Here is a 57,671-nt window from a genome sequence, read left to right on the forward strand (position 1 = left end):
GATGGGACGGGACGTACAACGGCAACAGGATGCCGAGCAGCGATTACTGGTTCACGGTAATCTACGACGAACCGCTCACCGACCAGAGAAAGGAGTTCAGAGCCCATTTTACCTTGAAACGTTAAAAGAAATTATGAGATTTAAAAAGTTTTGTTTATTAGCATTTACAGCCTTATCAGCAAGTTTTAGTTTTGCTCAGGAGGGTATTCCAATTTATTCAGATTACTTGACAGATAACTATTATCTGATACACCCGTCTATGGCTGGAGTAGCTAATTGTGCCAAGGTGAGATTGACAGCTAGGCAACAATGGTTTGGAGTTGACGATGCGCCAAGTTTACAAACCTTAAGTGTAAATGGTAGATTAGGTGATTCTCCAGTAGCACTAGGTGGAGTCCTATTTAATGATTCGAATGGTTACCATTCTACCGTAGGGGGTTATGCTACATTTGCCTATCATTTAATGTTTTCTAGAAATGAGATAGATTTGAATATGCTATCTTTTGGTTTGAGTGCGGGGTTTTTACAGTACAAATTAGACGAAACGGATTTTTTAGCTCCTGGAGAATTTGATCAACTTATTGCTGGTATAGAACAAAGCGCAACGAATTTTAATATAGACGTGGGGTTTTCTTACCATTTTATAGATTTTTACGCACATTTCACTGCAAAGAATATTCTTAAAAATGAAGGTATCAATTTTAATGATCAAGGTTTTGAGTTTGATAATTTAAGAACCTATTTGTTTTCAACAGGTTACACCTTCAGTAAATTTGGAAGTGATTGGAGCTATGAACCTTCAATTATGTTTATGTACAGAGATGCTACGGAAGAATCTACAATTGATATTAATGGAAAGGTGTATCGTGAAATGGATTTTGGTAAAATTTGGGGGGGATTATCTTACAGACGTAGTTTGGACGGAGCAGAATTTGTAGATGGTTCTGGCGTGAGTAGCCAAAAATTACAATACATTACACCTTTTATAGGGGTAGATTATAATAATTTTGTTTTTGCTTACACTTATTCGTATCAGGCAAATACAATAAATTTTAACACGGGTGGATTTCATCAAATAACATTAGGTTATAACTTTAATTGTAAGCGAGAGAAGTTTGAATGTAACTGTCCTGCAATTAACTAAAAATTAAAAAAGGCTTGATTTTTAATCGAGCCTTTTTTGTCTTCAGCTATTCCCAAACATAGTTTTTCTTTTTTGCTTGAGTTTTTATAGCGTTTACCAAGGCGTTTTCTAATCCATTCTTTTTGTCTTTGGATTTTTCAGCAATGTATGTTTTACGTTTTACATTAAGTTTGGCTATCTCGTTTTGAAGCTTTTCACGTTCGGTTCTTTTCTTTTTTACATAAGATTTGATGTCGTCTTTTGATTTGCCTTTCAGTTCTTCTGGTAATTGTTCATCGTTTATTCCATCATAAGAAAAGCCTGCTTCTTTTTCTGCATCAACTAAATCCCATGAGCTGTTTTTATACAATCTAGAACTTTTACTGACTGTTCTACTAACAGCATTTGCTTTGTCATAACTCAAAGCATTTTCATCTTGCTGTGCCTGCATTTCCATTTTTTGTCGTCCTAAATAGCCATAAGCAATATAAGTTTTATTCAATTTTTCATTGAGTTCTAAAATTTTATCATCATAAGGAGAGGCAATATGAACAGTTGCTTTATTATGGTTAATCGCCATATAATTACCATGCGTTAAATCTGCACCATCTTTCCAGTGACCAGAAATGCCTTGATTGTATTCGCCACAAAAGATAGTATTTACGGTAACATCTTTTTGATGCGCAAGTTGAGATGCTTCTTTGTAACTTACTCTACCTTGCGTGTAAGGCTCGTTTCCTGCAATGAAAATTAATTTTAAGTCGTCTTGCTTGTCTCCCCAATTGAGTTGATCTAAAGCCGTTTTAATGACCTTACCGCAGTACTCATTTCCTCCATTTGTTGTTAAAGAGAATAATGATTTTGATATTTCATCTAAATCATCACTAAAAGCAAGTACTTGTCTTAGATAACCTTCATCTGCATTTAGATTGTCATTTCCATATTCGTACAATGCAATCTTTAAATTTGGGCTCTTTTCTCCGCATTTAGCATAAGATAATTCATTTACAACTTCCCATAATTGAGCCTTAGCCTGATCAATTAAGCCATCCATGCTATTACTTGTGTCTAGTAATAATGCTACTTTAATTTCAGCCTTTTCAGACTTTAAGGTTGTTTCAATGACTGTTTGATTTAGTCCTAAATCTTGAGGGTTTTGTTTTGCGTTTGCATTGCAGGCTGTAAGGGATATCATTCCCAGTAATACAGCGAAGTGTTTTGTAACTGCTTTCATTGTTTTAATTTTTTGTATTTAATTCTTTCACATCTATGGTGCCATTTGGTGAAATGACATAGTATTTATGTTCTATTTCCGTTTTGGTAATTGTTTGTTGCTTTGGTTCTTTTGGTTTTGGAGTATAGAGTAGTTTTATATTCATACCTATTTGAACCACTGGTTCTAAGATTGATGGATTAACAACAATATCATACTGCTCATAAGTGAGTGGTTGGTAGTAATATGAGGTTTGCTTTTTTGCACTGGTAACTCCTTTGTTGGTCTTTAAAGCTTCAAAAGACACACTATTATAGGCCTGATAACTTTGATAGAAGTCCTTTGGAAAATAACAGTACTTATCATCTGCTATTTTAATATCGTAGTTGGTAAGGTCAAAACCAAGGGTAGTGTAGTAGGCTTTTTTATTTGCGATAAGCTTTAGTAACTCATCTTGAAGATTTTTATATACCTCTTGTATGTTTTCAATAAAATAATCAACTTTTATCAAGTTGTAAACTTCGCTCTTGGCACAAGCTTCCAAAATGCTTTCAAATTGACTAGTTTTAGTAAACTGAATATGAATATTTTGTTGCAACTCAAAACCTTTTGGAACTTCAGTATACGTTTTGCTAAACAGCTTTTTGGTGACTTCAACTTCATATACGGGTACAAAAGAAATCACATCTACAGCAAAATCTTTTTGGGTAATCCCAAGTGCGTTCAGTCTGGTTTTAATATTATCTACGCGCTCTTTCATAAGGGCGTTGGTAGCTTCAGCTGTTTCACCAATTTGAGATAAATTAAAAACAGCCGTATAGGTTGTAGCACTTACATTTTGTAACGCTTTAACATCTATTGTGATGACGTCACTGGGGTGTAAAGTTTTATTGATTTGTCTTTGAATGGTAGGGTTGTAAATGTTAGTATTTCCAGAAGTTAAAATGTTTTGTCTAGAAATGTCTTGTGTGATTTGATTGTAGTTTCCTTTGTGTTGTGCCATTATAAAATTAGCACACGCAAGGAGTAGCAATGATGCTAAGCTGCTTTTTTTCATTTTAAATTTATGTTTTTGATTAATGATTTGTAAAACTCTGCTGAAAAGACAGAAATAAAAATTCAGAATGAGTAAAAGCGACCTATAAATGAGTGAAGCTTAAACCTAAATAAGTTAACCGTAATATTTTAGGGATTGAAAGTGCATAAAATTGAAGTGGCCATTTTTTGATACCAAATAAAGTATGTAAGTTAGTCCTATTAATACCTTATTTTGATAAAAATAAATCAAACATATTGCCTCATAGTTTTATGCCTATTTACATTGCTGAGTTTTGGGCAAGACAAAAGAATAAACACCAAAAGTGACGACGGCTTTTTTACTGTAAGAGGCTCTGTTTATTTAAAGGATACACGAGAGCCTATTGATAATGTAAGTATACAAATAAATGATGGCAGATATACCCGTACGGACAATTTTGGAAAGTTTGTAGTCAATGCACGTGTAGGAGATAAACTTACTATAATGCATGATGATTTTGAGACTGTGCATTATACCATTTTAAATGATGAACGCATTACAATATTAGTAGAAGAACAAAATAGGTCGCGTTATAAAAGTAGTCGAGCAGATGATACTTTGATACGCTATAATCAAATGATAGATTCGGCTGATGCTTACCTAAAGAAAGACGCTGCAAAAAGCATAAAGTTTATAGGCGATGCCTTAAATTATAACGTGTCATCTAGGCAAAGTGCTGAAGCACATGAACTTTTGGGAGATGTTTATATCTATTGGAAACAGTATGACCTTGCCATATCAGCTTATAAAATTAGTCTTCAGAATTTTGAAGTGTCTTCGGCAAAACTCAAACTGGCTCAGACTTATATTAAGAATGAAGATTATCAAAAAAGTATAGATATATATAAAAGTCTAGATGAAGAAAATTTGTCTAATTACCAAAAAACGGAATTGCATGAAGGTCTTGGTGATGCTTATTTAAAATTAAGGAATATACAACGAGCAATCACTTCTTATCAAAAAGGATTAGAGATTGCAAAACAACATTTAATAGCACCAAAAGTTACTGATCTAAACTCAAAAATAGCAGAAGCCTATAACGCCAAAGGTGAAGTTGAAAAAGCAAAGGGTTTCTATAGTAACTCCCTTAAATTGGCAAAGAAAGAAAACAAAAAACGTGCTATTGAAGAACAGGTTAAAGTTGCGGAGTTCAATAGCTTAAATATGGAGTACGATAGCGAGATTGAGCTAAGAAAAGATGTAATAGAAACACTAGAAGATATAGAAAAGGATTCTATATTACCTAATGAAAGTCCGTTAACACCGCAAAAGCAAAACTACAAATTGGGTAATGCCTATCTACTTAATAACGATTTAGAGAACGCTATTCCATCTTTTAAAAAGAGTATTGAAGAAGCGGATAAAAAAGAAGATTTAGATGTAAAAAAAGATGCTACTAGAAAGCTGTCCGAAGCACTCATAGATGCAGGTAATGCAGAAGAAGGCCTTAAATGGTTGAATGAATACAAGAAAACAGTAGATGAGTTGTATGCAAAAAAGGTACAGGAAATTTCGCAAGCAGCGCGTTTTAGCAGAAACATTGCCGAACAACAAAACAGGATTACATCCTTAGAAAGTGACAGAGCTTTATCTAAAAGTAAATACGAGCTAACCCAAGAGCGCAACAAACGCCAGCAACTTATTATTTACTCGTTAATTGGGGGATTAATTCTTTTACTAATCACAGGATTTTTAATGTATAAATACATTAAGCAACAACGTTTAGCTAACAATCTTTTGGCACTAAAGTCATTGAGAAGCCAAATGAATCCGCACTTTATATTTAATGCCTTAAATTCAGTGAATAGTTTTATTGCCACTAACGACGAGCGTACAGCCAATAAGTATTTATCCGATTTTTCTCAATTAATGCGTTCGGTTTTAGAAAATAGTGAAGAAGATTTTATTCCGCTACAAAAGGAAATTGAATTACTTCAATTATATACCAAACTTGAACATTTTAGATTTCAGGATAAGTTTGATTACTGCATTGATGTAGACGAGACTATAAATGTTGAAGAATTTCAAATACCTCCAATGCTATTGCAGCCGTACATAGAAAACGCGGTTTGGCATGGTCTGCGCTATAAAACCGAAAAAGGCCATTTGAGTATTGCCATACGGCCAAATTCCCTAGATGAAATTACCATAACTATTGCAGACGATGGTATTGGTAGAACACGTTCTAAGCAAATGAAGACCGATAACCAGAAAAAGCAGAATTCAAAAGGGATGAATAACATAAAAAAACGCGTGGCCATTTTAAACGAAATGTATAAGGACAAAGTAGATGTAACGATTGATGATTTTCAACAGTCTGATGATACAGGAACCAAGGTTGTTGTTACTTTAAAAAAGGATTAAAACAAAAGAAGAATGAAACTAAATTCAATCATAGTCGAAGACGAAGAAACTAGTAGAGCGATTCTTCGAAATTATCTCACTAAATACTGTCCAAATATTTCAATTGTGGGTGAAGCTGCTAATGTCGAAGAAGCGCTGGTTCTTATAAGAAATAATGATTTAGACGTAGTTTTTTTAGACGTAGAAATGCCCTATGGTAATGCGTTTGATTTATTGGATAAAGTAGGCCATATAGATTTTGAGACCATTTTTGTGACAGCATATAATCATTATGCTATTGAAGCCTTAAATGCGCATGCATCGTATTACTTAATGAAACCTATTTCCATAGATGAACTCATTAAAGCCGTAGATTATGTTACTGAAATTAAAGCTAAGGAAGACGCTTTACAAGATCAGGTTTTGGTGCCTAAAACCAATGCTGTAAACGGTAAAATCACCATACCACAGCAAGATGGTTTTGAAGTTTTAGAAACGGCAGATATAATGTATTGCAAAGCCGATGATAACTACACGGAAATCTATCTAAACAACAACAAGAAAAAGCTGGTAAGTAAGACTTTAAAATATATTGAAGAAAGTCTTAAAGATGCCAATTTTGCTAGAGTACATAAGAGCTATTTAGTTAATGTGAATGAAGTCGTAAAGTATGTCAAAGGCAAAGGAGGAAGTGTTGTTTTAAGCAATGGAAAGGAAATTATGGTATCAGCCTCTAAAAAAGCAGATTTGTTGGCTTATTTTAAATAATGACTTTTAAAAAACATAAAAAGCCATGGCCAACTAGAGCGGTTATGGAACAGATTTATAAGCAACATTTTTGGGGAGGAAAAGATTTTGATTTTTACTCAGGTGAAGGCTCTCACAATCCTGAAATTACTCAGCCGTACATTGATGCTGTAAACAATTTTTTAAAATCACATAATTGTCAACTCACGGTTTGCGATCTAGGTTGTGGCGATTTTAATGTTGGAAAAGAATTAGTTCCGTTTACATTAAAATATAATGCAGTAGACATCGTAGATGATTTAATCGAAAAAAATAAAGGTTTGTTTAATCCAAAGCATTTAAAGTTTGAGTGTTTGGATATATCCCAAGATCAATTACCGAAGGCAGACTGTGCCATTTTAAGACAAGTGCTTCAGCATTTATCTAATAAAGAAATTCAACAGGTTTTAGACAAACTCTCTACTTATAAATATTTGATTTTAACGGAACACATTCCTATTGGTTCATTTACCCCTAACATTGATATTATTGCCAATAGTCAAAACCGATTAAAACACAATAGTGGTGTGGATATTTTGGCCGAGCCTTTTAGTTTTAAAGTAAAGGATTTTAAGGTTTTATGCGAGGTTATATTAAATGATAATACTCTAATTGCAACAACTTTGTTTAGATTATAAACTCATGAGATAGACGCTAAGGCTAAGCGTTAATTTCTCTCAATAGCCAAAGGTAATCTTCTCTGTCCTTTACGAAATCCTTGTCAGAGATATCAATAATTTTCACTTTTAATTCAGTTTGATTTCTCAAGAAATTGAGATAACCAGCGTTTATTTTTTCAAGGTACTCATCTTGAATGTCGCTTTCGTATTTACGACCACGCTTTTTTATGTTAGCTTGCAAGCGTTCCGTATTCTGGTAGAGATAAACATAAAGATCTGGTCTGGCAATATCTTTATAAACCAGGTAAAATAGCTTTCGGTATAATCTAAATTCATCATCGGCTAAAGTGACTTTAGAGAAAATTAGTGACTTGTGTACATCATAATCACTTACCATAAAATCTTTAAAAAGATCTAATTGCGATAAATCATCACTAATCTGTTGGTACCTATCTGCTAAAAAAGACATTTCTAAGGTAAAGGCATAGCGTTCTGGCTCTTTGTAAAACTTTGGTAAAAACGGATTATCAGCAAAGCGCTCTAAAATCAATTTGGCGTTAAAATCTTGCGCTATTTTATTAGCTAAACTCGTTTTACCTGCGCCAATATTGCCTTCAATCGCAATAAAATTATAGTTGCCAAAATCAAAGCCGTTTTTTGGGTTTTTAAGCCAGATTTTAATAGGGTTGACTTTAGATTCACCCTTACAGTCCTCTAATAATTCATTAACGGTTTTCTGAAAAACAGGATGTTTTACATCTCTCGCAATATCAGATAATGGTGCTAGTACAAACCTGCGTAGGTGCATGGCTGGATGTGGAACTAAAAGGGAGGCTTCATTAATGACGTCGTCATTATAGTACAAAATGTCCAAATCGATCTCACGAGATTCATAGGTATCAGACTTTTTAGTACTTCTACCTAAGTTAGATTCAATTTGCTTGAGCATTTTTAGAAGCTTTTTTGGCTTCAACACCGTTTCAACTTTAATGCAAGCGTTGTAAAAATCTTCACCTTCAAATCCTACAGCAGGTGTTTCATAAACCTTAGAGATTTTATGTACAGTCCCAATTTTTTCAAAAACAGTATTGATGGCATCTTGCAAATACTGTAATCTGTTGCCCTTGTTACTTCCTAATGCTATGTAGACGGTATTGGTCGGTGTCATAGAAAGTTCAAAATAACTAAAACAATTTTTAATAGATTATCTTTACAACAACAATTTATTAACCATTTTAAATGTCATTAAAAGACAAGCTTCTAGCCCAACGTATTTACCTTTTATTAGGAAGTCTTTTTATAACCTCATTAGTGGTGTCCAATCTTATTTTTCAGAAGTTCTTTTATTGGTACCCTTTAGATGTTGAAGTGTTTGATAGTAAATTATTTGAAATTTCAGTAGGTATTTTGCCATATCCCATAACCTTTTTAATTACGGATTTAATCAGTGAAATTTATGGTAAAAAGCGAGCCAATGATGTTGTAGTCGCTGGGATTTTTGCGTCGTTATTCTCCGTAGGCATCATTTTAGTTGCTGATAGTGTGCCGGCATTAGAAAAATCTCCCATAAATGACGAAACGTTCAAACGTGTGTTTAGTAAAACCATTATAGCTGTAGGCTCAAGTATGTTTGCTTATTTGTTTGCGCAGTTTATTGATATTAGAATTTATCACTTCTGGAAAAACTTAACCAAAGGAAGACACCTTTGGTTGCGAAACAATTTTTCTACTTGGATTTCCCAGTTTGTAGATACACTGTCCATCATAAGTTTGCTTTGCTATTTTGAAGTGTTACCTTGGTCGAGCTTCAATGGACTTTTAATAAGTGGATTTTTATTTAAAGTTTTAGTAGCATTTTTTGATACACCATTTTTATATCTAGGTGTATATCTATTCAGAAGACGATTTAAGCTTAAGGTGAATGAAGAAATTGTTTTAACCTAATCTTGTTATCAAATCATTAAAATCTTACTAAAGTTTCGTAGTTCTACAACTATTCTTCTCAATTTTGCGTATAAACTATAGAAGTTATACACTATCAAGCTATGAAGAAAATTTTTAAGATTTTAGGAATTATTTTGCTCATCTTTATTGCTGTTCTCGTTGCAGTTCCCTTTGTTTTAGAATCTAAAATAGATGCTATTGTTCAAAATTATGCCGATGAGAATCTTGATGCGGATCTGAGTTTTGATGACATAAGTTTAAGTCTCATTTCCAGTTTTCCTAAGGCAGAAGTCCGTGTTGAAAATCTTAAAATTACAAATAAAGCTCCGTTTAAGGATGAAACTTTAGCCACAGCAAAAGCCATATCTTTTGAAATGCCAATAGGTGAATTATTAAAAGGAACAGAAGAACCTTTAAGAGTGAATGAGATTATTGCAGACGAATTGTTGCTAACATTAAAAACCAATAAAAACGGCAGCACAAATTACGATATCGTAAAACAAGCTGAGGATTTTTCAGAGGTCTCAACACCTGAAGAGCAGTCTTCTGGTTTTAGTTTTGATATTCAATATTATGAAGTAAACAATAGTGCCTTTACTTATATAGACGAAGGGTCCAATACAAGTTTTTACATTGCAGAACTAAATCATAACGGTAAAGGTATTTTCTCTGCTGAACAATCGGAATTAGACACCAAAACGGAAGCTAGAATTAGTATGTCTATAGATAGTACTGAGTATTTGAGTAATAACAATATAAAATTAGAGGCATTAATTGGTTTAGACTTAGAAGAAAACAAATATAGCTTCAAAGAAAACAAAGGTTATATTAATGCATTGCCATTAGAGTTTGAAGGTTTTGTGCAAATGGTTGAAGATGGACAGTTAATAGACATAACCTTTAAAAATCCTGAATCTTCATTTAAAGATTTTTTAGCCGTTATACCTGAAGTTTATGCCAAGAATATAGAAAATGTCAACACAACAGGAAACTTCACGGTAATAGGTATTATTAAAGGTTTAGTATCTGAGCAAACTATACCAAACATAGACATTAATATGCGTTCTGATAATGCCTCGTTTAAATATCCAGATCTCCCAAAACGAGTTACCAATATTATGATTAATGCTTCAGTAAAAAACACCACTGGAATTGCCGATGATACCTATGTAGACCTTAATCAACTAGATTTTAAAATTGATGAGGACGTTTTTAAATCCGAAGCGCACATTAAGAATCTAACCAGTAATATACGTGTTGATGCCGATTTAGACGGTGTTTTAAATCTTGGTAATATTACCAAAGCCTACCCTATAGAATTTGAAAATCAATTGAGTGGTATTTTAAAGGGTAAACTCAATACATCTTTTGATATGGATGCTATTGAATCAAATGCATACCAGCGGATAAAAAATAATGGAAGTGTTTCAGTTTCTAATTTTATCTTTTCGTCCGAAGATATTGTTAATCCCATGCAAATTAACAAAGCAGATTTAACTTTTAATCAAGGTTCCGTTAGTCTTAATAGTTTTAATGCACAAACAGGGAAAAGTGATTTCTCTGCAACAGGTACCATGAATAACTTATTAGGGTTTTTGTTGAGCGATAAGAAGTTGCAAGGCGATTTTAATGTCACATCGAACACGTTTGCTATTTCAGATTTTATGGTTGAAGATGAATCAGCTACTGAAACGTCAAATAAAAAGACTTCAAGTAGTGAATCGTTAAAAATTCCGGATTTCTTAGACTGCTCCATTACGGCAAATGCAAAAACAGTAATTTACGACAATCTAAACCTAAAAAACGTAAAAGGTGAATTGCGCATTAAAGATCAAAATGCCAATTTGAGCAACATGACCTCAGATTTATTTGATGGTCAGTTGGGCATTTCTGGTAATGTTAATACAAAAGAAGCAACACCAAAATTTGATATGAAATTGGCAATGCAACAGTTTGATATTTCACAGTCCTTTAAAGATTTAGAAATGCTTCAAGCGCTAGCGCCAATTGCCAAAGTGGTGCAAGGAAAATTAAATTCTACCATAAACGTCAGTGGTCTTTTGGACGAAAATTTCTCACCAGATTTAGCAACTATTTCTGGAAATGCATTGGCAGAACTGTTAACGTCTAGCATAGATGTTAGTAAAAGTCCATTGTTATCTGGTTTGGGTAGTCAGCTGGATTTCATAGATTTTACACAGCTTCAAAAAGATATCAAAACCAAATTGAGTTTTGAGGATGGAAGAGTAAATGTTCAGCCATTCAGAATAACATATAAAGATATACCTATTGAGGTTTCAGGATCACATAGTTTTACAAATACAATGAGCTATAGTGCAGTATTACAAGTGCCAGCAAAATATTTGGGTAGTGATGTTAATCGATTAATAGGTCAGATCAATGATGCTGAGGTCAACAAAATTTCAGTTCCAGTTACAGCAAATATTGGAGGCACATTTTCTAGTCCATCAATTTCAACGGATCTAACAAGTGGAATCTCTAACCTTACTGAACAATTGATAGAAATCCAGAAGCAAAAAGTGATTGGCAAGGGTAAGGATAAAATCAATGATCTCTTAGATAATTTTTTAGGTGGTAATAATAAGTCCACAAAAACAGATTCTACCAATGTTAAATCCGACAGTACCAAGAAAGATCCTAAAGAAGCCATTAAAGAAGGAGTCGGTAATGTTTTAGGAGGAATCCTAAATGGAAAAAAGAAAAACGATAAAAAGCCACAAGATTCCATAAAAAACAACTGATTTTGATTAAAACGGTTCGTTTTTAATGTGTTGTTTGTTAATAATTGCACAAAATTTTGGTTATCTAAATTATTTGATTATAATATAGGTTCACAAAATTTCAGTAAACTACATGAGGCAACTTAAGATTACCAAGCAGGTAACTAACAGAGAAGACAAATCACTAGACAAATACCTACAAGATATAAGTAAAATCCCTTTAATCACGGCAGACGAAGAGGTAGAACTCGCACAACGCATTAAAAAGGGAGATCAGGAGGCTTTGGATAAACTAACCACGGCCAACTTGAGATTTGTGGTTTCGGTAGCAAAACAATATCAAAATCAAGGATTAAAACTCCCGGATTTAATAAATGAAGGTAATGCAGGTTTAGTAAAGGCTGCCAAGCGCTTTGATGAAACTAGAGGTTTTAAATTTATATCTTATGCAGTTTGGTGGATTAGACAAGCTATTTTGCAAGCTTTGGCAGAGCAATCGCGTATTGTGAGGTTACCATTAAACAAAATAGGTACCATCAATAAGATTAATAAGACTTTTTCTCATCTTGAGCAAATTCATCAGCGACCACCAAATGCTGAAGAGATTGCAAGAGAACTGGACATTAGTACGCGAGAGGTAAAACAATCGATGAAGAATTCTGGGCGTCATTTATCAATGGATGCTCCTTTAAAAGAAGGCGAGACCTTTAGCCTGTATGATGTGGTAAGCGAAAGCGAATCCCCAAGACCAGATAAGGATTTGATGCGAGCTTCATTAAATACTGAAATAGAGCGCGCTTTGGATACATTAACCCAAAAGGAAAGTGATGTTATTCGTCTTAACTTCGGTATTGGTAATCAACCACCAATGACTTTAGAAGAAATAGGCAGTATTTACGACCTTACTAGAGAGCGTGTTAGACAAATTAGAGAAAAGGGTATAAGACGATTACGTCACGCAAGTAAAAGTAAAATATTAAAGACTTATTTAGGTTAATTAATATAGGGTGAAGCCTTGGTCGGTATTACCCATGAATAGTATAGAAGTCTGTTTGAAAAAAAATATATTAATTTCTTGATTATTGAGATAAATTATTTTTTATTTTCAAATAGTTAGCCTATATTTGCCGACCATTTGCAAGAATAAGATAATAAAAAACTAGCGATAGATGATTAAAATCGAAATTAAAGAAGGAGAGAATATAGAAAGAGCTCTTAAGCGTTACAAGCGTAAGCACAGAAATGTACAGATTATGCAAAACTTAAGAGAGTCTCGTTATTTCACTAAACCATCTGTTAAGAGAAGAAGAGAGATTCAAAAAGCACAATATATTCAAGGTTTAAGAGACGCAGAAAACATCTAGGTCTCTAGCTTTTTATTTTAAGATATCAAAAGAGCAACGTTATGTTGCTCTTTTTTCGTTTCATCTGTTTGAGATTATCTAAACGTTTCGTTTTCTGCCCTAACTTCTAAAGGTTCAATTGGGCAATCTTCATAAAAATGCTCGAACGTTTTAGAGGTGGTATAATTATCTGTTAATACCTTATAAACCATAATAATAATAAATACTTGTCCAATAACGGTCAAATAAAACACCCAATTAAATGGAAAATCCATGGCGCACATTATGGTAATGGTAATCAATAGTAAGGTGGTAATAGCAACGTAAAGGAATGGTGACTGCTTCATCTTCTTTTTGTTTAAAGTTAAAAATTAAAAACTAAACAAAACAGGTTTTAACGCAATCCTAACATAAATATTTAGATGTTTAATTCTACCACCAACCCTTCGTTTCCTCTAACGTTAAATACGGTATTGTCTTGAAAAATGAGGTATTGCCCTTTGATACCTGCCAATGTACCTGAATAGGTCATTTGTTTTTCAATATTAAGACTTTTGGGCTTTTCAGGATAGTGCTCTACCGGAAAGTTAAGATGGGTCTCTGTATTATTATCTATAAAGTAATCTTTAACTTCATTTGGTATATAAGGCTTTAATCGTTGTCTCCATTCAATGAGATCTTCATCGGCATTATCATTTCTAAGCATTTTTCTCCAATTCGTTTTATCTGCAACATGATCTTTTAAAGCAACTTCGGTAATACCGGCCAGATAACGATTAGGAACTTCAACAATTTCAATAGCTTCATGTGCACCTTGATCAATCCATCGTGTAGGAACTTGACTTTTGCGGGTTACACCAACTTTGACATTACTAGAATTTGCCAAATAGACAATATGAGGCTGTAACTGCACCTTTTTCTCATATTCTAGATCTCTATCTTCTTTGTTTAAGTGTGCGGTGCTTAGCTCTGGTCGCATTATCCAGTCACCAGCAACAGGTTTATCAAAAAAGCAGCTCTTACAAAACCCTTGTCTGTAAATGGGTTTGTTTAAACCACAGCTAAGACATTGATGTCCTACAAATTTCATTTCAATAGTTTTGTTAATGAGTTGATTCATGTGAATAAAATCATTCTCAAACACCAAATAATATTGAATTGGGTCTAAAAACTCTGTCTGCATTTTCGTAAGAACACCTGTGTAAACCATAAAAGAATTTTAGTATTTTTAGCATTGCTAAATTAGCCAAAATATGCCAATTCCTATTGTAAATTCAATTGCTTCTTGGTTTTTGAAAAAACGAATTCACCAGATAGAATTGTTTTTGAAATACCCAAACGAAGTCCAGAACGAACTGCTTTTTAGTCTTCTTAAATTTGCTAAGGATACAGAAATTGGTAAACAACACGATTTTGCCTCAATAAAAACATATAGGGAGTTTTCCGAGCGCTTACCAATAGTGAGTTATGAAGATGTTCAACCGCTAATAGAACGATCGCGCAACGGCGAACAAAACATTTTCTGGCCAAGACCCATAAGGTGGTTCGCAAAATCTAGTGGGACCACAGCTTCTAAGAGCAAATTTATTCCTGTTAGTACAGATTCCTTAGAGGATTGTCACTATGCAGCAAGTAAAGATTTACTGTGCATGTATCTTAATAATAACGAAGGTGCGCAATTATTTACAGGTAAAAGTTTACGCTTAGGAGGTAGTAAGGAACTTTATAAGGAAAACGGAACTGTTTTTGGAGATTTGAGTGCTATTCTAATTGATAATATGCCATTTTGGGCAGAATTTAGCAGTACTCCAAGCAGTAAAGTATCTTTAATGAGTGAATGGGAAAGTAAAATGCAGGCAATTGTCACCGAAACCATTGAAGAGAACGTCACGAGCTTGGCTGGTGTACCGTCGTGGATGCTGGTACTTTTAAACAATGTTTTGGATCAAACAGGAAAGGACAATCTTTTTGATATTTGGCCCAACCTAGAAGTTTATTTCCATGGAGGAGTAAGTTTTAATCCTTATATAGAACAGTATCGCGCTATTCTTCCTAGAAAGGATTTTAAATATTATGAAATTTATAACGCTTCTGAAGGCTTCTTTGCCATACAAGATCAGAATTACTCAGGCGATTTATTATTGATGTTAGATTACGGTATCTTCTACGAGTTTATTCCGATGGATACCTATGGCACCAAGGATCAGAAGGTAATCCCTTTAAGTGATGTGGAATTGGGTAAAAATTATGCCGTAGTGATTACAACCAATGCTGGACTTTGGCGGTATAAAATAGGTGATACCATTAGGTTTGTGAGTTTAAAACCTCATCGAATAAAGGTGTCGGGAAGAACCAAACATCACATCAATGCTTTTGGAGAAGAACTAATTATCGAAAATGCTGAGGACGCACTGAAGAAAGTATGTAAGCGAACCTCAGCTGAGATTGTAGAGTATACTGCAGCGCCTATCTTTATGAAAGGCAAGGAAAAAGGAGCACATGAGTGGATTATTGAGTTTAAAACACCGCCAAAAAACATGTCCTATTTTGAGGAGTTGTTCGACAATGCTTTAAAGGCTCTAAACTCAGACTATGAAGCGAAGCGCTACAACAATATGACCTTGAATAAGCCCAAGATTCACTGTGCCAGAACCAATTTATTCTACGATTGGTTAAAGGAAAACAATAAACTTGGCGGGCAGCATAAAGTACCGCGCCTTTCTAACTCTAGAGATTACCTAGACGAACTATTGGCATTAAATAATAAGGCTTAAATTTTCTCAACCCCATTCATCGTAAAAATGGTCATGTAAATTTCATACAACGAGATTTAAAATAACTTCAACCAAAAAAGAGTTGATGCTTTGAAGTTGATTCTATATTAGCTGTAAATAAACATGCTATTAATTAATTCCCTAAAATTATATAACATATTGTCAGCAATATTTATTAATCAATCCTAACCATAAAAAAAACCACAATTATATAATTGTGGTTTCTTTTTTTCCTATTTAATATTCTATTTAAGACACCGCTTTTAATTTTTTCAAAGTAGATTTACTTAACCTGTCTTCAGCATAAGATTTGGTCACATTCAACTTTGATTCTCCCGAACCAGGAAGATCAAACATGGCTTCGGTTAAGATTTCCTCACAAAGCGAACGCAAACCACGAGCACCAAGTTTGTACTCTATGGCTTTTTCAACTATATAGTCTAAAGCACCATCCGTTATTGTAAAATCAACCTCATCCATAGCAAACAATTTTTTGTATTGTTTGATAATGGCATTCTTAGGTTCAGTTAAGATGGCTCTTAGTGTATTGGCATCTAATGGGTCCATGTGCGTTAAAACAGGTAAACGACCTATAATTTCTGGAATCAAACCAAAATCCTTTAGGTCTTTTGGTATAATGTACTGAAGGATATTGTCGTCATCTACATGGTCATCTTTTATAGAACTATAACCAATGGCTTGCATATTGAGTCGTTTGGTTATGATGCGTTCAATGCCATCAAAGGCACCTCCCGCAATAAATAAAATATGTTCTGTATTTACTTCAATAAACTTCTGATCAGGGTGCTTACGGCCTCCTTTTGGAGGGACATTAACCACAGTGCCTTCTAAAAGCTTTAACAAGGCTTGTTGCACACCTTCACCAGAGACATCCCTAGTTATGGAAGGATTATCGCTCTTGCGTGCTATTTTATCAATTTCATCGATAAAAACGATACCGCGTTGTGCCTTTTCAAGGTTGTAATCTGCCGCTTGCAACAAACGTGTTAAGATACTCTCAACATCCTCACCGACATAACCCGCTTCAGTTAAAACGGTGGCATCTACAATTGCTAGTGGTACATTCAGCATACGAGCAACCGTTTTTGCCATTAAGGTTTTACCGGTACCGGTTTGCCCAACCATAATGATGTTACTTTTTTGTATTTCAATATCATCATCCGAAGGTGGTTGTAACAATCGCTTGTAATGGTTGTAAACCGCAACAGACATCACTCGTTTAGTGTATTCTTGCCCTATGATATACTCATCCAAGAAGGCTTTAATCTCCTTTGGCTTTTTTAGCATAAGCTCAGAACTCAGTTCAGAATTGCCTGATTGCTTAGATTCTTCTATAACAATACCATGAGCTTGTTCTATACAACGGTCACAAATATGTGCATCCAAGCCTGCAATTAATAAATTGGTCTCTGATTTTTTTCTACCACAGAATGAACATTCTAATTCTTCTTTCGCCATCTTTTGTTTTAAATTGTAGGGCTTTAACAAAACTTAAGCCTACTTTATTTACTTTAAGTATTTTTAAAAACGCTTTTCTAGTAATAAACTATTTTACTTGCGCTCCAAAACTTCATCGATCATACCGTATTCTAATGCTTCATTAGATCGCATCCAATAATCTCTATCGGAATCCTTTTCGACTTGTTCATAGGATTTTCCTGAATGTTTAGAGATGATATTGTAAAGTTCTTCTTTTACTTTTAAAGTTTCACGTACGGCAATTTCCATATCGGAGACTTGACCTTGTGTGCCACTCATTGGTTGGTGGATCATCACACGAGAGTGTTTTAAAGCAGAACGTTTCCCTTTTTCACCAGCACATAATAATACAGCTGCCATAGAAGCTGCAATTCCAGTACAAATCGTAGCAACATCTGGCTTCACAAATTGCATGGTATCATAAATACCCAAACCAGCATAAACCGAACCACCTGGTGAGTTGATATATATTTGAATATCTTTTGAAGCATCTACACTTTGCAAAAACAATAACTGCGCTTGTATGATATTAGCTACTTGATCGTTTACTCCAGTACCAAGAAATATGATACGGTCCATCATAAGACGAGAAAATACGTCCATGGCAACCGCGTTCATTTGACGCTCTTCGATAATATTTGGTGTTAGGTTGGTTGGGTACATGCTTGTTATGATTTTGTCATAATGTGCACTGTTTATGCCTTGATCCTTTATTGCGAACTTTTCAAATTCTTTTCCGTAATTCATTTAAATCTAGTTATTTATAATTAATGAAATTTATAGTTATGAGGTCCTGAAACGAGTTCAAGTTGACACAAAATTCTTGCGGAAATGAGTGCCAAAAAAAAGCGTAAAACTATTCAGTTCTACGCCTTAAAGATACTAATTTATTCAATAACCTTAACTGTAGAATTCTTTAACAAAATCATCGTAAGTGATTTCCTTTGTTTTAAGATTTGCTTCGTTTTTGTAAAGGTTTAATAATTTTTGACTCATTAACTGTTCTGATAATCGCTTAACCTCATCTTGGTTGGACATGATGCGAGCAGCAATATCTTCTAGTTCTTTTTCAGAAGGATTCAATTGACCAAACTGTGCCATTTGTCCTTTGATCATTTCCATAGCATAAGCTTTCAATTCTTCAAATTGAACCTGTAAATTATGGTCTGCAATGAGCTTACCTTCTATAAGTTGGTAACGCATGCTTTTTTCAGACTTTTCATATTCTTCTTTAGCCTGCTCTTCCGTCATTGGTTCTTCACCAGCGGTCTGCATCCATTTTTGAAGGAATTCGGCAGGTAAATCAAACGATGTACTTTCTAGCAAATACTCAGTTACATCATTCAATAATTTCTGGTCTCCTTGCTGTGCAAACTGCTTTTCAGAATCTTCTTTTATTTTTTGTTTTAACTCCGTAACTGAAGTCACCACCTTTGGACCAAAAAGTTTATCAAACAATTCTTGATCTAAATCGGCTAGCTCTCTTTGGTTAATTTCAGATACTTCAAAGTTTACCGTAACATCTAAGCCATGTGCGTCATCGTGCGAAACTTTAAGGAATGTCATTAAATCATGATCGTCATTAAAAAGTCCTTTGGTTTTAAGTTCAATAACATCACCAACTTTAGCTCCAATGAATTTTTTAGGATTTGTTTTTCCCTTCAATTTGTCTAAAGTGATTGTTGCAACATTCTCAATGCCTTCTTCCTCGTTGGAAAATTTACCAGTGATTTCAGAATCTTTAGTTATTTCATTTTGAGATACCAATTTGCCATATTGCTTTTGGATATGCTTAACCTGGTTCTCAATCATCTTGTCGTCTGCAACAATATTGTAATGGGTAATTGCTTTTTTTCCTTTTAGTTTTACTTCAAATTCTGGCGCTAAACCTAATTCAAACTCAAAGGAAAAGGCATCAGCATCCCAGTCTAAATCATCTTGAGCTTTTGGTAATGGGTTACCTAAAACGTCTAATTTTTCTTCAACCAGATACTTGCCTATAGCATCTTGAAGTAATTTATTAACTTCATCGACTAACACCGCTTTACCATATTGTTTCTTAACTAGGCTCATAGGAACATGGCCTTTTCTAAATCCAGGAATGTTAGCAGACTTACGGTAATCTGATAAGATCTTTTCAACTTTATCGCTGTAATCTTCTTTAGCGATATCTACTTTTACAACTGCATTTAATGCGTCGATGTTTTCTCTTGTAATATTCATTATGAATTAGTAACTAAAATTGGGCTGCAAAAATACAATATTTTTAACAACCCTACAACAGTTTAAACAATTGGTTTTTAGTCGGTTTTTTGCTCTTTGAAGATGCTATATAAAATAGACTGAAGGATAGACAACAAAATGCTAAATAGAATGGCTGTCCAAAAACTGTTAACAGCAAATCCGTCTACTAATTTATCGGCCAAAAGAATAATTAAAGCATTTATGACTAATAAGAATAATCCCAATGTTAAAATGGTTACTGGTAATGTAAAAATCACCAGAATAGGCTTAACGAATACGTTGAGGATTGCCAAAACAATAGCAACTATTATGGCGCCAACGTACCCATCTACAGTAACACCATTTAGGAGGTGAGCCAAAATAAATACAGCTAAGGCGTTTAATAGGAGTTTAATTATCAAATTCATGATTAATAGGTTTTTATTCTACTACAAATATTATTGGTATTGAAAATGGTATGGTTACAGGTTCACCCCTTTGTTCTCCTGGTTTAACTGTAGGTAATAGATTTATTACCCTAATGGCTTCTTCGACCAAGCCAGGATGATATGCTCTAGCTTTCGCATCAGTAACTTTTCCTTCTTTATCGATTTTAAAATTTAATATAATTCTTTGCCTGCCGTAAAGACCTAATCTACTGGCTAAAGTAGTATTAAATTTTGCGCCTATAAACTTAGAAACACCTTCATTTATGCACTTTTTACGAGCCTTATTACCAAATACTACTTCACAACCGGGATATACAGGTACTTTTTGTATAACACCGTCTGGCACCTTAGTTGCTTCGAGATTTAAAATCGAAGGATCATCTTTTATTTTAATTTTTTCAACTTTCTCCCCGTTTTCATCATATCGAATCCATATATCTGAAAATTTATCATTATTATAATAGCCCTTCCAAATAAGCGTTTGATTTTCATCATAACGCATTTCTATACCCTGTTTTTTTTCTTTTAAAATTGTGCCTTCAACCTTTAATTTTCCATTACTGTAAAATTGTTCATACGGGCCATTTCTATATCCATCTTCATAAGTTACTATCCATTCTAACTTTCCATCTTCATTGTATAATTTCCATTTACCAGCCAATTCATCTTCAAAATAATTAGCCTCAATCTCAAGTCCTCCATCTTCATAAAAACCTTTGTAATAGCCAGAAGTTAATTGTCTTTCATATTCTAATTCGCCGCTTTCATAATATCCATACACAATAAAGTCTTCATCAACTTTTACAATCTTTTTACTCACTATACCAGTATCATAAAAATTAATCTCTTCTTTATTTAACTCACCATCGGTATAACTATAAATGCGTGAAACCTGTCCATTTTTATAATATTGTTTCCACTCACCAACTCTTTCATCATTTTTATATTGGCCTACAACAAATAATTCTCCAGTATCATAAAAGTTTTGATAAGGACCATCTGGTTTATCTTGAGCTAATAAAAATTGAATTGAGAATAAATAAACTATTAGTATAATTGTTTGTCTCATATTTGAAAATAATCTTTTTATTTAATAAAATCAATTACAGCTTTATGAAAATCATCAGGATTTTCTGCATGTAGCCAATGACCTGCGTTTGCAATGGTGACAATTTTAGAGTTTGGGAAATGGCGATGGATTATAGTTTCATCTTGCTCACCGATGTATTCTGATCGGTCACCACGTAAAAACAGTGTATCTTTATTAAAAATGGCATGAATTGGTAAGGCCTCTCCAACTTCTGAAACATTCTCTTTTAATACAGGGAGATTGATTCGCAATCCTAACTGTCCTTTTTTTACCCAATACAGATTTTTGAGTAAAAACATACGAATTCCTTGGTCTTTAATGTAATTGCTCAGTGCTTCATCCGCCTCACCTCGACTTTTTATCTTTGAAAAATCTAGACTATTTAAACCTTCTAAAATAGTGTCGTGGTGTACAGGGTAGAAGCGTGGTGAAATGTCAGCAACAATGAGTTTATTAACCAATTCCGGGTAAGTTGCTGCGAATAACATAGCCGTTTTGCCTCCCATGGAATGTCCCAATAAAATTATATCACTTAGGTTATGGTGGTCACAGTAGGCTTTTAAATCGGCTGCCATTAATTCATAGTCAAAGTCTTCAGAATGAAAACTACGACCATGGTTGCGTTGGTCAACCAAATGTACTTGATAGTTAGATTCTGAAAATTCTTTAGCCAAGGTTTTCCAATTATCGCCCATACCCAAAAAACCATGGAGGATAATAAATGGTTTGCCATCACCAATAATATTTGAATGTAAAATCATTTTAATTTGTCTAGATACATTTTAATAACTTTTTCAGCACCAAGATACAAGCTTTCAGCTATTAGAGCGTGTCCAATAGACACCTCTAAAAGTCCGGTAATATTTTCTTTGAAAAATTTAATGTTGTCCAATGACAGGTCGTGCCCAGCGTTGATCCCTATATCCAAGGTGTTTGCTAAGCCTGCACATTCCATATAAGGTTTTATGCCGTCTTTGTTTCCTAAGCTAAACTGATGTGCAAACGCTTCGGTGTAAAGTTCTATTCGGTCAGTGCCTGTTTCTTTAGCTCCTTCAATTTGGTGTAAATCTGGATCTACAAAAATAGAAGTTCGAATTCCATTGTTCTTAAATTCTTTAATAACATCTATAAGAAAATCTTTATGCTTTATGGTATCCCAACCTGCATTTGAGGTAATGGCATCTTCAGCATCTGGCACCAAGGTCACCTGGGTAGGTTTTATATCAATAACCAAATCTATAAATTTAGGGATTGGATTGCCCTCAATATTATATTCTGTATAGACTTCAGGTTTCAAATCATACGCATCTTGATAACGTATATGTCTTTCGTCCGGTCTTGGGTGAATAGTAATACCTTCCGCGCCAAATCGTTGTGCGTCTTTTGCAAATTGAACTACGTTTGGCACATCACCGCCACGACTGTTTCTTAGTGTTGCGATCTTATTTATGTTAACACTTAGCTTTGTCATTTTCTAATTATTTTGAATAACAAAAATACAGAACTCATCTTGGGTTATTGTAGTTATTTTTGATTAATTTGCAGGATATTCAAACACCGATTATGCAGTTGCAGGATTTTGTTATAAACGATATAAAACCACTTAAAATCACCGATAAAATAGGTGATTTACAGATGCTTTTTAATCAGCTCACCTATTCACACATACCTATTCAAAGTGAAGGAGTTTATATGGGTTGTATTTCTGAAACTGATGTACATTGTTTTGATAGTGCTATAGCTATAAGTGATTGTAGCCATACCATTGAAGGCTTTTTTGTGAGGGATACAACCAATTGGCTTGATGTCCTAGAATCGTTTGCACAAAATGATTCGAATATAATGCCTGTTCTTGATGAGAAGAATACCTACTTAGGGTATTATGAACTTAATGATATTATCCACCTTTTTAATGAAACTCCTTTTTTTGCTGAGCCTGGTGGTATACTCATAGTTGAGAAAGGGATTCATGATTATTCGTTTAGTGAAGTGAGTCAGATCGTGGAATCTAATGATGCAAAATTGTTAGGAGCATTTGTTTCAAAGATGAGTTCGGATTTGGTTCAGATTACCTTAAAAATTGCCAATACAAGTCTAAATGAAGTTATTCAAACCTTTAGGCGCTATAGTTATAACATTGTATCAGGACATGAAGAGGATTCATACATAGAGAGCCTTAAAGAACGCTCCGATTATTTAGATAAATACCTAAATATGTAATGATGAAGGTTGCGATTTATGGTCAGAATTATGTCAAGGATTCTACACAGAGTGCCCTAAAAATTTTAATAGAGGTGCTTTTGAAATATGAGGTTGAGATTTTGGTTGAAGCAGATTTTTTTGATCAACAATTAGAAGAAATCCGAAACAATCCCTTTTTAAAAACGTTTTCAGAGTTAGATAAAAGCTATGACTTATTGGTAAGTATAGGTGGTGATGGTACCATATTAAGAACAATTACTCATGTTAGGGATACCGGTATACCAATCGTAGGTATCAATACAGGGCGTCTGGGTTTTTTGGCAACCATTCAAACTGAGGAAATTGAAGATGCCATTGCTCAAATTTTTAATGGCGACTACAAAATATCAGAGCGCACCTTATTACATGTGACCACTCAGCCAGATAATAATAGTATTGGCGATACTAATTATGCGCTTAATGAGATTGCATTAAGTAGAAAGAACACAACATCCATGATTACGGTAGAAACACATCTTGATGGTGAGTATTTAACATCGTACTGGGCAGATGGTCTTATTTTATCTACACCAACTGGTTCTACAGGGTATTCACTAAGTTGTGGTGGTCCAGTTATCACGCCAGAAGCTAATAATTTTGCACTGACACCAATTGCTCCGCACAACTTAAGTGCACGTCCCTTAATTATTCCAGATAAAACGATTGTGACCTTCAAAGTGGATGGTCGAGAAGATCAATTTTTAATGTCTTTAGACTCTAGGATAGTGACATTGCCAAATACTACAACTGTGACCATCAAAAAAGCTGATTTTGCCATTAAGATGGTCGAGCGACTAAATGAAACTTTTTTAGACACGCTAAGGAAAAAATTACTTTGGGGAGAAGACCGTCGTAATTAAGCCTTTTTTATACAATAAAAGCCCATAAATACTGTTTATCTCTAAGACAATTTCTGTCAAATTGTAATAGGCTAATCATAATTGTTATATTTGCAAACTTTGAAAAATTTATGAGGTATTTAATCCTGATTTTTACGAGTATATTTTTTATGCAAATCACTAATGCTCAAATTTATGAGGTTGGTATATTTGCTGGTGGAAGTAATTTTATCGGAGATGTAGGTGCCACAAATTACATATCGCCAAATCAAGTGGCTATAGGTGGTATTTTTAAATGGAATAGGAGTCCAAGGCATTCCTTTAGAGCATCAATTATATTTTCTGATCTGGAGGGTGTTGACGGAAAATCTGATGATCCTAGAAGGGTTCAAAGAGGATATCAGTTTAACACAAGTATTTTGGAAATATCCGCCGGGATGGAATTTACATTTTGGGATTTTGATTTACATACTACTGGCATTAAGGGAACACCTTATCTGTATACTGGGATATCAGTAGCAAATCACGATAATTATTACTTTACCCAAAATGGGCAATATACCTCTGAAGATACAAGTAGCTGGGCATATGGTATACCCATGGTATTGGGTTATAAAACCAATATTTCGAACCACTTAGTTTTGGCAGCGGAAATTGGAGCTCGTTACACATTTTCGGACGAACTTGATGGTAGCGTGCCAGATAATGAATTTAGAGAACAATTGAGTTTTGGGAATACAAATAGTAATGATTGGTATGTATTTACAGGAATTACCTTAACTTACACCTTTGGTAGAAGACCTTGTTATTGTGGATTTTAAATGAGCCTAAAAGAAAAAGTAAATAAAGAAAAACTTCCACACCATGTCGCCATTATCATGGACGGTAACGGTCGTTGGGCAAAGCAGCAAGGCTTAATGCGTGTTATAGGTCATGAGAACGGGACTAAAGCGGTGCGTCAAGTTGTTGAGGCAAGTGCAGAGTTGGGTGTTAAGAATCTTACATTATACGCTTTCTCTACAGAGAACTGGAATAGGCCAAAACTAGAAGTCCAAACACTAATGAAACTTTTGGTAAAATCTTTAAAAAAGGAAATTAAAACCTTGCAGGACAACAAGATAAAGCTTTCAGCTATTGGTTGTCTTCAAGATTTGCCTAAAAAAGCACATCAAGAATTATTGGATGTTATAGAAAAAACCAAAAATAATACGAATATGACATTAACATTGGCCTTGAGCTATGGCTCTCGTGAAGAAATCGTTAATGTTATTAAAGAACTATCAGTTAAAGTTAAAAATAATATAATTTCTCCTGAAAGTATTGATGAATCCATTATAAATAAGCATCTTTACACGCAAAATTTACCAGATGTTGACCTGCTAATTCGCACTAGTGGTGAACAACGAATCAGTAATTTTTTGCTTTGGCAAATTGCCTATGCAGAATTGTATTTTACGGATATTTTATGGCCAGATTTCAACAAAGAACATCTGTATGAAGCACTCATAAATTATCAAAATAGAGAACGAAGATTTGGAAAAACAAGCGAACAACTTACCTCATAAAAAAGCATCCAATAACTATATTAAGCTAATTTGCATTGTATTATTTTTTATAGTACAATTTCATGTTAATGCGCAAGCCCAGGATGGAGCGAAGTATTTAATTAAGGAAATCACAGTTACGGGTAATACAAATTTTAGCCCACAAACGATTATTGCCTATTCTAAACTGAGAAAAGACGAAGAAATCCAGGTTGGTGGAGAAAAAATTGCAAATGCTGTTAAGACCTTATGGAAATCCAATCTTTTTAGCAGTATAGATATTTTTATTACGGACATAGATGGAAATACAGCCAATTTAGAAATCCATCTTATGGATTTACCAGAACTAAAGGATTTAACCATAGAAGGCGTTAAGAAAGGTAAAAAAGATGAAATTATAACTGAAAATAAATTACAATCTGGAGTAAAGGTTACCGAAAACTTAATTGCAACTACAAGAAATTACTTAACGAACAAGTATAAAAAGAAAGGATTTCTCAATACCAAAGTTAACATCCAAACCTCAGAAGTAATAGACTCTGTAGAAAAGGAACGTGTTAACATGAAGATCAAAATAGATAAGGGTCAGAAAGTTAAAATCAAGGATATCAACTTTATTGGAAACGAAAAACTGAAGGATAAAAAGCTTCGTAAGGCAATGAAAAACACCAAGCGTAGAAACTTTATCCGTGTTTTTAAGCGTTCAAAGTATATCGAAGAAGATTTTAGGGAAGATTTGGTGAGTATCGTAGATCAATACAAAGAAAAGGGGTATAGAGATGCCAGAATTATCTCAGATTCCATTGTATACAATAATGATAAAACGATTAGTTTAAATATTGAAGTAGAGGAAGGTGAAAAGTACACCTTCGGTAAAATTGATTTTGTAGGTAATACAGTCTATAGCGACCGACAGTTGGCGATGCTACTAGGCATAAAGGAAGGTGACACCTATAATGGTGTTGAGTTAAGAGAACGCATAGACGACCCGGAGAATCCTGACGCTCAGAGTTTAGCTAATGCTTATCAAAATACAGGTTACATGTTCTCTACAATTAACCCAGTTGAGGTTAGTGCAGAAGGCAACGTGATAGACATGGAAATTCGTATTTCTGAAGGTAAGCCTGCATATTTTAATAATGTAACGGTGGTAGGAAATGATGTTACCAATGACCATGTTATCTATAGAGAGATAAGAACGCGTCCAGGAGAGTTGTATAGTAAATCTCAAATTATTAGAACCTTGAGAGAGCTTGGTCAATTAGGGTTCTTTGATGCGCAGCAATTGGTTCCTAATATTAAAAACCCCAATCCAGTAGATGGAACATTGGATATAGAATATGAAGTTGCGGAGCAAGGTTCTAGTCAAATCCAATTACAAGGTGGTTACGGCGGCGGTGGATTTATAGGAACTTTGGGATTATCGTTCAATAACTTTGCGATAAAGGATATTTTTAAGAAAGATGCATACAAACCTGTACCACGAGGTGATGGTCAGAGTTTAGCTTTGAGGTTGCAGGCCAGTCAGTTTTTTCAAACTTATAGTTTTTCTTTTAGCGAACCTTGGCTTGGTGGTAAAAAGCCATTTCAGTTATCCAGTTCTATTTCTTACTCTAAGCAATTTTTATTTAACCAACAAACAAGAAGAGCAGATAAAAGTAGAAGATTTAATATCCTCGGTGTAACAGTTGGAATATCTACAAGATTAAGTAAGCCGGATGACTACTTTTTATTATCACAATCATTAAGTTTCCAAAACTATGATTTAAGCAACTATAACACTGGTTTGTTCACCTTTGGAAACGGTACATCAAATAACCTTTCTTATACCATTGGTTTAAGTAGAAACAATTTGTTTACAGATCCAATATTCCCAACAGGAGGATCTAGCTTTACAGCCTCTGCTAAATTGTCATTTCCTTATTCTTTAGTTAATGGCGTCGATTACAAGGCTCTTAAAGATGAGCGTGATTCGTTAGATCCTTCAGATCCTGATGATTTTGCAAGAATTGGTGAGATAGACCAAGAGCGCTTTAATTGGTTGGAATTTTACAAAATTAAATTTAGAGCAGATTGGTACACAGCATTAACCAAAAAGCTAGTTTTAAGACCAAGCGTAGAATTTGGTTTTCTTGGTGCCTATAATAAAGACAGAGGGATCATACCTTTTGAGCGCTTTTTTGTTGGTGGTGACGGTTTAGGAAACTTCGCTCTAGATGGTAGGGAAATCATTCAGTTACGTGGATATCCAAATCAATCTTTATCTACCCAGGATGGAGGTTCAATCTACAATAAATTCTCACTAGAACTTCGTCATGCCATAACTTTAGGAGCACAGGCTAAAATTTATGCTTTAGGATTTTTAGAAGGTGGGCAATCTGTTAATAGTTTTAAAGACTTTAATCCGTTTAACGTCAGACGTTCGGCAGGTGTAGGTCTTAGAATCTTTATGCCAGCCTTTGGTCTCTTAGGTATAGACTTTGGTCATGCCTTTGATGATTTGCCAGATGGAACTTCACCAAGAAAATGGGAAACGCATTTCATTATTGGACAACAATTTTAAGTTTGGCACGATATTTTCTAATTGCTAAAATGAGTATTTCATTATGGTGTTAAAATTTTTAAGGATATATTTCGTTAAATTTGAAGATTAGTAGCATTAAATACCAATATTAAACATATGGTAATTAACAAATGTCTCAAAACAAAAACAATCATGATGAAATTTAAAGTTCTTTTTTTAATGACAATTATTGGTCTAATGAGCTTTAGTATTAACGCACAACGTGGTGTTAGAATAGGGTATATTGATACGGAGTACATTTTACAAAACGTGCCAGAATATCAAGATGCTTCAAGCCAATTAGATAAAAAAGTGCTTCAATGGAAATCAGAAATAGAGAAAAAGCTTGGTGAGATTGAGCAAAAAAAGAAAGAGCTTGAAAATGAAAGCGTGCTTCTAACCAAGGAGCTATATGATGAGCGAATGGAAGATATTTCTTTTGAAGAAGCCGAAATATTAGACTATCAGCAAAAACGTTTTGGGCCAAATGGCGATTTAATCATTCAAAAAAGACAGTTGATTGAGCCTATACAAGACCAGATATTTTCAGCAGTACAACAAATTGCTGAAACCAAAAAGTATGATTTTGTTTTTGATAAATCAGCAGATGTAGTCATGCTCTATTCTGCAGAGCGTTACGATATCAGTGAACAGGTTTTAAGAACCATAACAAGAACTTCAAGACGAAATCAAGCTAAAAGCAAACAAGAGCGCAAAGAACTAGAAAATGAAGAGGTTGTTCCTGAGGTTAGTGAAGAAAAGGACGAACGCCAAAAAGCACTGGAAGAACGCAAAGCGGCTAGAGAAGCAGAATTAGCGGCAAAACGTGCCGAGAGGGAAAAGGAATTAGAAGCCAGAAGAGCAAGACAAGATTCGATCAGAGCAGCCAGAAAGAGTGAAGCTGATGCACGCAGACAAAAAGTGTTGGATGCTAGAAATGGTAGCGATGATAAAAAAGAGTCAACTGAAGAAGAAACAAAAACAACTGAAAAGGATACCACGACTCAAGCCAAAGTAGTTAACAAAAAATCAAATGCTAAAAATGAATCAGAGGCAAAGAAAGATTCTATTAGTTCCAAAAAGCCACTGACTGCGGCGGAGATAAAAGCTAGAGATCGAGAACGCAGAAGAAAAGAACTCGAAGAGCGAAAACAAAAAATTATAGAACAAAGAAAAAAGGCTCGCGAAGAACGAGAAAGGCAATTAAAAATTAGAGATTCAATAGCACAAGCTAAGAAAGAAGAAAGAGAAAACGATTAATAATTATAACACACAAATTACAATTTAGAAAAAATGAAAAACTTAAAATCATTATTATTTGCAACTGCACTTTTCATAGGAGCATCGAGCTTTATGTCGGCTCAAAGTAAAATTGCACATATTGATAAGCAAGAATTAGTTAAGGCTATGCCTGCTTATGCTGCTGCACAAGCCGAGATTGAGAAGCTAGGTAAAACTTATGAGGCTCAATTTCAAGATTCCTTGAAAGAGATAGATAGTAAGGTAAAGCAATATAATGCTGAAGCAGCTGCACAGACAGAAGAAGAAAATATAAAGCGTATGAGAGAGGTTGAGGGTATGAAGCAAAGTTTAGCACAATACCAACAACAGATGAACCAAGATCTACAGAAAAAGGAGTACGATTTGCTAAAGCCAATTTTAGAAAATGCAGATGCAGCCATTCAGACCGTAGCAAAGGCTCAAGGATTTCAATATGTCATTGATTCAGGGATGTTAATATTAGCTGAAGGTAAAGATCTAATGGCTGATGTAAAAGCACATTTAAAAATATAATGTAGTTTTTAAAATAATTAATTTAGAAAGTCGCTTTGTTAAAGGCGACTTTCTATTTTTGTAACAATGAGTAATAATCCCGTTGGCATATTTGACTCTGGTGTGGGCGGCACATCAATTTTTAAGGAAATACAAACGTTATTGCCTTACGAAAGCATTATCTACTTGGCAGATAGTAAAAATGCGCCCTATGGGAACAAATCAGAACAAGACATATTAAATCTTTCTATAAAAAACACAGAGTATCTTCTTGGCAAGGAATGTAAAATTATTGTTGTGGCTTGCAATACTGCAACCACTAATGCCATCGCCCATTTGAGAGCAACTTACGATGTGCCTTTTATAGGTATTGAGCCCGCAATTAAACCTGCTGCACTGAACACAAAAACTAAAGCGGTTGGTATTTTGGCAACCAAGGGTACATTAAGTAGTCAGCTTTTTCATAAAACATCCGACCTTTATGCTAATGGTATAAAGGTTGTCGAGCAAGTCGGTGAGGGCATCGTACCACTAATTGAATCTGGTCAGTTGCACTCCGACGAAATGAAATCGTTACTTGAAATCTATCTAGAGCCTATGCTCAAGGCTAATATAGATTATCTGGTTTTGGGATGTACGCACTATCCTTACCTAATTCCAATGTTAGTGGATTTGCTGCCTAAAGATGTCAAAATCATTGACTCAGGTTTGGCCGTGGCAAAGCAAACCAAAGCCATTCTATCTAGTAAAGAAATGCTTAATTCAGATAAAGGAAAGCCCTCAATTAAGTTGTATTCAAATGGAAATATTGAGGTGTTAAATGCTATTCTCAATAGTGCATTTGACACGTCATATTTGGATTTTTAAGATTATTATTCTTTAAACCAATTGGAATATTTGACGTAGTTGTTGGCAATTCTGTCAATTTCATCCGAGATTAATTCTTTGCTAATGTCCTTAACTTTTTTGGCGGGCACACCAGCATAAATACTGCCAGACTCTACAACTGTATTTTTGGTTACTACAGCACCTGCTGCAATAATACTGTTGCTTTCAATAACACAATCGTCCATTACAATACTTCCCATACCAATAAGCACATTGTCGTGGATGGTACAACCATGTACAATGGCATTATGACCAATGGAAACATTGTTGCCAATGGTTGTTGGCGATTTTTGATATGTAGCATGTATTATGGCTCCATCTTGTACATTTACTTTGTTGCCCATTTTAATAAAATGTACATCACCCCTGATAACAGCATTAAACCAAACACTGCAATGGTTGCCGATGGTAACTTCTCCAACAATGGTAGCATTTTCGGCAACGAAACAATCCTCGGGTATATGTGGGTGTATATTTCTTACTGGTTTAATTATAGGCATTAGTTCTAATTTTTATATTTTTAATCCATACATGTCATCTTACAGAAAACATCCCAAATAACGACTCCTGCACTTACAGAAATATTTAAAGAGTGTTTAGTGCCATATTGAGGGATTTCAATAACTACATCGCTGACGTTTACAACATCTTGTCTTACACCTTTAACTTCATTACCGAACACAAAAGCGTATTTTGTATTGGGTTTTGGGTTGAATTCATTCAGCATGGTGGCATTTTCAGCTTGCTCTATCGAGCATATATTTATTCCTTCACTCTTCAGCTTTTTTACAACATCAAGGGTGTTTTCGGCATATTCCCAATCTACAGTTTCTGTACTTCCTAAGGCAGTTTTTCTAATATCGTTATGAGGTGGTTGTGCTGTAATGCCACAGAGATAAATTTTTTCAATCAAAAAGGCATCACTTGTTCTAAAGACAGATCCAATATTGTTAAGACTACGAATATTATCCAGAATTATAATTATTGGAGACTTCTCAGCTTTTTTAAATTCAGAAATATTGAGACGTTCTAGTTCGCTATTTTTTAGTTTTCGCATGTTGAAATCTTATACTTTTTGTAAATAACTTATAGTCAAAAGGCTTTATAAAACAAGGCTATTTGGCTACATTAGCATTCTTACGATTGAATGCCCATGGCAATAATCTGGGCATAAGCAAAAATACACAATTCTCTTGGCTAAAAAGACAAAAAAGGAAACACCATTAATGAAGCAGTACAATGCCATAAAGGCGAAGTATCCTGATGCTTTATTGTTGTTTAGGGTTGGGGATTTTTACGAAACTTTTGGAAATGATGCAGTTAAGGCATCAAAGATTTTAGATATTATTTTAACCAAACGTGGTGCAGGTAGTGATGGAGAAACAGAATTAGCCGGGTTTCCCCACCATTCTTTAAATACTTATCTCCCAAAATTAGTAAGGGCTGGTGAGCGCGTCGCGATTTGCGATCAGTTAGAAGATCCAAAACAAACAAAAACCATCGTAAAACGAGGGGTTACAGAATTGGTAACACCAGGAGTTGCATTCAACGACGATATTTTACATTCCAAGTCTAACAATTTCTTGGCAGCAGTTCATTTTGATAAGAAGTTTATCGGTATTTCATTTCTAGATATTTCAACAGGGGAGTTTTTAACCGCTCAAGGGAGTACGGAATATATCGATAAACTACTTCAGAATTTTAATCCAAGCGAGGTTTTGATTTCAAAAAAGTGCAGGAAGGATTTTGAAGAATTATTTGGAAATGATTTTCATACCTTTTACTTGGAAGATTGGGTCTTTCAGTCAGACTATGCAAATGAGACTCTAACCAAACACTTCAATACAAAAACATTAAAAGGTTTTGGTATTGAAGATCTATATGAAGGTATTATTGCATCAGGTGTGGTGCTTCACTATTTAAGTGAAACGAGACACAACCAACTGCAACATATATCCACAATTTCAAGAATAGCCACAGACGATTATGTGTGGATGGACAAATTCACCATTCGAAATCTGGAGCTGTATCATTCAAACAATGCCAATGCAGTCACATTAATTAGTGTTATAGACAAAACGATTTCTGCGATGGGAGGTCGTACATTAAAGCGTTGGTTAGCATTGCCACTAAAACAAGCCGAAAAAATAAAACAACGCCATACGGTTGTAAAGTACTTGCTAGATAACGATGGGGTGCTTCAGAAAATACAAGGGCAAATAAAACACATCGGAGATATTGAACGCTTAATTTCTAAGGTAGCTACTACCAAGGTTAATCCAAGGGAAGTTATTCAGCTAAAAAATTCTTTAGAAGCTATCATACCGATAAAATCTATAGCTGAAAGTTGTAAGAATGAGGCCTTAAATATTATTGGCAGCAATTTGCATGATTGTAATATACTTCGCGAAAAAATAAAGCAAACCCTAAATGAAGAAGCACCTGTTAATGTTTTAAAGGGCGATACCATTGCTCAAGGTTTTTCGCAAGAACTCGATGAACTTAGAGGATTATCAAAATCTGGTAAAGACTATTTAGATGCTATGTTAGAGCGCGAGAGCAAAAGAACAGGTATTCCGTCATTAAAAATAGCCTCTAACAATGTATTTGGATATTATATTGAAGTACGAAATACGCACAAAGACAAAGTGCCACAGGATTGGGTGCGAAAGCAAACTTTAGTCAGTGCAGAACGTTATATTACCGAAGAACTAAAGGAATATGAGGCTAAAATCCTTGGTGCAGAAGAACGAATTTTAGCCATAGAACAACAATTGTTTTCAGAACTTGTAATGTGGATGCAGCAGTTTATTGTTCAAGTACAGCAGAATGCACAACTTATAGGGCAATTAGATTCTTTATGTGGATTTGCAAGTCTTGCAAAAACAAACAATTATAACTACCCAGAGATTGATGATAGTTTTGATTTAGATATTAAAGATGGTCGCCATCCAGTTATAGAAAAGCAGCTTCCTTTAGGGGAAGCCTACATCGCAAATGATGTTCATCTCGATAGAGAAACTCAGCAAATCATAATGATTACAGGTCCTAATATGTCTGGTAAATCAGCAATTTTAAGACAAACCGCATTAATTGTTTTATTAGCGCAAATTGGAAGTTTTGTGCCTGCAAGGGAGGCAAAAATTGGCTTGGTAGATAAGATTTTTACGCGTGTTGGGGCAAGTGATAATATTTCTATGGGGGAGTCTACATTTATGGTAGAGATGAATGAAACCGCTTCGATTCTCAATAATATTTCAGAACGAAGTCTGGTATTATTAGATGAAATAGGAAGAGGTACAAGTACTTATGATGGAATCTCAATAGCTTGGGCCATAAGTGAATACCTGCACGAACATCCTGCGCGACCTAAAACGCTTTTTGCAACGCACTATCATGAGCTTAATGAGATGTCCGAAACATTTGCAAGAATTAAGAATTTTAATGTTTCTGTAAAAGAACTTAAAGACAATGTGTTATTTGTTAGAAAACTAGTGGAAGGCGGTAGCGAGCATAGTTTTGGTATTCATGTAGCTAAAATGGCAGGAATGCCTCAGCAAGTCATTAGAAGGGCTAACAAAATATTGTCTAAATTAGAAAAATCGCACTCCAATGAAGAACTTACAGACAATATTAAGTCTCTGAAAGATGATATGCAACTAAGCTTCTTTAACTTAGATGACCCCTTATTGGAAGAAATAAAAGATGAAATTCTTCATACAGACATTGATACATTAACACCAGTTGAGGCACTTATGAAACTCAATGAAATTAAGCGGATGTTATTGAAGAAAAAGCAAGCCTAAAGCCAATTAATTTATTTTTAAAAAAGTCTTTGCATTTATAAGAAATAGTTTAAATTTGCATCCGCTTTTATAGCTTAAGTTCTTATTAATAGACTACGCGAAAGTAGCTCAGGGGTAGAGCATCACCTTGCCAAGGTGAGGGTCGCGGGTTCAAATCCCGTCTTTCGCTCTATACAATATATACCAATTAAGTTACCGTCTGTAACTTGGATGCTGAAGTGGTGGAATTGGTAGACACGTTGGACTTAAAATCCAATGGCCATTATGGCCGTGCGGGTTCAAGTCCCGCCTTCAGTACTAGAAAGCTAGCTTATTTAAGCTAGCTTTTTTTGTTTATAATCTCATAAGTAATGTGTACCCTAACCGATACATACTCTAGGGTTAAAAATAAATTCTCACCACGGCATTGGTTGTAAGTCCTAATGAAAGTCTTGTGAATTCGTCAACGTCATTACTTTCGTTTATTCTAAAGAAGTTGTTTATTATATTCTCTCTGTTGGAAATATTCCAAATTGATGCACCAACCTCTGATCTAAATGTGTTACTGATTTTAAACTTAAACAATGCAGAGGCATCAATCCTTAGATAATCCATTAATCTTTCATTATTCGCTTGGTCAAAATTAATACCGTTATCAATGATTGGATTGTCGGATACTGGAATTGAGGTGGGTTGACCAGTCCTGTAGTTGACGCCCGCAGAAATATTCCAATTCTTATTGGCGTAGGTTGTTCCAAATGTAAGGGAATGGGTAATGTCAAAATTACTTGGAAATTCAATATCCTCTAGCCTTTCAAACGTATAGGTATTATCGATATAAGCATAGCTTAACCAACTGTTAAAGTTACCTAACTTTTTACGTAACAATAGCTCAACACCATAGGCGGTGTAGCTTCCTTTTTCTTTAGTAAACTCGTACTTGGTAGTAAAACTTTGACTTTGTGTCGTGATTCCTGTTACCTCTTTGTAATACCCTTTGGCATCCAATAACCAACCTTTGTTTTTAAATGTTATGCCCAAAGACGCTTGCTTACTCTGTATAATAGGAATGCTATCATTGTCGGTCAGTTGCCACCGTCTTCTTTCTATACCCAAAAAGTCGTTTTGGAAGTTTATCGTTTGAGAGGTACTTTGATGCTTAAACTCACCTTGAGCTTCCATCTCAATATAATTACCAATGGATTTCCTTATGCTTATTCTAGGTTCAACAATTAGTTTGCTAAATCGGGTTAAAAAATTGGCTCTTATGCCACCTCTAATCGATAGACTATTACTAGAATTTTTATACCATGCCTGCCCGAAAGCAGCATGTTCCCTTAATACTTCCTCATCTCTTCTTACAAAACGGGGAAGGTCGATATCATTCAAGTTTATGACTTCTGTTTCAGTAAATTGATAGCCGATATTATAGATCCACAGGTTGTGTTCAAAACGATTATTTAGTCTAACACTAGTTTCGGATACCGTATTCTCCTGCAAAAAGCGTTGCTGTTCTATTACATTGGCATTTATAGCTTTTAATTGATAATCGGTATTATAAATATTTATATTGGAACTTAGCTTTCTACTCCATAATCTTTTGTAGCTCGCACCAAAAGCTGTACTCGTTTGAGATGCACTACTTTGTCTAGTTTGAATAGTGTTATTTATAATGGCATTTTCGTTAAAACTTAAGTCGTTATTGACAAGAATGAAATTGAAACGGATAAAATCCTTATCACTTGGTTGGTACAACCAACGTGCAGAAACATCATGAAAATTAAAATTTCTATCAGAGTTGGTAACATTAGTAACATTGGTTTCTGCTTCTGTTTCTTGAGTGATCCTGTCAAAATAAACCTCATAGGTTGGTGTTCTTATGACATCGTCTAAAGATTTTCTGGATGCGATTTGAAGTGATGATTTTTCTCCAATAGGAATATTGGAAAAGAGTTCTGCATTTAAAAAATTTAGCCCAAAAACACCATTAAATTTTGAGTCAATTTGTTGTTCTGTTTTCATATGAATTGTACCAGAAACTCCATCGGTTAAAGATACATCAGAACCATTGTTGATAATACTTGCCTTTTGAGTCATCAGTGGATTAAAACTAGAAATGAGACCAAAAAAGTGCCCTGTTTGATACATTTTTATGTCATCCCAAAGCATTAGATTTTGGTCATGAGATCCACCTCTAATATTAATGTTAGACACTGTTTCGTCAACACTTAAAATACCTGGTAAGGCTTGTGCAGTTTGTAGCACATCAGATTCTATTAAACCAGGCAAAAGACTAAATTTTTTATAATCTATAGAGGTTGTCCAGTCTTGCCTTTTATCAATACCATTTACAAGATAGGTTTCAATAAGCACAGGAGCAATGGCTTCTTCTTGCAATAACATGGAAATTATTGAGCAATCATCCGGATTAAAATACAGCGCTTTTCTTTCAATAGTTTTAAAGCCAATGTACCTTATGGTTAGTGGTTGATTCTGAGACCTTAATTCTATTTCAAAATACCCGTTTTCATCCGTTACAGCGTATGCAAACTGGCTATTGATAGTTGCTCCCTCGAGAGGTTTTTGGGTTTCGGAATCTTTAATATAGCCACATAAGGAAATCCTTCTAGAAATGCTGTAGACATAATCGCTAACCCTTTCAAAGATTAAAGAGGTTTGATCTTCCAATGCTTTTATCTTTCTTGAAAGACTTAATGCTTCAGGTAATGGAGAAACGATTATATTTTCTAATAAACTACTTTCATAGTTAAAATTTACCGAATGTTGATTGGTGATTTGTTCTAAGACTTTAGAAATTGGAATGTTTTGAGCTGTAGTCTGCCCTCTTAAATTTTGCCCATATACTAGGCTAAGGATGAAACAAACTATGTAGACCTTAATCCTATTCATGCCTTGCAATGACCACTTTAGAATTTTTAATGGTATAGGTCAGATCAAGGGGTTTAGTGATGGATTTTAAGGCGTTCTGCAAATTACCGTGTTCAAAGGCTCCTGTAAAATTAGTAGTCAAATCAGTAGGATATTGGACGTTAATATCAAAATGTTTTTCGAGTTCTTTTACAACATCGGTAAGAGTAGCATTTTCAAATACACTCATATTTTTCAGCCAGTATGGCTCAACTATCGCAATTGTTGTTTTTGAACCTTGGCCTGATTTTAAACTAAATTCAGTCCCTGCAGGTAACTTGACATCGTTATTGTTGTAGGTAACTTGTACAAGTCCTTCGTAACAAGATACTTTAAAAACACTGTCTCTAGAGACTACGTTAAACTCAGTACCAAGTACACTTACTTTACCGTTTGCTGTATTTACGTCAAAACGGTTTCCTTTTTCAACATCAAAAAAGGCCTCTCCATCAAGGTCTAAAGTTCTATTATTATCCCAATTTTGTTCAGAAAAAACCAATTGAGACAATTCATTAACTTTTACGATAGAGTTATCAGGTAATGTAACTGTTCTGTTTTCATTGGCTAGAGTTTCTATACGTGTTTCTTGGTTAAAGAAAAAAGTAAAATACAAGCCTAGTGTAACAATAATCACACTTGCTACTTTTATAAATGGATTGAACCAATCAATTTTTCTAACAGGTGTTTTCTGTTTATTGTAACGTTCTTTAAAGCTATTAAAGTCACTTAGCTTTGAATGGTCCGATGCTTTAAAGTGTTTCGCATAGTCTACAATATAAGTATTAAAATCTGCATCCTCTAGTTGCTGAAAAGCTTTATTTTCAGCCTCAGAGAGCTCATTTTTCAACCATTTTTCTATTAACTCATCTTTCTTCATAAGATGTTCATTTTATAGTATAACAACTTACTATGCATTTCTCCTGATTATTTTTTTCTAAAAGCTTCAAGTTTTTCTTTCAGCACATTAAATGCACTATAAATTCTATACTCTACTACCTTTTGTGTTACATTAAGCATTTGTGCAATTTCTTTATGGGTCTTTCCTTCAACCTTACTCATTAAGAAAGCAGCCCGTTGTTCTTCGGTAAGCGATTCCAGTACCTTTTGGTAGCGCTCAGCAAATTGCTCCTTTTCTAAAATAAATTCCGGAGTTTCGTAAGTGTAGTTTTTAGGGCTTTCTTGCTGATGCTTAAGAACCACTTTTTGGTGTTTAAGTTCGTTAAGCACTAAATTATTTGCAATTGTAAACAGAAAGGACTTTGCTTTAGAGATACTTACGGTTTTGCAATTATCCCAAAGCTTTATGAAAGCTTCTTGGGCTTTATCGTCTACGTTAACCTGAGACCCAAATTTGTAATATAAAAAGTTATGCAAATCTTGCCCTAAACTATCATATATACGCTCAAAAACGTTTTCATCACAAATATCTTCAGGTATGTCTTTGCTCACAAAATAGATTTTGGTTTAAAAATAGCACATTTTTTTTATGAAATCCATCAGGAGAAATGTAATTGGAGTTGTTCTATTAAAAAAAGTTACGTTTAAATTCATAAGATGTACGCTTCAAAAGTTACTAAGAAAACCTCGAAACTAGTTCTTGCTCTAGTAAATATGAAGAGGGAAGAATTGATTCTTTGTGACCAAAAAACGACAGTGCTCAGTAAACAACTAAATTATATTCATAATAATGAGGCTAATCGATGTAAACTTAGAATGACGAAACAGCGCAGAGCACATCTACAAAAAACCATAACGAGTCTCATTCAATTGGAAGAAAAAATAGAAAATTTAAAATTTTTTCAGGAGAATGATAAACTTAGTTGTTATATAAATAAACAGACCAATAAATAACAAGAATTAAAACTGATAACAATGAGAACCCGATTAAAATCAATTTATTTTTTAGCAAGTTTGGCCCTCTTAATAGTGACGGCATCTTGTAGAACAGAAGAAGACTTAAGTATTGATCCACCTACTGAGCAAACGTTAGAAGCCAATACACAAACGGCAGCCTTAATGCAAAATGTAGTTATGAATGATGGCTCTTCAGACAACATTATTGATAATGCGAGCTGTCTAAGTATTCAATTTCCAGTTACCGTCACTGTAAACGGAATTACACTTCAAATTGAAGACGAAGATGATTTGGACGATATAGAGGACATTTTTGATGAATTTGATGATGACGATGATAACATTGTTATTTCTTACCCAATAACGATTGTACTTTCAGATTTTACAACAGTAGTAATTAATTCTGATGATGAGTTGGAGGATTTTGTTGAAGATTGTTTTGAGGATAATTTTGATGATGATGATATTGAGTGTATAGATTTTCAATACCCAATTACAGCATCTGCGTTTAATGAAAACAATGAATTAATCTTATCTTTTACTATAAACAATGATTTTGAGATGTATAATTTCATAGATGACTTAGATGAATATGCAGCGGTTACTATAGACTTCCCAATTACTGTAATATTGGCGGATGGAACGACACAAATCGTAAATAATATTCAAGAGTTGGCCATGGTTATTGAAGCTGCTGATGATAGTTGTGATGAAGACGATGATAATGACTACGACGACGACGACTGCGATGATTGTACCACAGACTTAGTAACTGATGTTTTAACCCAATGTTCCGACTGGTATATAGATGGATTAGAGAGAAACGATAACGACCTAGAAGATAATTACATGGGTTATTTCTTCACCTTTAATAGTGATAACACAGTTGATGTAACATGGGATAACGGCATGCAGACTGAAAGCGGTACTTGGAGTGCAAGTGGATCAGGAAATGAGATTATTTTTGAAATCGACATCCCTGGATTTGACGACATTAATGATGCCTGGAATTTACACGAAATTGACAACGACAACGATGACGATGAGCTAGAGTTTGAACTTAGAATAGGTGATGATGAATTGGAATTTAACAATTACTGCTCATCAGATAACAGTAATGACAATTTAACGAATACGCTATCTGATGGATTATGGATAGTTGCATCTTACACGGAGGATACTGATGATCAAACAGCAGATTATGCAGGTTATGAATTGAATTTTGATAGTAACGGTACAGTAACGGCATCAAACGGGAGTACAACAAATAATGGAACATGGTCTGTACTTAATGGCGGAAATGAAGTCATGTTAAATTTTGGAACAGATATGCCATTTCTAGAATTCAATGATGATGACTGGGATGTTATATCTTCATCGGAAACAGAAGTTGTACTTCAAGATATTAGTGGAGGTGATGGCGAAACAGACACCTTAACACTTCAAAAGATATAAATTAATTAATTTAACTAAAAACAACAAATCATGAAAAAAGTATTTAATCTGGGATTTATCCTAATGCTCAGCATCACACTAATGTCGTCTATGTGTTCAAGTGATGACGATGATGGAACACCAAATAACAATAGCCAACAAATTGCAGAAATTGAAAATGATGTGCAGTCTGGCACTTGGATCATCACCAACTTTGTAGATTCTGGTCAGGATGAAACATCAGATTTTAATGGCTATGATTTTTCCTTTAATGCTGATGGTACCTTAGTGGCTACTAATGGTACAAACACAATGACTGGAACATGGTCTGTAACTGATGATGACAGCAGTGATGATGATAGTAGCAGTAGTAGTGATATCGACTTTAATATCTTTTTCCCTGTACCAGATACAAATGATTTTGAAGATTTAAATGATGACTGGGATATTGTAACTTCAACTTCTACAAGAATAGAACTTATTGATATTAGTGGAGGTAATGGAGGTACAGATTTGTTGACATTTGAGAAAAACTAGAGCAACAATAAACTATTAGTCCCCAAATTTACACATCAATTGTTTGGTTAATAGTAGGCCAACCATGAAATTTCATGGTTGGTTTTTTTTGTTTACATAATTTTTTAAATTTGTATGATGTATTATGTCATATAAAAAATTTAAATGTTTACTCCTTTAGGTACTAAAAACTCCCTCACCCAGATAATTGAATATGAGCTCACAGAAGCCATTAGAGCAGGAACATATCCGCCTGGAAGCAAATTGCCCACAGAAAATGAACTTTGTGATCTTTTTGTAGTCAGTAGAACTGCCGTTCGTGAAGCCATTAAGAAAATGAATGCTCGAGGAATTGTTGAAGTTAAAAGGGGTAGTGGTGTATATGTTTCTGAAATGAGTATAAAAAATGCTTCAGAAACATTAAATCTTTTTTTCGAGCTTTCTTCAGACAAAAATGTCATTCTACAAACTATAAAAACAAGGCTTGTTTTAGAGCCAGCCTTGGCAAGTCAGGCTGCAACTCATCGTAATGATGACCAAATAGAGTTGCTGGTTGAAAATATAAAAATGACCAAAGCTTGCGATATAAATGATGCCGATAGGGAAGCAGAACTAGATAATGATTTTCATAAAACCATTTTATCTATAGCTGATAACCAAGTGTTGGATTTACTCTTAGGTCCAATGTTTAATTTAATGCCAAAGTTTAAAACTAGTGTTTTTGCAAAGTCACAAGAGGGTGCTTTGGTAAAAAAGAAAGAGGTGATGCTAAGTCATCATGAAAACATACTTGAGGCCATTATTAAACAAGACCAACAATTAGCCAATAAGACTATGTATAATCATATTCTCGAGACACAGAATAACTATATAAAAACACTAAAAAGAAAATGAGTTTCATAACCTTTGGAGAAATCATGCTACGATTAACTCCCGAAAAACATAAGATGAAAATAAATTCTTGTAAATCTTTTAATGTTGACTATGCAGGTTCTGAGTCTAATGTTGCTAGTTCCTTAGGTGTATTAGGTAATGATGTTGCTTTTGTGACCAAGCTTCCAGAAAACCAACTTGGTGATGCTGCCATAAGCTCATTAAGGTGGTATGGTATAAACACGAATGCTATTGTAAGAGGAGGTAATAGAATTGGAACTTATTTTATAGAGCAAGGCACTTCAATAAGACCATCTAAAGTCATTTATGATCGGAAGAATTCATCACTCAGCGAGATAAAAGACAATGAATTTAATTGGGAAGAGATTCTAAAAAACAGAACCTGGATTTTTTTATCTGGAATTACACCAGTATTATCAAGCCAATGTGCAAAGGAAACTATTAAAGTTGCTGAAATAGCTAGGAAAATGGGTGTTAAGGTCGCTTTTGATATGAATTATAGAAGATCATTGTGGAAACAACCATCAGATGCAAGAATAATCTTTGATAAAATTTTCAATAATACCAATTTGTTATTTGGAAATGCAAATGTTCTTAAAGATGTCTATAACATAAGTCCTGAGGGGGATAATAAGCATGACCAAACACTAAATGCCATGGAAACTGCAAGTCAAAAATTTGGTATTGACAAGATAGCTTTTACGATTAGAGATCATGTCTCAGCGAGTCATAATAAACTTTCAGGTGTTTTTCTTTCAGAATCCAAATACTACACATCAAATACTATTGAGGTATCAATCGCAGATAGATTTGGCACTGGTGATGCGTTTGCGGCAGGATTGCTGCATGGAGTGAATAAGGAATGGAATGACCAAAAAGCAGTTGATTTTGCCACTGCTGCTTTTGCTTTAAAGCATACGGTTTTAGGAGATCAACATACAAGTAGTGAAGAAGAAATTTTTTCAATAATGGAAGGTAACATAAGCGGACATGTTTTAAGATGAAAAGACAAGAAATAGTAGCTTTTATAAAAAGTGAGCGGTTAATCGCAATTGTTAGAACAAAGGAACAAGAAAAAGTACCAGAAATTATAGAGGCTTTAGTACAAGGAGGCATAAGGGTTATTGAGATTACATCTAATACACCAGGCTTTTTAAATGAAATCTCAAAAGCTAGAGAACGCTACGCCACTTCCAAAATTCTAATTGGTACAGGAACAGTAATAAACAAAGTGATTGCAGAACAGGCCATAAAATCAGGAGCTCAATTTTTGGTGACACCAAACACCAATTCAGACGTGTTAGCTGTTGCAAATCAATATGAGGTGCCAGTAGCCATGGGAGCGGTTACTCCAACGGAGATATGCTCAGCTGTAGACAGTGGTGCGGATATTGTAAAATTGTTTCCAGCTGGTAACTTGGGTGTTGGCTATTTTAAATCGGTAAAATCACCGTTAGACAAGGTCTGCTTTTTTGCTGTGGGAGGAATAGATCTTTCGAATATTGAAGAGTGGATAGCTGCCGGTATATCTGGTTTTGGTTTAGGAAGTGCGTTAACCAATGTTAATGACCATGAAGAATCAAACGGCATAAGAAAGAATGCAGAGCAATTTGTAAAAATTAAAAAAGAGTCTAAATGGATCCATTAGAAATCGTCAAATTAGAACTATTTAAAGTGCCGCCAAGATGGTTATTTGTTAAGATAACTACCAAGTGTGGTATTATTGGTTGGGGAGAACCTGTTGTTGAAGGTAAAGCAAATTCTGTTGCAGCATGTGTTAGAGAATTAGAGCCATACTTAATAGGAAGAACGGCCAACCAAATAGAGGACATATGGCAGGTACTCTATAGAGGTGGCTTTTATAGAGGAGGTACCATACTTATGAGTGCCATTTCTGGCATCGACCAAGCTTTATGGGATATTAAAGGAAAATATTTAAACGTTCCTGTTTATGAACTTTTAGGTGGTGCAGTACGACAAAAAATGAAAATGTATTGTTGGATTGGTGGGGATCATCCAGATGTTGTTTTAGAGCAAGCTCATGAAAAAATAAATCAAGGCTATACAGCTGTAAAAATGAATGCCACTGGGCAAATGCGCTGGGTAGCAAATGTAAAGGATGTTAAAAATGTAGCGCAAAATATCAAATTGTTACGAGAAGAATTTGGCTATGATATCGATATTGGCTTGGACTTTCATGGAAGGGTTCATAAGCCAATGGTTAAAAGACTCATAGATGAACTAGAACCTTATGAGCCTATGTTTATAGAAGAGCCTGTATTAAGTGAAAATAACGATGCACTTAAGCACATTTATTCATACACCAGTATACCCATTGCTACAGGGGAACGAATGTTGTCTCGCTGGGACTTTAAAGACATACTGCATCAAGGTGTTGTAGATATTATTCAGCCAGATTTAAGTCATGCCGGTGGAATTTCAGAAGTGAAAAGAATCGCCACAATGGCAGAAGCATATGATATTGCACTTGCACCACATTGTCCTTTAGGCCCAATAGCTCTCGCATCGGCATTACATTTAGACTTTTCATCACCTAATGCTACTATCCAAGAGAGTAGCTTAGGAATTCACTACAATCAAGGATTTGATTTACTGGATTATGTTGATAATCCAGAAGTGTTTGATGTTAAAAATGGATACTTGGATTTGTTTGAAAAACCTGGTTTAGGTATTGATTTAAGTGAAAAGAAACTTAAAGAGGGTTTAAAGATTGGACATGATTGGAAAAATCCTATTTGGAGAAATGAGGACGGTAATTTTGCCGAATGGTAGAAACTAAGGATTCTAATTAGATTGAATTTATTACTATTTCTCCCTTTTTAAGTCCTGTACCAGTAACAGTTAATTTAATTTCTCCTGCGTTTTCTGTAGATTGAACTAATACTACCAATTTACCACTGAATAATTTCATGGTTGGCAAATGAAATAATTCTAGTGATGTTGCATCTCCATTACAAGCCGCTCTATAAGTGCCGCTTCCTTTGACTTCAAAATTAAGTTGATTGGTGGCTGTAGGACAAGGAACACCATTTTTATCTTCTACTGAAACCGTCACAAAAACTAAATCTTCTCCATTGGCTTTAATAGTTTTTACGTCAGAATCGAGAACGAGTCTATACGGTTCGTCTGCAGTTTTTATCTCTTTTTCTGCAGCAGGATTACCGTTATTGTCGAGTGCAACAACTTTTAAGGTTCCAGGCTCATATTTAACATCCATCCACATTAAACGATAACGGTTTTGTTTGGTATCGTTACTCTTTTTTTGGATGCCAAGACTTTTTCCGTTTAAAAACAATTCGGCACTATCATAGCTTGTGTACACAAAAACGGGTGTCGTTTCACCTTCACGACCTTCCCAATTCCAATGCGGTAAGATGTGAAGCGTTTCGTCTGTTTTGTTCCAACGACTTCGGTATAAATAATAGCGGTCTTTTGGTAAGCCAGCCAAATCGTTAATACCAAAGTACGAGCTGCGCGAAGGCCAAGCTTCGTCATAGGGTGTTGGTTCGCCCAAATAATCAAAACCCGTCCAAACAAATTCGCCAATAACCCAAGGTTTGTCATCTTGTAATACAAAATCATCATCAGGTAAATTGGACCAGCTGCAATATTCTAAATCGTAAGATGAGGATTGAAAATCTGGATAGGTTTTCATACTGGCAATTTCAACAGGAAATTTATAAACACCACGGGAACTTACCGTTGAAGCTGTTTCTGACCCTAACAGAAACCCTTGCGGAAAACGTTCATAAGCTTCTTCGTATAGGTGTACACGATAATTTAGGCCTGGGACATCCATGATGGCACCAAAACCTGATTCCATAACGGCTTTAACTTGATCCATACCAACCGTAACTGGGCGTGTAGGGTCTTCTCTGTGAAAAATATCCTGTAACCATTTAGCGCGTTTAACACCTTCGCTTCCCCATTGGTCAGGTACTTCGTTGCCAGAACTCCACATCACAATACTTGGGTGATTTCTTGTGGCTCTTACTAAATTAACAACATCCTTTTCAGCATACTCGTCAAAAAAGCGATTGTAACCATTCTCGACTTTTGGTTTTTTCCATTCGTCAAAGCTTTCAGCTAAAAACATAAATCCCATTTCATCACAAAGTTCTAGTTGTTCAAAAGAAGGCATGTTGTGTGCACTTCTAATGGCATTGCAACCCATATCCTTTAAGATTTTCAGCTGACGCCTTAAGGCAGAGATATTTACGGCCGTTCCAATTGGACCCAAATCGTGATGTAAGCAAACACCTTTAAACTTTCTAATTTCACCATTAAGGCTAAAGCCCGTTTTATGACTGTAATTTATAGTTCTAATACCAAAGCGTTGCGTGATTTCATCTTTTAGAATATCGCCTTTGTATAGTTTTAGAACAGCAGTATATAGGTAAGGTGTTTCAGGACTCCAAAGCTGTGGTTGATTTACTTTTATATTCACCTCAAAAGTGCTGTTAATAACCGTAGAGGTCTCTTTAGAATTAATTTTATGTCCATTTGCATCAAAAATATCAGTAACTAATTTTAAGTCAGTTCCTGAGACTTTGGTTTTGATATTAACTTTTGCTTCATCTTGCCTTACAGAAGGGGTTGTGATAAATGTTGACCAATGCTCAAAACTCTCCTTGTTCTTTAAAATAACTCTAACATTTCGGTATAATCCGGCACCAGGATACCACCTTGATGACTTTCCTACATTTGTGAGCTTTACGGCTAAAGTGTTTTTGGAAGTACCGTTAATGTATGCTGAGATATCAAAGTAGAAATAGCTGTATCCATATTTCCATTCGCCAATTTTTTCACCATTTAAAAAGATTTCAGGTTCGCTCATGGCACCTTCAAAAAGCAATAGTACCTTTTTTGTTTCGTCAAAGTTTTCAAGAGAAAACGTATTTCTATACCAGCCTTCACCAATATAGGGTAGAGCACCAGTTCTACCTGTTTTTTCAGTCGCAATTTCTTCACCATTTTGGATGATGGCAACCGTCTGCTTGTCTATGTTTTTATCAAAAGGGCCATAAATTGCCCAATCGTGCGGAACAGTTACATTTTGCCAATTTGAATCATCAAACGCTATTTTTGATGCATTTGGATGATGTCCTTTTTCAAATTTCCAACCTTTTTTCAATGTGATAACTTCTCTAGTTTGGTCTACTCTAGGTTCGGCACATTGCAAACAGATTAAAACTGAAAGTATGGAAACTAAAGAAATTCTAATTTTCATTTCTAAAATTAGTCGTTTAGGGAATTATTGTAAAACTGCATACCCAATGTTGCTTTACCCGTTTGATCAAAAAGTGTAGCATTGTCCCAATGTGAGCCTTGCGCCCAAAGTGTTGAGCAGCCTGTAGAAACCCAAGCAGGTTCCCAATAGACTAAACCTTGGCCACCAGCATTTTCTATAATTTGTTTGAGTTGATTGAGGTAATCTAACTGACCTTGCTGAGTAGCAGGGAATCCACCTGTTAAGGCGTCAGCTCCTAAAATGTTATTGGCACTATCCGCATTGTCTAATGTAAATGGATAGGCTGTTTCTACAATCATTAACTTCTTATTGTAGGTGTTTATTAATGTTGAAAGTGGTGTTTGCACTTCATTTAAATCGTAGTCCGACCAAATAGGATAATACGATAATCCAATCCAATCAAAATCGGTCACTCCATTTGATGTCGCTTGCTCAAACCACCACAAGCCATTTTCAGGTTGTGCAATATGGAGCATAATCTCGATGGTCTTATTTTTTGCTGTTGAAATAGCTCTTACAGCCTCAATACCTTTATTGATTAATGCCGAATTTCTTTCCCAATCTATGGGCCAGACCAGTTCCCCTTGTTGTAAAATCATTCCGTTGATTTCATTACCAACTTGTACAATATCTGGCAGTAAGTTATCATTAGATAATTGTTCTAAAGTGGTGTAAGTATAGTCGTAAACTAACTGACGGAGTACAGGTGTGTTGTTTATTTCATTAACCCAAGCCGCTGGAATTTCTTGTTTAGAAGGATCAGCCCAGGTATCACTGTAATGAAAATCCAAAAGTACTTTTAAACCTTTGGATTTGGCGCGTTGGATGGTTTCTTTAACATCGTTGTAATTGGAATAGTTAGTCCAATCTGGGTTGTGCCAAAGTCTCACTCGTACCAAATTTGCACCTTCATCCCTAAAAATTTGGTAAACATCTGTTACTGTTCCTTCGGAATCTTTATAAATGGCTCCACAATCTTCCATCTCATTAACATAGGACAAATCTGCACCGTAGTAAAACGAGATTGAGGTATCTTCTGAAGGAAGATCATTAGTATCTGAATTATTCTTTGAACATGAATTGACACCTAAAAGGCAAGATAAGAGAAATATAGTCGTAAAATAATTCACTGTTAATTTAGATTTTTTCATAAAAAAGCACACTTTATTGCTAAATTAATGAATTAATTTCTGTTGGTTAGTTGTCACCATATATCATTATCTATATTTGTTTGTCTTATCTTTTAAATATCTAGATTATGCAAATTTTAGCATTTGTTGCATTTACTGTTGTGGTAGCAGTTATTTCTTACCTAAAAACAAGATCCACAAAAGAATCTACTTTAGACGGCTATTTTCTTGGGGGAAGAAGCTTAACAGCTGGAGTTATTGCGGGTTCCTTGTTACTTACCAACCTTTCAACGGAACAGATTGTAGGATTGAATGGTTCGGCTTATCAAAGCGGTTTGTCGGTTATGGTATGGGAAACCCTTGCAGCCATAGCCATGGTTGTTACCGCTATTTATTTGCTGCCGCGATATTTAAAGGGGGGTATTACCACAGTCCCTCAATTTCTTCAAGACCGTTTTGATACCTCTACAAAGACAATCACATCTGGTCTGTTTCTTACAGGTTATGTTGTAGTCTTGTTACCCATAATTTTATATTCTGGATCTATTGCACTTAGTGGTATGTTTAATGTACCAGAGCTCTTAGGTGTGTCCAAATCTTCAGCCCTTAAGATATGTATTTGGGGAATAGGAATTGTAGGTTCTATTTATGCCATTTTTGGTGGTTTAAAGGCGGTAGCTGTTTCAGATTCTATTAATGCCATTGGTCTGCTTATTGGTGGGCTTTTGATTCCGATTTTTGGATTGTTGCTTATTGGGGACAATGACCTATTCAATGGACTTTCCATTTTAACTAATGAGAATCCAGAGAAATTTAAGTCTTTAGGAACCCAAACTGATCCTGTGCCGTTTCATACTATTTTTACGGGTATGATGCTGGTACAATTGTTTTATTGGGGCACGAATCAGCAAATCATTCAGAGAGCGCTTGGGGCTAAGAATTTAAAGGAGGGACAAAAGGGTATATTATTGGCATCATTTATTAAAATTCTAGGTCCAATTATAGTGGTTTTACCTGGCTTAATTGCGTATCACGTGTTTAAGAGTGACCTTACCAGTGCAGATGAAGCTTACCCAATGCTTGTAAAGAAAGTGTTACCTGATGCTTGGGTTGGATTTTTTGCTGCGGTATTATTTGGAGCTATTTTAAGTTCGTTCAATAGTGTCCTGAATAGTTCTGTAACGTTATTTGGCATGGACATTTACAAACAACATATCAATAAAGAGGCGAGTGACAAAAAAGTGGTGAGGTATGGAAAACTATTTGGGATAGTACTTGCGTTACTTGCTATGATTATAGCCCCTTTAATTGAAAAGGCGGGTAGCCTATTTGCATATTTGCAAGAGGTTAATGGGATCTACAGTATTCCTATTCTAACCATCATTGTTGTGGGCTATTTTACTAAGCGCGTACCAGCCATCGCTGCGAAAATTGGATTGGTTACTGGTTGTATATTATATATTTTAAGTCAATTTATTCTTCAGCCCTATTTTGTTGAAAAAGCTTTGAATAATGCCAAGCTTAATGGTAATATGACGTCAGAATCTGCACTGGCTTTGATCGAAGCAAAAGCTTATCCTCATTTTTTAGACGTTATGGCTATTCTTTTTGTTCTCAATATTATAATAATGCTTGTTGTTGGAAAACTTTATCCATTAAGTATACCATACAAGATTCAATACACTAAACAGGTAGATATTACCCCTTGGAAGTATGTAAATTTTGTAAGTATTGGCATAGTGTTAGTTGTTATAGCCATCTACATTTATTTTGCGTAGTTACCTTAAGAATGTAGATTCTAAATAGGACATATAAAAAAGGCTTCTCGATTTCGAGAAGCCTTTTTACTCCAATAACACTTAATAATTAGAGTTTGACTAACTTGGTGGTTTCGGTTTGCTTATTGCTATTTTCAATTTTAACAATATACATTCCAGTATTTAGTGTTGAAATATCAAAAGTGTCTGATTTGGTAAAGTCACCTTTAAATGCTTTAACCAATTTACCTGTAAGATCATAAATTTCAACATCAGAGACATTGGTATTAATACCAAAGCTTGATTGTGCTGGATTTGGATAAATGGTAAAGACTGAAAAATCTTCATCATTTATACTTAGAACACTTGAAGGTTGATTACCTAATATTCTAAATTGACCAGCTGGAATTGATAAAGATGGTGTCGAATTAGAAACTGTTGTATTACCCGTTGGGTCCATTAAATCGTACCAAGTGGTAGTTACACCACCTGGGAAATTGGTACTAATAGTTTGTGTGTTGACATCAAAATTTGCTAAAATGATAACATTTCTCAATTCAGTTGTTGGTATGGAACTGTCAAATATGTCTATTCTAGGAGTAAAGTCCCCTGAAGTTATTGTGTAATCACCTTCAAATACAGGTTCTTCTATTTTGAGTTTATGCAATTTAGACCAATCTTCATAGATCTGGCCACGAATAGCATCTGTTAACCAATTATTAACCCATTGTGGTTGAGGTTTGGTATCTAATTTACAATCACCATCATTGCCACCAGGTAAATTAACAGTACCATTGCTACATGTGAAGATTGAATTTTCCATGCCTAAATCTCCAAAATGCCATATCATTTTTGGTCCTGGAACCATTACAGAGACTGCTGCTAGTGCAGACATTCTAGATAAAGCTACATTTAAGTTCTGAACGTTATGAGATCCATTACTAGTATTACCAAACTGTAAGTTTTTATACATCAATCGTTCCTCATCATGGCTTTCTGGATATCCAAGAACTCTAGGGCCATCAAATGAAGCTCTAGACTTATGTCCAATTCCATTGATGTTTTTATTTCCGTTTTGCCCCATTGTCAATTCATTGTATGGATCTGTCATCTTACCCCACATCATAACTCCTTTACCTTCAGAGTATCTGTAATTAGCCCATTCCTTTTCTTCATTTTCACTTCCTAAATGCTCAAAAATCACATAATGATCAGGGTCTAAAGACCAGGAATAGTCAGCATATTGTTTTAAAATATCCACACGGTCTTGCTGATAGCTGTTCGTACAACCTTCATTACCAGGACTACAATTTTGTGTGAATCCTTTGGTTAAATCCCAACGGAACCCATCGATTTTAAAATCTTCAATCCAATGCTTTATAACACGTTCTACATAATTTTGGGTTCTCGGTGCTTGATGATTATAGTCGTATCCTACACTATAACTATGCGTAGCTTGTAAGTTGAAGTAGGGGTTTTGTGAGGTTGGATTTCCAAAGCCATTTCCATCTGGATCATCCATCCACATTCTTACCATCGGTGAGCGACCAAAGGCATGGTTTAAGACCAAATCTAAAATTACGGCAATACCATTTTGATGGCATAGGTCAATAAATTCACGTAGTTTGTCCTCTGTGCCGTAAAATTTGTCTAAAGCCATATGGTATGAAGTATTGTAACCCCAACTTTCATTGCCCTCAAACTCCATAACAGGCATGAGGTGAATGGCGTTTATATTTAAGTTTTTAAAATAATCGATTTTATCAATTAAATCTTGATAATTTCTGTCGGCATCAAAATCCCTAACTAAAACTTCATAAACTATTAAATCTTCCTTTTTTGGCTTATTAAAATCAGTAACTTGCCAGTTATATGGGGTTTGTCCAGTTTCTAAAACAGATACTTCAAAACCTTTGGCCATTTCTGGAAAAGCAGGAAGATTTGGATAAGTTGAAGCTGGTATCCACGGATCATCAAATTCTGATAAAATTAATGTTGAGTATGGATCTGCAACATAGACCATTGTTGGCGAATTTGTTGGTGGTGTTTTATCTCCAACCCAGTATTCGTATGTTTCGATTTGCCCAGGGGTAAGTCCTGTAATCTCCAGCCAGAATAAATTTCGTGAAAAATCACGTTTCATGGCATAACTCAAATCGGGCTGATAATTATTGAAGCTACCAGCAACATAAACAAAATCCTTCCCAGTGGCATAAAGTACCAAAATGGCTGTATTATCATCAATATAGTTAATACCTTCTTGGTAATCTTCAGTCATGAAACCTAAAATAGATCCAGGATCGACAATGACACTAAAACTCCTGGTAATTATTGTTCCGTCTAATACGGCAGTTAATTCATAGGTCGTATTAGTAGTGATGTTTGTATCAGTGAAGGAATAGTTATCAGTACTAGGATTGGTATCAATAACTGAACCGTTAGCTGTTAATGTGTAACTAGCATTACCACCAATATTGCTGGCTGCTATATCAAAATTGTCTCCCGAGTTTATAATGGTTGTATCTTGTGTCGGTGCACTTAGGCTGACTTGAAATGAGCCTACCTGAAAGATAAAATCCTGACATCCCGTAGCTTTATATTCTTGTGAACCATCTTCATTTCTAAACACCATTCCCATCTGAATAACATTAGAAACTTGTTGAGGTGTAAGGCCATAATAAGTTTCAGGAACTAATGTTATGGAATAAATACCACCACCTTCATTAGTCATTTCGCCAACACCATCATCTTGTCCCCAGTTACCCACAACGCTTATACCAAAAGCATTGGTTCCGTCACCAACACCAGAGTGCATGTAGACTTTGGTCGGATTACTAAAGCCGTTACAATCTGTAGCCGTACTGTTTGTATTTAAGGTTACTGTTATGCTTTCATTAACTTCAAATGGATTTGGAGTTATTGTCACCTGAGCAAAAGACGTAAGTATAAAGCCAATTAATAAAATAGATAAGTATAACTTTTTCATAATTATTTTTTTAAAAAAAGGCATGCCAATAAATTATTAAACATGCCTTTTGTTTTATCTCATAGAAACCATGAGAGTTTCTTAGAATTGTAATATAGAATATTCACCAGTATTAGTGTCTAACCATACTCTAGCTGGGCCAGCAGTAGAAGGAATATTATCACCATCTTGATCAATAATTCCATCTGCACCAGTGTCACCATAGTTTAGACCCCAATCATTGTTTGCTCTAAATTTAATTTCACCGTCAAGTAAAGTAACTATATCACCATAGAAGACTCCTTCTTGGATTTCAGTTAAGGCGAAATCATCACCTGCTCCACCCCAATCATTAAATCCTGAACCTACAACACCAAATACGCTGGCAGCATCATCAATAGTTACTGTTCCAGCATTTAAATCTAAAGTAATTAAATAGTGTCCTGCAGCAACAGCAATGTTGTCACCATCTTGATCTATAGTGCCATCAGCACCAGTATCACCATAATTTATTGCCCAATCGTTGTTGAAACGAATTTTCATTTCACCTGCCATTAGCCTTATACCTTTTTTGAAAGTATCAGTGGTGTAATCATAATAGAATTTGCCGTCAGGGCCAGCTCCACCCCAATCATTCCAAGCAGATCCAACAACTCCCCATGAATACTCTTCAATATCATAAGTCATGTTAGCTAAATCTACAGTAATTTTATAGTCACCTGCTGTTACAGCAATATTGTCACCATCTTGTACCAAGGTTCCACCAGAACCACCCCAGTTAGTTCCCCAGTCGTTGTTTAATCTAAATTTAATTTCACCGTCAACTAATGTTACGTAAGACACGAAAACGTCAGGTGTATCCGTGGTATAGAAATAGCCATCAGCGTATGCACCCCAATTATTGTAACCAGAACCAACAACACCCACTTCAGCAATCATTGCACCACCAGGACCTGCTCCAGTACTTTCTAATAGTTCTACGTTTAATACTAAAACGTCAGAAAATGCTTCTGTACCGCTACCTGTATCGCCAGGATAAGCTCTTAATCGTACAGAGAATGACCCCACGTTAGGAGCTGGAGTATCTGGATCGTTGTCTAAACCAGCTTCAGTAGCAACGGTCATCATTTGACCTATGGTCATTGCAATTTCATTTCCGATAGAAGAACTAACGACAACAGCATCAGTAAAATCTCCACTAACGGATCTCTGTAATTCATATGTGATGTTGGTAGGTGCACCAAAATCTGCACTACCCCAAGTAAAACGCTCACCTAAATTACCAGATGTAGCAGTGGATAAGATATAATTATCTTGTGTTGAGTTTGTAAATACAAAACCTTCTGGGTCTTGTGTTGTGAAAACAACGTCATCTTCAGTTTCACAACTGTTAAAACTTAATAAGGCAAAGATGAAAAGGCCTAAAATTGATATTTTTTTCATGATTATTTTAAGTGTTATTTTAATTAGTATCCTGGGTTTTGTTCTAAATTATTATTAATACCAAGGTCTGTTGCAGGTAATGGCATAACATCTCTAAATGATTCGGTAGTGGTACCTGATTGTACTCCACCTTTCCATTGCCATACACCATTATCAGAAAACTGATCAAAACGTATTAAATCAGTTCGTCTGTGTGCTTCCCAGTACAATTCTCTAGAACGCTCATCGATAATGAAATCTAATGTCAAATCTGCTTGTGAGATATTTCCACTCGTATCGCCATATGCTCTTACTCTTAGTTCGTTAATGTAATCAACTGCAGTACTTACAGAACCTCCGCCACCTCTAAGAACTGCTTCTGCATACATTAAGTAAGCATCAGCTAATCTAAACATAGGGAAATCGATATCTGTATGATCGCCTGTGGTGTCTGAACCAGGATTACCATTAACATCAACATTTCTGTACTTAGCAACAGCATAGCCGTCTGTAAAAGTTGCTACAGACATGATGTCTTTATTTTGACCATCTGTATATAGAAGCTCTCTACCATCAGCAGAATTTTCTTCACCAGGGAATTGCTCAACAAATGTAGGTGTAGTTCTTATACCAAACCAACCACCGTTAATTCCAAATTCAGCTGGATTCATTGAGCCTCCAACAGGAGCATGAGTCAAAAATGTCATACCTCCAAATGCTTGAGTTCTTAAACCATCAAAAGGAATTGTGAAAATAACCTCGTCTTGCGCTCCATTGGAGTCGTTATCAGCTAAGAAAGAATGGAAGTAAGGAATATCTGGAATAGAATACCCAGCTCCAATGATATTATTGGTGTAAGTAATAACATCTGCATATCTTGAGTTACCTGTGTATACCTCAGCATTGAGGTAAATTTTAGCCAGTAACATCCAAGCTGCTGCTCTATCTGCTCTTCCATATTCATTACTTCTTGGTGCAGCCATGTCGTCCACTATATCTAATAACTCTTCTTCAACGTAATTAAAAAGATCTTCACGTTGAATTTGTGGTGGTAAAAATGCACCGATTGGATCGTCCTCAGTGATAAATGGAGGATTAGCAAATAAATCCATAGCATGCCAATAGGTAAGGGCTCTCATAAAACGAGCTTCTGCTCTAAACGTCTGGATTTCCGCTCTCAATTCTTGAGAAACACCTCTGCCATCTAATTTACCATCTGTGGTTTGACGTAAAAATTCGTTACAAAGAGCCACTTGATACATGAGTCTACTGTACATGGTTCTGATGAACTCATTACCAGAAGTCCAAACTTGAGCATGTAAATCTTGGATAGTTCCATCATTCCATGCAATAAGTGCTTCATCAGTTGTTAACTCTTGCATTTTCCAATACAATCTTAGATAGTTAGAAAATCCTTCGTCTAAGCCGGCAAGGTCTGGTGAACCTGCAGGTCCTTCTTGGCCACTTAGTGAAATCCCAGCGTAAATTTTAGCTAAAAACTGCTTGTAAGCTTCAGGATCTTCAAACGCAGCATCACCAGTAAGACGCTCGTCTTCTGGTTGTAAATCTAATCGGTCTGCACAGGATTGCACAAAAAGTGCAATGGTGAAGACCAAAAAGATACTCTTAATTGTTCTTAACATCATAGCTTTGTTGTTTAAATATTTAGTTTTCATTTTTTTAGAATGTAAAGTTTAAGCCTAACACAATGTCGCGTGTTCTTGGGTAAAAGTTGTTCTCTATACCATTGCTTATTTCAGGGTCCAAACCGTCATACTCTGTAATAACAAATACATTCGTAGCTGTTAAAGACGTTCTTAACGTCATTTTTGAGAATGGAATGGTATAACCAAGCGAAATGTTATCTAACCTTACAAAGTCAGCTCTTTGTATGTATAAATCTGAGAATAACTCTTGATTAGTAAAGTTAGTACTTAAAAAGCTTGAGTGCGCATTTGCCTGGTAACCTGGTTGGTTAACCACAGCATTAACATTACCTCTGTCAGAAGCTACGTTGTTATATACATAGTTTCCAAAACTTCCTCTGAAGGTAAAGTTTAAATCAAAATTTCTATACCTGAAATTATTTGTAAATCCAATAAACGCATCAGGAGTTGCCTTTTTATAAGGTTGTCTATCTGCTTCAGTTATTTGGTTATCTCCGTTAACATCAACATAAGAACCTGCGATTGGGTTGCCATTGTCGTCATATACTTGTCTGAACACAAAGAAGGTTGTTGGATCATAACCAGGTCTTAGAATCTGAATTTGGTTACCAACACCACCTGAAATTCCACCAGTTGGTAATGTAAAGTTAGGATCATCACTTAAACTTAATTTGGTAATCTCAACATCTTGGAATGTTAGGTTAAAGTTTGTATCCCAACCAAAATTTTCCTTCTGTGCGATAATACCATTAAGACTAAATTCAATACCTCTACTTGTAGCTTCACCTACATTGGTAATTAAAAGGTCAGTTAGGTTTGCGCCTGCAGGAACTGGGACTCTAGATAATAAATCTTCAGTTTCTCTGTAATAAGCATCTACGGTACCCGTAAGTCTATTATTAAAGAAACCGAAATCTAAAGCGACGTTGTACTGTGTTGTTTCTTCCCATTTTAAATTCTCATCAAATCCTT

The 57,671-nt window shown here is 35.1% G+C and carries 49 protein-coding genes and 2 tRNA genes (1 of these 51 running past the window's edge); 28 read left to right on the forward strand and 23 right to left on the reverse strand.

Annotation, left to right across the window (positions count from 1 at the left end; all coding sequences use genetic code 11):
• Positions 1–29: 29 nt before the first annotated feature.
• Positions 30–125: a hypothetical protein gene (locus tag ACFQ1K_RS00575; RefSeq protein ID WP_386133755.1), complete on the forward strand. Its 96-nt coding sequence runs from the start codon at positions 30–32 to the stop codon at positions 123–125.
• Positions 126–133: 8 nt separating this feature from the next.
• Positions 134–1,144, forward strand: coding sequence for a PorP/SprF family type IX secretion system membrane protein (locus ACFQ1K_RS00580; RefSeq protein ID WP_320555778.1), 1,011 nt, complete (start codon positions 134–136; stop codon positions 1,142–1,144).
• 46 nt (positions 1,145–1,190) lie between these two features.
• Here ACFQ1K_RS00580 and ACFQ1K_RS00585 read toward each other — a convergent pair whose 3' ends face one another.
• Both ACFQ1K_RS00585 and ACFQ1K_RS00590 read right to left on the reverse strand, forming a co-directional pair.
• Positions 1,191–2,357, reverse strand: a complete 1,167-nt coding sequence (locus tag ACFQ1K_RS00585; RefSeq protein ID WP_320555771.1) for a vWA domain-containing protein — start codon at positions 2,355–2,357, stop codon at positions 1,191–1,193.
• A 4-nt stretch (positions 2,358–2,361) separates the two neighbouring features.
• Positions 2,362–3,393, reverse strand: a complete 1,032-nt coding sequence (locus ACFQ1K_RS00590) for an SIMPL domain-containing protein (protein ID WP_320555770.1) — start codon at positions 3,391–3,393, stop codon at positions 2,362–2,364.
• Between the two features lie 213 nt (positions 3,394–3,606).
• On the opposite strand from ACFQ1K_RS00590, the gene ACFQ1K_RS00595 reads away from it, so the two are divergent.
• Genes ACFQ1K_RS00595 through ACFQ1K_RS00605 form a run of 3 tightly spaced genes read left to right on the forward strand, consistent with a single transcriptional unit; the run spans position 3,607 to position 7,181 of the window.
• Positions 3,607–5,778 carry a tetratricopeptide repeat-containing sensor histidine kinase gene (locus ACFQ1K_RS00595; protein WP_320555769.1) on the forward strand — a complete coding sequence of 724 codons (2,172 nt, stop codon included), beginning with the start codon at positions 3,607–3,609 and terminating at the stop codon, positions 5,776–5,778.
• Positions 5,779–5,790: 12 nt separating this feature from the next.
• On the forward strand, positions 5,791–6,525 hold the full coding sequence (locus ACFQ1K_RS00600) for a LytR/AlgR family response regulator transcription factor (protein ID WP_320555768.1): 735 nt from the start codon (positions 5,791–5,793) through the stop codon (positions 6,523–6,525).
• Positions 6,525–7,181 carry a class I SAM-dependent methyltransferase gene (locus ACFQ1K_RS00605; RefSeq protein WP_320555767.1) on the forward strand — a complete coding sequence of 219 codons (657 nt, stop codon included), beginning with the start codon at positions 6,525–6,527 and terminating at the stop codon, positions 7,179–7,181. Before ACFQ1K_RS00600 ends, ACFQ1K_RS00605 begins: the two co-directional genes overlap by 1 nt.
• A gap of 22 nt (positions 7,182–7,203) precedes the next feature.
• On the opposite strand, the gene folK is transcribed toward ACFQ1K_RS00605, so the two are convergent.
• Positions 7,204–8,331: a 2-amino-4-hydroxy-6-hydroxymethyldihydropteridine diphosphokinase gene (gene folK / locus ACFQ1K_RS00610; RefSeq protein ID WP_320555766.1), complete on the reverse strand. Its 1,128-nt coding sequence runs from the start codon at positions 8,329–8,331 to the stop codon at positions 7,204–7,206.
• A gap of 71 nt (positions 8,332–8,402) precedes the next feature.
• Here folK and ACFQ1K_RS00615 point away from each other — a divergent pair, with 71 nt between their 5' ends.
• From ACFQ1K_RS00615 to rpsU, 4 genes are all read left to right on the forward strand, one after another.
• Positions 8,403–9,107 (forward strand): queuosine precursor transporter, encoded by a 705-nt coding sequence (locus ACFQ1K_RS00615; protein ID WP_320555765.1) that lies wholly within the window; start codon positions 8,403–8,405, stop codon positions 9,105–9,107.
• A gap of 101 nt (positions 9,108–9,208) precedes the next feature.
• A complete protein-coding gene (locus tag ACFQ1K_RS00620) occupies positions 9,209–11,869 on the forward strand; it encodes an AsmA-like C-terminal region-containing protein (protein WP_320555764.1) in 2,661 nt (886 codons plus the stop codon).
• 112 nt (positions 11,870–11,981) lie between these two features.
• Positions 11,982–12,845: a sigma-70 family RNA polymerase sigma factor gene (locus ACFQ1K_RS00625; RefSeq protein WP_320555763.1), complete on the forward strand. Its 864-nt coding sequence runs from the start codon at positions 11,982–11,984 to the stop codon at positions 12,843–12,845.
• Between the two features lie 172 nt (positions 12,846–13,017).
• A complete protein-coding gene (rpsU, locus tag ACFQ1K_RS00630; protein ID WP_296354683.1) occupies positions 13,018–13,212 on the forward strand; it encodes a 30S ribosomal protein S21 in 195 nt (64 codons plus the stop codon).
• A gap of 74 nt (positions 13,213–13,286) precedes the next feature.
• Here the strand turns inward: rpsU and ACFQ1K_RS00635 are convergent, their stop codons facing one another.
• On the reverse strand, positions 13,287–13,538 hold the full coding sequence (locus tag ACFQ1K_RS00635; RefSeq protein WP_320555762.1) for a hypothetical protein: 252 nt from the start codon (positions 13,536–13,538) through the stop codon (positions 13,287–13,289).
• A gap of 71 nt (positions 13,539–13,609) precedes the next feature.
• On the reverse strand, positions 13,610–14,401 hold the full coding sequence (locus ACFQ1K_RS00640) for a DUF2797 domain-containing protein (RefSeq protein ID WP_320555761.1): 792 nt from the start codon (positions 14,399–14,401) through the stop codon (positions 13,610–13,612).
• 43 nt (positions 14,402–14,444) lie between these two features.
• Between ACFQ1K_RS00640 and ACFQ1K_RS00645 the strand changes: the two genes are divergently transcribed.
• On the forward strand, positions 14,445–15,965 hold the full coding sequence (locus tag ACFQ1K_RS00645; RefSeq protein ID WP_320555760.1) for a GH3 auxin-responsive promoter family protein: 1,521 nt from the start codon (positions 14,445–14,447) through the stop codon (positions 15,963–15,965).
• Between the two features lie 249 nt (positions 15,966–16,214).
• Here ACFQ1K_RS00645 and clpX read toward each other — a convergent pair whose 3' ends face one another.
• The 7 genes from clpX to ACFQ1K_RS00680 form a co-directional block, all read right to left on the reverse strand.
• Positions 16,215–17,444, reverse strand: coding sequence for an ATP-dependent Clp protease ATP-binding subunit ClpX (gene clpX / locus ACFQ1K_RS00650; protein WP_320555759.1), 1,230 nt, complete (start codon positions 17,442–17,444; stop codon positions 16,215–16,217).
• Positions 17,445–17,537: 93 nt separating this feature from the next.
• A complete protein-coding gene (gene clpP, locus ACFQ1K_RS00655; RefSeq protein ID WP_320555758.1) occupies positions 17,538–18,212 on the reverse strand; it encodes an ATP-dependent Clp endopeptidase proteolytic subunit ClpP in 675 nt (224 codons plus the stop codon).
• Between the two features lie 153 nt (positions 18,213–18,365).
• Positions 18,366–19,688 (reverse strand): trigger factor, encoded by a 1,323-nt coding sequence (gene tig, locus ACFQ1K_RS00660; RefSeq protein WP_320555757.1) that lies wholly within the window; start codon positions 19,686–19,688, stop codon positions 18,366–18,368.
• 77 nt (positions 19,689–19,765) lie between these two features.
• A complete protein-coding gene (locus ACFQ1K_RS00665; RefSeq protein WP_320555756.1) occupies positions 19,766–20,116 on the reverse strand; it encodes a phage holin family protein in 351 nt (116 codons plus the stop codon).
• Between the two features lie 13 nt (positions 20,117–20,129).
• Complete coding sequence (locus tag ACFQ1K_RS00670) at positions 20,130–21,206, reverse strand: energy transducer TonB (protein ID WP_320555755.1); 1,077 nt, start codon at positions 21,204–21,206, stop codon at positions 20,130–20,132.
• 17 nt (positions 21,207–21,223) lie between these two features.
• Positions 21,224–21,988: an alpha/beta fold hydrolase gene (locus ACFQ1K_RS00675; protein WP_320555754.1), complete on the reverse strand. Its 765-nt coding sequence runs from the start codon at positions 21,986–21,988 to the stop codon at positions 21,224–21,226.
• A complete protein-coding gene (locus ACFQ1K_RS00680) occupies positions 21,985–22,698 on the reverse strand; it encodes a pyridoxine 5'-phosphate synthase (RefSeq protein ID WP_320555753.1) in 714 nt (237 codons plus the stop codon). The genes ACFQ1K_RS00675 and ACFQ1K_RS00680 overlap by 4 nt, the downstream gene beginning before the upstream one ends.
• Positions 22,699–22,790: 92 nt before the next feature.
• Here ACFQ1K_RS00680 and ACFQ1K_RS00685 point away from each other — a divergent pair, with 92 nt between their 5' ends.
• From ACFQ1K_RS00685 to murI, 8 genes are all read left to right on the forward strand, one after another.
• Positions 22,791–23,447 carry a CBS domain-containing protein gene (locus ACFQ1K_RS00685; protein WP_320555752.1) on the forward strand — a complete coding sequence of 219 codons (657 nt, stop codon included), beginning with the start codon at positions 22,791–22,793 and terminating at the stop codon, positions 23,445–23,447.
• Between the two features lie 2 nt (positions 23,448–23,449).
• On the forward strand, positions 23,450–24,328 hold the full coding sequence (locus tag ACFQ1K_RS00690; protein ID WP_320555777.1) for an NAD kinase: 879 nt from the start codon (positions 23,450–23,452) through the stop codon (positions 24,326–24,328).
• 110 nt (positions 24,329–24,438) lie between these two features.
• Positions 24,439–25,128: a type IX secretion system protein PorG gene (gene porG / locus ACFQ1K_RS00695; RefSeq protein ID WP_320555751.1), complete on the forward strand. Its 690-nt coding sequence runs from the start codon at positions 24,439–24,441 to the stop codon at positions 25,126–25,128.
• Positions 25,129–25,872 (forward strand): isoprenyl transferase, encoded by a 744-nt coding sequence (locus ACFQ1K_RS00700; protein ID WP_320555750.1) that lies wholly within the window; start codon positions 25,129–25,131, stop codon positions 25,870–25,872.
• Positions 25,841–28,414 (forward strand): outer membrane protein assembly factor BamA, encoded by a 2,574-nt coding sequence (gene bamA / locus ACFQ1K_RS00705; protein ID WP_320555749.1) that lies wholly within the window; start codon positions 25,841–25,843, stop codon positions 28,412–28,414. Before ACFQ1K_RS00700 ends, bamA begins: the two co-directional genes overlap by 32 nt.
• Positions 28,415–28,567: 153 nt before the next feature.
• Positions 28,568–29,674, forward strand: a complete 1,107-nt coding sequence (locus tag ACFQ1K_RS00710; RefSeq protein WP_320555748.1) for an OmpH family outer membrane protein — start codon at positions 28,568–28,570, stop codon at positions 29,672–29,674.
• Positions 29,675–29,707: 33 nt separating this feature from the next.
• Positions 29,708–30,208, forward strand: coding sequence for an OmpH family outer membrane protein (locus tag ACFQ1K_RS00715; protein WP_320555747.1), 501 nt, complete (start codon positions 29,708–29,710; stop codon positions 30,206–30,208).
• A 66-nt stretch (positions 30,209–30,274) separates the two neighbouring features.
• Positions 30,275–31,054 (forward strand): glutamate racemase, encoded by a 780-nt coding sequence (murI, locus tag ACFQ1K_RS00720; RefSeq protein WP_320555746.1) that lies wholly within the window; start codon positions 30,275–30,277, stop codon positions 31,052–31,054.
• Between the two features lie 5 nt (positions 31,055–31,059).
• On the opposite strand, the gene ACFQ1K_RS00725 is transcribed toward murI, so the two are convergent.
• Both ACFQ1K_RS00725 and ACFQ1K_RS00730 read right to left on the reverse strand, forming a co-directional pair.
• The gene (locus ACFQ1K_RS00725; RefSeq protein WP_320555745.1) at positions 31,060–31,575 is read right to left on the reverse strand and encodes a gamma carbonic anhydrase family protein; all 516 of its coding nucleotides are present in this window, start codon (positions 31,573–31,575) and stop codon (positions 31,060–31,062) included.
• 20 nt (positions 31,576–31,595) lie between these two features.
• Positions 31,596–32,132 carry an RNA methyltransferase gene (locus ACFQ1K_RS00730; protein ID WP_320555744.1) on the reverse strand — a complete coding sequence of 179 codons (537 nt, stop codon included), beginning with the start codon at positions 32,130–32,132 and terminating at the stop codon, positions 31,596–31,598.
• Between the two features lie 136 nt (positions 32,133–32,268).
• Between ACFQ1K_RS00730 and mutS the strand changes: the two genes are divergently transcribed.
• From mutS to ACFQ1K_RS00745, 3 genes are all read left to right on the forward strand, one after another.
• Positions 32,269–34,881 carry a DNA mismatch repair protein MutS gene (gene mutS / locus ACFQ1K_RS00735; protein WP_320555743.1) on the forward strand — a complete coding sequence of 871 codons (2,613 nt, stop codon included), beginning with the start codon at positions 32,269–32,271 and terminating at the stop codon, positions 34,879–34,881.
• Positions 34,882–34,978: 97 nt separating this feature from the next.
• Positions 34,979–35,050: transfer RNA gene (locus ACFQ1K_RS00740), tRNA-Gly, on the forward strand.
• A gap of 43 nt (positions 35,051–35,093) precedes the next feature.
• Positions 35,094–35,178 (forward strand) — tRNA-Leu (locus ACFQ1K_RS00745).
• An 84-nt stretch (positions 35,179–35,262) separates the two neighbouring features.
• Here ACFQ1K_RS00745 and ACFQ1K_RS00750 read toward each other — a convergent pair.
• The 3 genes from ACFQ1K_RS00750 to ACFQ1K_RS00760 are packed head-to-tail and all read right to left on the reverse strand — an operon-like array spanning position 35,263 to position 39,237.
• Entirely contained in the window at positions 35,263–37,770 is a 2,508-nt protein-coding gene (locus ACFQ1K_RS00750; RefSeq protein ID WP_320555742.1) for a TonB-dependent receptor, read from the reverse strand.
• Positions 37,763–38,665 carry a FecR family protein gene (locus ACFQ1K_RS00755; protein WP_320555741.1) on the reverse strand — a complete coding sequence of 301 codons (903 nt, stop codon included), beginning with the start codon at positions 38,663–38,665 and terminating at the stop codon, positions 37,763–37,765. Before ACFQ1K_RS00755 ends, ACFQ1K_RS00750 begins: the two co-directional genes overlap by 8 nt.
• Positions 38,666–38,712: 47 nt before the next feature.
• Positions 38,713–39,237, reverse strand: coding sequence for an RNA polymerase sigma factor (locus ACFQ1K_RS00760; protein ID WP_320555740.1), 525 nt, complete (start codon positions 39,235–39,237; stop codon positions 38,713–38,715).
• 423 nt (positions 39,238–39,660) lie between these two features.
• Between ACFQ1K_RS00760 and ACFQ1K_RS00765 the strand changes: the two genes are divergently transcribed.
• The 6 genes from ACFQ1K_RS00765 to dgoD all read left to right on the forward strand — a co-directional run bounded on the left by ACFQ1K_RS00765 (position 39,661) and on the right by dgoD (position 45,279).
• Positions 39,661–41,097 (forward strand): hypothetical protein, encoded by a 1,437-nt coding sequence (locus ACFQ1K_RS00765; protein ID WP_320555739.1) that lies wholly within the window; start codon positions 39,661–39,663, stop codon positions 41,095–41,097.
• 30 nt (positions 41,098–41,127) lie between these two features.
• On the forward strand, positions 41,128–41,613 hold the full coding sequence (locus tag ACFQ1K_RS00770) for a hypothetical protein (protein ID WP_320555738.1): 486 nt from the start codon (positions 41,128–41,130) through the stop codon (positions 41,611–41,613).
• A 144-nt stretch (positions 41,614–41,757) separates the two neighbouring features.
• Positions 41,758–42,486 (forward strand): FadR/GntR family transcriptional regulator, encoded by a 729-nt coding sequence (locus ACFQ1K_RS00775; protein WP_320555737.1) that lies wholly within the window; start codon positions 41,758–41,760, stop codon positions 42,484–42,486.
• Complete coding sequence (locus tag ACFQ1K_RS00780; protein ID WP_320555736.1) at positions 42,483–43,490, forward strand: sugar kinase; 1,008 nt, start codon at positions 42,483–42,485, stop codon at positions 43,488–43,490. The genes ACFQ1K_RS00775 and ACFQ1K_RS00780 overlap by 4 nt, the downstream gene beginning before the upstream one ends.
• Complete coding sequence (locus ACFQ1K_RS00785) at positions 43,487–44,134, forward strand: bifunctional 4-hydroxy-2-oxoglutarate aldolase/2-dehydro-3-deoxy-phosphogluconate aldolase (RefSeq protein WP_320555735.1); 648 nt, start codon at positions 43,487–43,489, stop codon at positions 44,132–44,134. The genes ACFQ1K_RS00780 and ACFQ1K_RS00785 overlap by 4 nt, the downstream gene beginning before the upstream one ends.
• Complete coding sequence (dgoD, locus tag ACFQ1K_RS00790; protein WP_320555734.1) at positions 44,122–45,279, forward strand: galactonate dehydratase; 1,158 nt, start codon at positions 44,122–44,124, stop codon at positions 45,277–45,279. Before ACFQ1K_RS00785 ends, dgoD begins: the two co-directional genes overlap by 13 nt.
• Positions 45,280–45,295: 16 nt before the next feature.
• Here the strand turns inward: dgoD and ACFQ1K_RS00795 are convergent, their stop codons facing one another.
• Entirely contained in the window at positions 45,296–47,737 is a 2,442-nt protein-coding gene (locus ACFQ1K_RS00795) for a DUF4982 domain-containing protein (protein WP_320555733.1), read from the reverse strand.
• An 8-nt stretch (positions 47,738–47,745) separates the two neighbouring features.
• Positions 47,746–48,909 carry a glycoside hydrolase family 53 protein gene (locus ACFQ1K_RS00800; protein WP_320555732.1) on the reverse strand — a complete coding sequence of 388 codons (1,164 nt, stop codon included), beginning with the start codon at positions 48,907–48,909 and terminating at the stop codon, positions 47,746–47,748.
• 107 nt (positions 48,910–49,016) lie between these two features.
• On the opposite strand from ACFQ1K_RS00800, the gene ACFQ1K_RS00805 reads away from it, so the two are divergent.
• Positions 49,017–50,666, forward strand: coding sequence for a solute:sodium symporter family transporter (locus tag ACFQ1K_RS00805; RefSeq protein ID WP_320555731.1), 1,650 nt, complete (start codon positions 49,017–49,019; stop codon positions 50,664–50,666).
• A gap of 88 nt (positions 50,667–50,754) precedes the next feature.
• On the opposite strand, the gene ACFQ1K_RS00810 is transcribed toward ACFQ1K_RS00805, so the two are convergent.
• The 4 genes from ACFQ1K_RS00810 to ACFQ1K_RS00825 all read right to left on the reverse strand — a co-directional run.
• Positions 50,755–53,631, reverse strand: a complete 2,877-nt coding sequence (locus ACFQ1K_RS00810) for an alpha-amylase family glycosyl hydrolase (RefSeq protein WP_320555730.1) — start codon at positions 53,629–53,631, stop codon at positions 50,755–50,757.
• Between the two features lie 81 nt (positions 53,632–53,712).
• Complete coding sequence (locus ACFQ1K_RS00815; protein ID WP_320555729.1) at positions 53,713–55,053, reverse strand: SusE domain-containing protein; 1,341 nt, start codon at positions 55,051–55,053, stop codon at positions 53,713–53,715.
• A 23-nt stretch (positions 55,054–55,076) separates the two neighbouring features.
• Positions 55,077–56,675 (reverse strand): RagB/SusD family nutrient uptake outer membrane protein, encoded by a 1,599-nt coding sequence (locus ACFQ1K_RS00820; RefSeq protein WP_386133758.1) that lies wholly within the window; start codon positions 56,673–56,675, stop codon positions 55,077–55,079.
• A 37-nt stretch (positions 56,676–56,712) separates the two neighbouring features.
• On the reverse strand, positions 56,713–57,671 hold the end of the coding sequence (locus ACFQ1K_RS00825; protein ID WP_320555727.1) for a SusC/RagA family TonB-linked outer membrane protein. Its footprint extends 1,957 nt past the window's final position; the window shows 959 of its 2,916 coding nt (coding positions 1,958–2,916); the start codon falls outside the window, past its right edge; its stop codon occupies positions 56,713–56,715.

Source organism: Winogradskyella aquimaris (assembly GCF_042676105.1).
GTDB classification, from domain to species: domain Bacteria; phylum Bacteroidota; class Bacteroidia; order Flavobacteriales; family Flavobacteriaceae; genus Winogradskyella; species Winogradskyella aquimaris.

What these genes read in the sequence shown, in the direction of transcription:
- ACFQ1K_RS00575 (WP_386133755.1), top strand. Translation starts at nt 30, where the DNA reads ATGCCGAGCAGCGATTACTGGTTCACGGTAATCTACGACGAACCGCTC.
- ACFQ1K_RS00580 (WP_320555778.1), top strand. Translation starts at nt 134, where the DNA reads ATGAGATTTAAAAAGTTTTGTTTATTAGCATTTACAGCCTTATCAGCA.
- ACFQ1K_RS00585 (WP_320555771.1), bottom strand. Translation starts at nt 2,357, where the DNA reads ATGAAAGCAGTTACAAAACACTTCGCTGTATTACTGGGAATGATATCC.
- ACFQ1K_RS00590 (WP_320555770.1), bottom strand. Translation starts at nt 3,393, where the DNA reads ATGAAAAAAAGCAGCTTAGCATCATTGCTACTCCTTGCGTGTGCTAAT.
- ACFQ1K_RS00600 (WP_320555768.1), top strand. Translation starts at nt 5,791, where the DNA reads ATGAAACTAAATTCAATCATAGTCGAAGACGAAGAAACTAGTAGAGCG.
- ACFQ1K_RS00605 (WP_320555767.1), top strand. Translation starts at nt 6,525, where the DNA reads ATGACTTTTAAAAAACATAAAAAGCCATGGCCAACTAGAGCGGTTATG.
- folK (WP_320555766.1), bottom strand. Translation starts at nt 8,331, where the DNA reads ATGACACCGACCAATACCGTCTACATAGCATTAGGAAGTAACAAGGGC.
- ACFQ1K_RS00615 (WP_320555765.1), top strand. Translation starts at nt 8,403, where the DNA reads ATGTCATTAAAAGACAAGCTTCTAGCCCAACGTATTTACCTTTTATTA.
- ACFQ1K_RS00620 (WP_320555764.1), top strand. Translation starts at nt 9,209, where the DNA reads ATGAAGAAAATTTTTAAGATTTTAGGAATTATTTTGCTCATCTTTATT.
- ACFQ1K_RS00625 (WP_320555763.1), top strand. Translation starts at nt 11,982, where the DNA reads ATGAGGCAACTTAAGATTACCAAGCAGGTAACTAACAGAGAAGACAAA.
- rpsU (WP_296354683.1), top strand. Translation starts at nt 13,018, where the DNA reads ATGATTAAAATCGAAATTAAAGAAGGAGAGAATATAGAAAGAGCTCTT.
- ACFQ1K_RS00635 (WP_320555762.1), bottom strand. Translation starts at nt 13,538, where the DNA reads ATGAAGCAGTCACCATTCCTTTACGTTGCTATTACCACCTTACTATTG.
- ACFQ1K_RS00640 (WP_320555761.1), bottom strand. Translation starts at nt 14,401, where the DNA reads ATGGTTTACACAGGTGTTCTTACGAAAATGCAGACAGAGTTTTTAGAC.
- ACFQ1K_RS00645 (WP_320555760.1), top strand. Translation starts at nt 14,445, where the DNA reads ATGCCAATTCCTATTGTAAATTCAATTGCTTCTTGGTTTTTGAAAAAA.
- clpX (WP_320555759.1), bottom strand. Translation starts at nt 17,444, where the DNA reads ATGGCGAAAGAAGAATTAGAATGTTCATTCTGTGGTAGAAAAAAATCA.
- clpP (WP_320555758.1), bottom strand. Translation starts at nt 18,212, where the DNA reads ATGAATTACGGAAAAGAATTTGAAAAGTTCGCAATAAAGGATCAAGGC.
- tig (WP_320555757.1), bottom strand. Translation starts at nt 19,688, where the DNA reads ATGAATATTACAAGAGAAAACATCGACGCATTAAATGCAGTTGTAAAA.
- ACFQ1K_RS00665 (WP_320555756.1), bottom strand. Translation starts at nt 20,116, where the DNA reads ATGAATTTGATAATTAAACTCCTATTAAACGCCTTAGCTGTATTTATT.
- ACFQ1K_RS00670 (WP_320555755.1), bottom strand. Translation starts at nt 21,206, where the DNA reads ATGAGACAAACAATTATACTAATAGTTTATTTATTCTCAATTCAATTT.
- ACFQ1K_RS00675 (WP_320555754.1), bottom strand. Translation starts at nt 21,988, where the DNA reads ATGATTTTACATTCAAATATTATTGGTGATGGCAAACCATTTATTATC.
- ACFQ1K_RS00680 (WP_320555753.1), bottom strand. Translation starts at nt 22,698, where the DNA reads ATGACAAAGCTAAGTGTTAACATAAATAAGATCGCAACACTAAGAAAC.
- ACFQ1K_RS00685 (WP_320555752.1), top strand. Translation starts at nt 22,791, where the DNA reads ATGCAGTTGCAGGATTTTGTTATAAACGATATAAAACCACTTAAAATC.
- ACFQ1K_RS00690 (WP_320555777.1), top strand. Translation starts at nt 23,450, where the DNA reads ATGAAGGTTGCGATTTATGGTCAGAATTATGTCAAGGATTCTACACAG.
- porG (WP_320555751.1), top strand. Translation starts at nt 24,439, where the DNA reads ATGAGGTATTTAATCCTGATTTTTACGAGTATATTTTTTATGCAAATC.
- ACFQ1K_RS00700 (WP_320555750.1), top strand. Translation starts at nt 25,129, where the DNA reads ATGAGCCTAAAAGAAAAAGTAAATAAAGAAAAACTTCCACACCATGTC.
- ACFQ1K_RS00710 (WP_320555748.1), top strand. Translation starts at nt 28,568, where the DNA reads ATGATGAAATTTAAAGTTCTTTTTTTAATGACAATTATTGGTCTAATG.
- ACFQ1K_RS00715 (WP_320555747.1), top strand. Translation starts at nt 29,708, where the DNA reads ATGAAAAACTTAAAATCATTATTATTTGCAACTGCACTTTTCATAGGA.
- murI (WP_320555746.1), top strand. Translation starts at nt 30,275, where the DNA reads ATGAGTAATAATCCCGTTGGCATATTTGACTCTGGTGTGGGCGGCACA.
- ACFQ1K_RS00725 (WP_320555745.1), bottom strand. Translation starts at nt 31,575, where the DNA reads ATGCCTATAATTAAACCAGTAAGAAATATACACCCACATATACCCGAG.
- ACFQ1K_RS00730 (WP_320555744.1), bottom strand. Translation starts at nt 32,132, where the DNA reads ATGCGAAAACTAAAAAATAGCGAACTAGAACGTCTCAATATTTCTGAA.
- ACFQ1K_RS00750 (WP_320555742.1), bottom strand. Translation starts at nt 37,770, where the DNA reads ATGAATAGGATTAAGGTCTACATAGTTTGTTTCATCCTTAGCCTAGTA.
- ACFQ1K_RS00755 (WP_320555741.1), bottom strand. Translation starts at nt 38,665, where the DNA reads ATGAAGAAAGATGAGTTAATAGAAAAATGGTTGAAAAATGAGCTCTCT.
- ACFQ1K_RS00765 (WP_320555739.1), top strand. Translation starts at nt 39,661, where the DNA reads ATGAGAACCCGATTAAAATCAATTTATTTTTTAGCAAGTTTGGCCCTC.
- ACFQ1K_RS00770 (WP_320555738.1), top strand. Translation starts at nt 41,128, where the DNA reads ATGAAAAAAGTATTTAATCTGGGATTTATCCTAATGCTCAGCATCACA.
- ACFQ1K_RS00775 (WP_320555737.1), top strand. Translation starts at nt 41,758, where the DNA reads ATGTTTACTCCTTTAGGTACTAAAAACTCCCTCACCCAGATAATTGAA.
- ACFQ1K_RS00780 (WP_320555736.1), top strand. Translation starts at nt 42,483, where the DNA reads ATGAGTTTCATAACCTTTGGAGAAATCATGCTACGATTAACTCCCGAA.
- ACFQ1K_RS00785 (WP_320555735.1), top strand. Translation starts at nt 43,487, where the DNA reads ATGAAAAGACAAGAAATAGTAGCTTTTATAAAAAGTGAGCGGTTAATC.
- dgoD (WP_320555734.1), top strand. Translation starts at nt 44,122, where the DNA reads ATGGATCCATTAGAAATCGTCAAATTAGAACTATTTAAAGTGCCGCCA.
- ACFQ1K_RS00795 (WP_320555733.1), bottom strand. Translation starts at nt 47,737, where the DNA reads ATGAAAATTAGAATTTCTTTAGTTTCCATACTTTCAGTTTTAATCTGT.
- ACFQ1K_RS00800 (WP_320555732.1), bottom strand. Translation starts at nt 48,909, where the DNA reads ATGAAAAAATCTAAATTAACAGTGAATTATTTTACGACTATATTTCTC.
- ACFQ1K_RS00805 (WP_320555731.1), top strand. Translation starts at nt 49,017, where the DNA reads ATGCAAATTTTAGCATTTGTTGCATTTACTGTTGTGGTAGCAGTTATT.
- ACFQ1K_RS00810 (WP_320555730.1), bottom strand. Translation starts at nt 53,631, where the DNA reads ATGAAAAAGTTATACTTATCTATTTTATTAATTGGCTTTATACTTACG.
- ACFQ1K_RS00815 (WP_320555729.1), bottom strand. Translation starts at nt 55,053, where the DNA reads ATGAAAAAAATATCAATTTTAGGCCTTTTCATCTTTGCCTTATTAAGT.
- ACFQ1K_RS00820 (WP_386133758.1), bottom strand. Translation starts at nt 56,675, where the DNA reads ATGTTAAGAACAATTAAGAGTATCTTTTTGGTCTTCACCATTGCACTT.